The organism is Bradyrhizobium tropiciagri (genome assembly GCF_018130545.1).
Taxonomy (GTDB): Bacteria; Pseudomonadota; Alphaproteobacteria; order Rhizobiales; family Xanthobacteraceae; genus Bradyrhizobium; species Bradyrhizobium tropiciagri_A.
This window is the reverse complement of sequence record NZ_JAFCKF010000003.1, coordinates 222,083-279,753: the sequence shown is the minus strand read 5'-3', so window position 1 is coordinate 279,753 and position 57,671 is coordinate 222,083. Positions and strand designations below refer to the sequence as shown.

51 protein-coding genes (2 of these 51 running past the window's edge) are annotated in these 57,671 nt (G+C 63.8%); 23 read left to right on the top strand and 28 right to left on the bottom strand.

Annotation, left to right across the window (positions count from 1 at the left end; translation table 11 throughout):
• Both JQ616_RS13975 and JQ616_RS13970 read right to left on the bottom strand, forming a co-directional pair.
• Positions 1–1,138: the 5' portion of an FAD-dependent monooxygenase gene (locus JQ616_RS13975; RefSeq protein ID WP_212016281.1), read on the bottom strand. Its footprint begins 416 nt before the window's first position; the window shows 1,138 of its 1,554 coding nt (coding positions 1–1,138); the start codon lies at positions 1,136–1,138; the stop codon falls past the left edge of the window.
• A gap of 278 nt (positions 1,139–1,416) precedes the next feature.
• Entirely contained in the window at positions 1,417–2,352 is a 936-nt protein-coding gene (locus JQ616_RS13970; protein ID WP_212015212.1) for an acyl-CoA desaturase, read from the bottom strand.
• A 155-nt stretch (positions 2,353–2,507) separates the two neighbouring features.
• Here JQ616_RS13970 and JQ616_RS13965 point away from each other — a divergent pair, with 155 nt between their 5' ends.
• On the top strand, positions 2,508–3,470 hold the full coding sequence (locus tag JQ616_RS13965) for an MBL fold metallo-hydrolase (protein WP_249136775.1): 963 nt from the start codon (positions 2,508–2,510) through the stop codon (positions 3,468–3,470).
• A 30-nt stretch (positions 3,471–3,500) separates the two neighbouring features.
• Here the strand turns inward: JQ616_RS13965 and JQ616_RS13960 are convergent, their stop codons facing one another.
• Positions 3,501–4,007 (bottom strand): hypothetical protein, encoded by a 507-nt coding sequence (locus tag JQ616_RS13960; protein WP_212015211.1) that lies wholly within the window; start codon positions 4,005–4,007, stop codon positions 3,501–3,503.
• A 215-nt stretch (positions 4,008–4,222) separates the two neighbouring features.
• On the opposite strand from JQ616_RS13960, the gene JQ616_RS13955 reads away from it, so the two are divergent.
• The 5 genes from JQ616_RS13955 to JQ616_RS13935 all read left to right on the top strand — a co-directional run bounded on the left by JQ616_RS13955 (position 4,223) and on the right by JQ616_RS13935 (position 12,355).
• Complete coding sequence (locus tag JQ616_RS13955) at positions 4,223–5,374, top strand: zinc-binding dehydrogenase (protein WP_212015210.1); 1,152 nt, start codon at positions 4,223–4,225, stop codon at positions 5,372–5,374.
• Between the two features lie 122 nt (positions 5,375–5,496).
• Positions 5,497–7,428 carry a cyclic nucleotide-binding and patatin-like phospholipase domain-containing protein gene (locus JQ616_RS13950; protein WP_212015209.1) on the top strand — a complete coding sequence of 644 codons (1,932 nt, stop codon included), beginning with the start codon at positions 5,497–5,499 and terminating at the stop codon, positions 7,426–7,428.
• A 59-nt stretch (positions 7,429–7,487) separates the two neighbouring features.
• The gene (locus tag JQ616_RS13945) at positions 7,488–8,627 is read left to right on the top strand and encodes an amidohydrolase/deacetylase family metallohydrolase (RefSeq protein ID WP_212015208.1); all 1,140 of its coding nucleotides are present in this window, start codon (positions 7,488–7,490) and stop codon (positions 8,625–8,627) included.
• A gap of 629 nt (positions 8,628–9,256) precedes the next feature.
• On the top strand, positions 9,257–10,105 hold the full coding sequence (locus JQ616_RS13940) for an SDR family NAD(P)-dependent oxidoreductase (protein WP_212015207.1): 849 nt from the start codon (positions 9,257–9,259) through the stop codon (positions 10,103–10,105).
• A gap of 240 nt (positions 10,106–10,345) precedes the next feature.
• Positions 10,346–12,355: an SPFH domain-containing protein gene (locus JQ616_RS13935; protein WP_212015205.1), complete on the top strand. Its 2,010-nt coding sequence runs from the start codon at positions 10,346–10,348 to the stop codon at positions 12,353–12,355.
• Positions 12,356–12,447: 92 nt separating this feature from the next.
• On the opposite strand, the gene JQ616_RS13930 is transcribed toward JQ616_RS13935, so the two are convergent.
• The 4 genes from JQ616_RS13930 to JQ616_RS13915 all read right to left on the bottom strand — a co-directional run bounded on the left by JQ616_RS13930 (position 12,448) and on the right by JQ616_RS13915 (position 17,501).
• Complete coding sequence (locus JQ616_RS13930) at positions 12,448–13,668, bottom strand: ABC transporter substrate-binding protein (RefSeq protein WP_212015203.1); 1,221 nt, start codon at positions 13,666–13,668, stop codon at positions 12,448–12,450.
• The gene (locus tag JQ616_RS13925) at positions 13,661–14,299 is read right to left on the bottom strand and encodes a pyridoxamine 5'-phosphate oxidase family protein (RefSeq protein WP_212015201.1); all 639 of its coding nucleotides are present in this window, start codon (positions 14,297–14,299) and stop codon (positions 13,661–13,663) included. Before JQ616_RS13925 ends, JQ616_RS13930 begins: the two co-directional genes overlap by 8 nt.
• Before the next feature lie 224 nt (positions 14,300–14,523).
• On the bottom strand, positions 14,524–15,654 hold the full coding sequence (locus JQ616_RS13920; protein ID WP_212015199.1) for a hypothetical protein: 1,131 nt from the start codon (positions 15,652–15,654) through the stop codon (positions 14,524–14,526).
• A gap of 236 nt (positions 15,655–15,890) precedes the next feature.
• Positions 15,891–17,501: an ABC transporter substrate-binding protein gene (locus JQ616_RS13915; RefSeq protein ID WP_212015198.1), complete on the bottom strand. Its 1,611-nt coding sequence runs from the start codon at positions 17,499–17,501 to the stop codon at positions 15,891–15,893.
• A 377-nt stretch (positions 17,502–17,878) separates the two neighbouring features.
• Here JQ616_RS13915 and JQ616_RS13910 point away from each other — a divergent pair, with 377 nt between their 5' ends.
• The 4 genes from JQ616_RS13910 (at position 17,879) to coaA (ending at position 22,582) form a co-directional block, all read left to right on the top strand.
• The gene (locus tag JQ616_RS13910; protein WP_212016277.1) at positions 17,879–18,739 is read left to right on the top strand and encodes an FAD binding domain-containing protein; all 861 of its coding nucleotides are present in this window, start codon (positions 17,879–17,881) and stop codon (positions 18,737–18,739) included.
• A 4-nt stretch (positions 18,740–18,743) separates the two neighbouring features.
• Positions 18,744–19,226, top strand: coding sequence for a (2Fe-2S)-binding protein (locus JQ616_RS13905; protein ID WP_212015197.1), 483 nt, complete (start codon positions 18,744–18,746; stop codon positions 19,224–19,226).
• Positions 19,223–21,481 (top strand): xanthine dehydrogenase family protein molybdopterin-binding subunit, encoded by a 2,259-nt coding sequence (locus tag JQ616_RS13900; protein ID WP_212015196.1) that lies wholly within the window; start codon positions 19,223–19,225, stop codon positions 21,479–21,481. Before JQ616_RS13905 ends, JQ616_RS13900 begins: the two co-directional genes overlap by 4 nt.
• Before the next feature lie 168 nt (positions 21,482–21,649).
• Positions 21,650–22,582 (top strand): type I pantothenate kinase, encoded by a 933-nt coding sequence (gene coaA, locus JQ616_RS13895; RefSeq protein WP_249136772.1) that lies wholly within the window; start codon positions 21,650–21,652, stop codon positions 22,580–22,582.
• A 105-nt stretch (positions 22,583–22,687) separates the two neighbouring features.
• Here the strand turns inward: coaA and JQ616_RS13890 are convergent, their stop codons facing one another.
• Positions 22,688–23,632 carry an ornithine cyclodeaminase family protein gene (locus tag JQ616_RS13890; RefSeq protein WP_212015194.1) on the bottom strand — a complete coding sequence of 315 codons (945 nt, stop codon included), beginning with the start codon at positions 23,630–23,632 and terminating at the stop codon, positions 22,688–22,690.
• Between the two features lie 162 nt (positions 23,633–23,794).
• On the opposite strand from JQ616_RS13890, the gene JQ616_RS13885 reads away from it, so the two are divergent.
• The 3 genes from JQ616_RS13885 to JQ616_RS13880 are packed head-to-tail and all read left to right on the top strand — an operon-like array spanning position 23,795 to position 25,129.
• Positions 23,795–24,535: a hypothetical protein gene (locus JQ616_RS13885; RefSeq protein ID WP_212015193.1), complete on the top strand. Its 741-nt coding sequence runs from the start codon at positions 23,795–23,797 to the stop codon at positions 24,533–24,535.
• A 20-nt stretch (positions 24,536–24,555) separates the two neighbouring features.
• Positions 24,556–24,684: a hypothetical protein gene (locus tag JQ616_RS39640; RefSeq protein ID WP_283812631.1), complete on the top strand. Its 129-nt coding sequence runs from the start codon at positions 24,556–24,558 to the stop codon at positions 24,682–24,684.
• 58 nt (positions 24,685–24,742) lie between these two features.
• Entirely contained in the window at positions 24,743–25,129 is a 387-nt protein-coding gene (locus JQ616_RS13880) for a COG4315 family predicted lipoprotein (protein ID WP_212015192.1), read from the top strand.
• A 121-nt stretch (positions 25,130–25,250) separates the two neighbouring features.
• Here JQ616_RS13880 and JQ616_RS13875 read toward each other — a convergent pair whose 3' ends face one another.
• Entirely contained in the window at positions 25,251–26,822 is a 1,572-nt protein-coding gene (locus JQ616_RS13875; RefSeq protein WP_349629992.1) for a DHA2 family efflux MFS transporter permease subunit, read from the bottom strand.
• Positions 26,819–27,961: an HlyD family secretion protein gene (locus tag JQ616_RS13870; RefSeq protein ID WP_249136770.1), complete on the bottom strand. Its 1,143-nt coding sequence runs from the start codon at positions 27,959–27,961 to the stop codon at positions 26,819–26,821. The genes JQ616_RS13875 and JQ616_RS13870 overlap by 4 nt, the downstream gene beginning before the upstream one ends.
• 112 nt (positions 27,962–28,073) lie before the next feature.
• Between JQ616_RS13870 and JQ616_RS13865 the strand changes: the two genes are divergently transcribed.
• Positions 28,074–28,763, top strand: a complete 690-nt coding sequence (locus JQ616_RS13865; RefSeq protein ID WP_212015190.1) for a CerR family C-terminal domain-containing protein — start codon at positions 28,074–28,076, stop codon at positions 28,761–28,763.
• A 56-nt stretch (positions 28,764–28,819) separates the two neighbouring features.
• Here the strand turns inward: JQ616_RS13865 and JQ616_RS39780 are convergent, their stop codons facing one another.
• The gene (locus JQ616_RS39780) at positions 28,820–28,966 is read right to left on the bottom strand and encodes a hypothetical protein (RefSeq protein WP_212015189.1); all 147 of its coding nucleotides are present in this window, start codon (positions 28,964–28,966) and stop codon (positions 28,820–28,822) included.
• Positions 28,967–29,042: 76 nt separating this feature from the next.
• Between JQ616_RS39780 and JQ616_RS13855 the strand changes: the two genes are divergently transcribed.
• Positions 29,043–29,279 carry a hypothetical protein gene (locus JQ616_RS13855; RefSeq protein ID WP_212015188.1) on the top strand — a complete coding sequence of 79 codons (237 nt, stop codon included), beginning with the start codon at positions 29,043–29,045 and terminating at the stop codon, positions 29,277–29,279.
• Between the two features lie 76 nt (positions 29,280–29,355).
• Here the strand turns inward: JQ616_RS13855 and JQ616_RS13850 are convergent, their stop codons facing one another.
• On the bottom strand, positions 29,356–29,937 hold the full coding sequence (locus JQ616_RS13850) for an HdeD family acid-resistance protein (protein WP_212015187.1): 582 nt from the start codon (positions 29,935–29,937) through the stop codon (positions 29,356–29,358).
• 187 nt (positions 29,938–30,124) lie between these two features.
• Here JQ616_RS13850 and JQ616_RS13845 point away from each other — a divergent pair, with 187 nt between their 5' ends.
• A complete protein-coding gene (locus tag JQ616_RS13845; protein ID WP_021077690.1) occupies positions 30,125–30,346 on the top strand; it encodes a dodecin in 222 nt (73 codons plus the stop codon).
• A 198-nt stretch (positions 30,347–30,544) separates the two neighbouring features.
• Here JQ616_RS13845 and JQ616_RS13840 read toward each other — a convergent pair whose 3' ends face one another.
• The 13 genes from JQ616_RS13840 to JQ616_RS13780 all read right to left on the bottom strand — a co-directional run bounded on the left by JQ616_RS13840 (position 30,545) and on the right by JQ616_RS13780 (position 45,763).
• Positions 30,545–31,105, bottom strand: coding sequence for a GNAT family N-acetyltransferase (locus JQ616_RS13840; RefSeq protein WP_212015186.1), 561 nt, complete (start codon positions 31,103–31,105; stop codon positions 30,545–30,547).
• 18 nt (positions 31,106–31,123) lie between these two features.
• A complete protein-coding gene (locus JQ616_RS13835) occupies positions 31,124–33,481 on the bottom strand; it encodes an Orn/Lys/Arg decarboxylase N-terminal domain-containing protein (RefSeq protein ID WP_212015185.1) in 2,358 nt (785 codons plus the stop codon).
• A gap of 254 nt (positions 33,482–33,735) precedes the next feature.
• Entirely contained in the window at positions 33,736–34,338 is a 603-nt protein-coding gene (locus JQ616_RS13830) for a tetratricopeptide repeat protein (protein ID WP_433995967.1), read from the bottom strand.
• Between the two features lie 249 nt (positions 34,339–34,587).
• Positions 34,588–36,144, bottom strand: a complete 1,557-nt coding sequence (gene mctP / locus JQ616_RS13825) for a monocarboxylate uptake permease MctP (RefSeq protein ID WP_349629991.1) — start codon at positions 36,142–36,144, stop codon at positions 34,588–34,590.
• A gap of 204 nt (positions 36,145–36,348) precedes the next feature.
• Complete coding sequence (locus JQ616_RS13820; RefSeq protein ID WP_433995966.1) at positions 36,349–36,552, bottom strand: DUF3311 domain-containing protein; 204 nt, start codon at positions 36,550–36,552, stop codon at positions 36,349–36,351.
• Positions 36,553–37,068: 516 nt separating this feature from the next.
• Complete coding sequence (locus tag JQ616_RS13815; RefSeq protein ID WP_212015184.1) at positions 37,069–37,491, bottom strand: cupin domain-containing protein; 423 nt, start codon at positions 37,489–37,491, stop codon at positions 37,069–37,071.
• Positions 37,492–37,571: 80 nt separating this feature from the next.
• Positions 37,572–39,305, bottom strand: a complete 1,734-nt coding sequence (locus tag JQ616_RS13810) for an adenylate/guanylate cyclase domain-containing protein (RefSeq protein WP_212015183.1) — start codon at positions 39,303–39,305, stop codon at positions 37,572–37,574.
• Between the two features lie 132 nt (positions 39,306–39,437).
• Entirely contained in the window at positions 39,438–39,992 is a 555-nt protein-coding gene (locus JQ616_RS13805; RefSeq protein ID WP_212015181.1) for a PAS domain-containing protein, read from the bottom strand.
• A 399-nt stretch (positions 39,993–40,391) separates the two neighbouring features.
• On the bottom strand, positions 40,392–40,778 hold the full coding sequence (locus JQ616_RS13800) for a hypothetical protein (RefSeq protein WP_212015179.1): 387 nt from the start codon (positions 40,776–40,778) through the stop codon (positions 40,392–40,394).
• 362 nt (positions 40,779–41,140) lie between these two features.
• The gene (locus JQ616_RS13795) at positions 41,141–42,262 is read right to left on the bottom strand and encodes an acyltransferase family protein (RefSeq protein WP_212015178.1); all 1,122 of its coding nucleotides are present in this window, start codon (positions 42,260–42,262) and stop codon (positions 41,141–41,143) included.
• 188 nt (positions 42,263–42,450) lie between these two features.
• On the bottom strand, positions 42,451–44,469 hold the full coding sequence (locus JQ616_RS13790) for an acyltransferase family protein (RefSeq protein ID WP_249136766.1): 2,019 nt from the start codon (positions 44,467–44,469) through the stop codon (positions 42,451–42,453).
• Positions 44,470–44,480: 11 nt separating this feature from the next.
• Complete coding sequence (locus JQ616_RS13785) at positions 44,481–44,966, bottom strand: hypothetical protein (protein ID WP_212015177.1); 486 nt, start codon at positions 44,964–44,966, stop codon at positions 44,481–44,483.
• Positions 44,967–45,229: 263 nt separating this feature from the next.
• Positions 45,230–45,763, bottom strand: a complete 534-nt coding sequence (locus JQ616_RS13780; RefSeq protein WP_212015176.1) for a hypothetical protein — start codon at positions 45,761–45,763, stop codon at positions 45,230–45,232.
• A gap of 154 nt (positions 45,764–45,917) precedes the next feature.
• Here JQ616_RS13780 and JQ616_RS13775 point away from each other — a divergent pair, with 154 nt between their 5' ends.
• The 3 genes from JQ616_RS13775 (at position 45,918) to JQ616_RS13765 (ending at position 47,807) form a co-directional block, all read left to right on the top strand.
• Positions 45,918–46,226: a helix-turn-helix transcriptional regulator gene (locus JQ616_RS13775; RefSeq protein WP_212015175.1), complete on the top strand. Its 309-nt coding sequence runs from the start codon at positions 45,918–45,920 to the stop codon at positions 46,224–46,226.
• A 164-nt stretch (positions 46,227–46,390) separates the two neighbouring features.
• Positions 46,391–47,188, top strand: coding sequence for a rhomboid family intramembrane serine protease (locus JQ616_RS13770; protein ID WP_212015174.1), 798 nt, complete (start codon positions 46,391–46,393; stop codon positions 47,186–47,188).
• Between the two features lie 190 nt (positions 47,189–47,378).
• A complete protein-coding gene (locus JQ616_RS13765; protein ID WP_212015173.1) occupies positions 47,379–47,807 on the top strand; it encodes a CBS domain-containing protein in 429 nt (142 codons plus the stop codon).
• Positions 47,808–47,809: 2 nt separating this feature from the next.
• Here the strand turns inward: JQ616_RS13765 and JQ616_RS13760 are convergent, their stop codons facing one another.
• Positions 47,810–48,856 carry a patatin-like phospholipase family protein gene (locus tag JQ616_RS13760; protein WP_349629990.1) on the bottom strand — a complete coding sequence of 349 codons (1,047 nt, stop codon included), beginning with the start codon at positions 48,854–48,856 and terminating at the stop codon, positions 47,810–47,812.
• A gap of 270 nt (positions 48,857–49,126) precedes the next feature.
• Here JQ616_RS13760 and JQ616_RS13755 point away from each other — a divergent pair, with 270 nt between their 5' ends.
• Together JQ616_RS13755 and JQ616_RS13750 are read left to right on the top strand one after the other, a co-directional pair.
• Positions 49,127–50,197, top strand: coding sequence for a hypothetical protein (locus tag JQ616_RS13755; protein WP_212015171.1), 1,071 nt, complete (start codon positions 49,127–49,129; stop codon positions 50,195–50,197).
• Positions 50,198–50,379: 182 nt separating this feature from the next.
• Positions 50,380–52,863, top strand: a complete 2,484-nt coding sequence (locus tag JQ616_RS13750) for a putative bifunctional diguanylate cyclase/phosphodiesterase (protein WP_212015169.1) — start codon at positions 50,380–50,382, stop codon at positions 52,861–52,863.
• Between the two features lie 114 nt (positions 52,864–52,977).
• Here the strand turns inward: JQ616_RS13750 and JQ616_RS13745 are convergent, their stop codons facing one another.
• Positions 52,978–53,541, bottom strand: a complete 564-nt coding sequence (locus JQ616_RS13745; protein ID WP_212015167.1) for a nitroreductase family protein — start codon at positions 53,539–53,541, stop codon at positions 52,978–52,980.
• A gap of 84 nt (positions 53,542–53,625) precedes the next feature.
• Entirely contained in the window at positions 53,626–55,674 is a 2,049-nt protein-coding gene (thrS, locus tag JQ616_RS13740) for a threonine--tRNA ligase (RefSeq protein WP_212015165.1), read from the bottom strand.
• Positions 55,675–55,901: 227 nt separating this feature from the next.
• Here thrS and JQ616_RS13735 point away from each other — a divergent pair, with 227 nt between their 5' ends.
• Together JQ616_RS13735 and JQ616_RS13730 are read left to right on the top strand one after the other, a co-directional pair.
• A complete protein-coding gene (locus JQ616_RS13735; RefSeq protein ID WP_212015163.1) occupies positions 55,902–57,218 on the top strand; it encodes an ATP-dependent Clp protease proteolytic subunit in 1,317 nt (438 codons plus the stop codon).
• 106 nt (positions 57,219–57,324) lie between these two features.
• Positions 57,325–57,671 carry the 5' end (the start) of an MFS transporter gene (locus JQ616_RS13730; RefSeq protein ID WP_212016270.1) on the top strand. It continues 787 nt past the right edge of the window, so the window shows 347 of its 1,134 coding nt (coding positions 1–347); it begins with the start codon at positions 57,325–57,327; the stop codon falls past the right edge of the window.

Below are 57,671 nucleotides of genomic sequence, written 5' to 3'. Positions count from 1 at the left end.
CGCGTGAACTGCGGCTCGGCCGCATCAGCGCGACCTGGGCGCGCGACCAGTCGAGAACTTGCGCACCGACCGGATGCCGCTCGCGCGAATAGCTGTCGAGCAGATCCGTCGGCGCGTCGCCGCGGATCGTGGCCGCGAGCTTCCAGCCGAGGTTCATCGCATCGCCGAGCCCAAGGTTGAGCCCCTGGCCGCCGAGCGGAGAATGGATATGCGCGGCGTCGCCGGCGAGCAGCACGCGCCCCTTGCGGTAGGCCGTCGGCTGGCAGGCGCGATCGGTCCAGGTGGTGGCGAGCTGCAGCGCCGTCAACGTCACGTCGGTGCCGGAGACGCGACGCAACACCGCCTGCACATGCTCCCGCGTGATCGGCTGGGTGCGGTGGAAGGCGCCGCCGTCGAAATCGACCATCGCGATCGTGCCGGGCTGTGCAAAGGTGTACATGCCTGTCGGCGTGTAGTGGCGGCCCGGGCGGAGCTGGTCCGGATCGGATAGCACGACCTCGACCGAATAGCCGGTAAACTCGGGATCGGTGCCGGTAAACTCAAAGCCGGCAGCCTTGCGCACCGTGCTGCGGCCGCCGTCGCAACCGACCAGCCAGCGTCCGTGGAACGTCTCGCCATCGGCGCGAACGATCACGCCATGATCCGATTGCTCAAACGTCTCGACGCCGAGGCCGCGTCTGATCTCAACTCCCATCGCGATCGCGCGCGCGGCCAGTGTGGATTCGAGCGACTCCATGTCGACCGCCATGCTGTTGCCGGTAGGGCTCGGCAGGCGAAACGGCCATTTCGAACTGTCGATGTCATCGTGATAAAACTGAATGCCGGCGAAATGACCGGCAGGGCGGCGCGGCTGTTGCCGCCAATGCGCGGTGGGTGTGTTGCGGCCTGAGTCATCTTTCGCACGCTGCTGCGGCGCGATGTCATCCAGCATCCCGCGACGATCGAGCGCTTCGATGGTCGGCGCCGACAGGCCACGCATGCCGAACGGCAGCCGCTTCAGCAGCGAGCGCGGGTCGGCGGCCTGCTCCAGCATCAGCACCGAGCATCCGGCGAGCCGCAGCTCGCACGCAAGCATCAGGCCGACGGGGCCGGCACCTGCGATCACGACATCATGGGGGAGGGGGTGATGATTGTGCATGAACTGCTCCTGTGTCGCTGTTCGACCGGAGCGGTTCGTCGGGTTGAGAACCACACGGACGAACACAATGGACGCCTGGACGGCATCCGGTGTTCGTCGTGGGGATCTCATGCGTTGAGCAGGAGACCAGAGCTTTCGATTCTGAAAGGACTTCGATTTCGAAAGGACTTGGGCTTACCAAACCAAGTCTGCCTTTTCCGACGCTGGTGCTATAGCGGCGTGGCGCCTGGTCTGCAATGGCGATCTGGCGTGCGGATGACGGGACCAATGCGCAGCTGCTAAGTCCCGGCGACCGCATCGACATCGCGCAGGCCGTCGACGCGACGTGAACCCGGGCGTGGCGCAAGGTTGTCCGGCGTCTTGATGTTGCGGGCGAGGCCTGCTGTCTCAAACGTCTTGATCAGCCACCAGCCGAGATCGATCTGGCCCGGCAGCAGCCCGAGCTTCGCCGAGCCCGGATAGGCGTGATGATTGTTGTGCCAGCTCTCGCCCATGCTGATCAGCCCGGCGATGCCGACATTGTAGCCCTGGGCCGCGACGCCTTCGATGACCCAGGTCTGTCCGCCCTGGCGATGCGAATAGTGACCGATCAGCCAGTGACCGGTGACGCAGACGGCGATCCGCACGCAGATGCCCCACACCAGCCAGCTCCACGAGCCGATCGCAAAGAACAGGATAGCCCACGGCAATTGCTGCCACATCCAGGTTCGCTCGACGAACGCGTAGAAGCGGTCATCGGCGAGCCGCGGTTCGAGCCGGAAGACCGGCGGGTGTTTCAGCACGAGCCTGCAGTGCAGCTGCCACCAGGCATCGCGCCAGAAGCCGGCGGCATGGCAGGAGTAGGCGTGGCACGCCGCCTGGCGCTGGGCCCAGTCGCGATGATCGTGCAGTCGCACCATGCCGTAGGGACCGGCCATCCCGACCAGCGTGCCGAGATAGACGCAGAGCCGCTCGAGCCATAGCGGACAGTCGAAGCTCGTATGGATCAGGCGCCGGTGCATGCCGACCGAATGCCCGAAGCACAGCGTGATCGCGCTGGTCACGATGAACAGCGCGAACGCGCTCCACGAGAACGTCAGCGGGCCGAAGATGATCGCGACCACGGTCATGCTGCCGAGCCACAGCGACTTCGCCGGCGCCCATTGCACGCGCCCGTCCAGCGGGTCGGTGCTGTCGTCCGCGAAGATTCGTTCCGACCCGGGCTGCAGTTTCATTCCAATGCCTGATGGTGCGACGCAAGGTGGGATGGAGCGGCCATTGCTGTCAATCCGCCGCGCGAGCCGTCATGTCGCAGCCGACATTGGCATCTCCGGCCGCTTCACCTAACGTGTCGTGACTTAGTCAGTTCATGAGGCGGAGACGTTCGATCATGCGACCGAAATTGTGGCTTGCGCTTGCTGCGGTCATCCTCGCCGGCGCCGGCATGGCGCGCGCCGCCGAGATGCGGGTCACCTTGCTCGGCACCGGCACGCCGACGCCGCGGCTCTCGAGCTTCAGCGCCGCGACGCTGGTGGAAGCGGGGCCGGAGAAGCTGATCTTCGATTTCGGACGCGGCTCGACGATCCGCCTGTTCCAGAAGAAGATCCCGATCGGCGCGATCACGGCGCACTTCATCACCCATCTGCATTCCGACCACGTCGTCGGCCTTCCCGATATGTGGCTGACGGGGTGGATCGGTACGCCGTTCGGCTCGCGCAAGACGCCGATGGTGATCTTCGGGCCGAAGGGCACCGTGGCGATGACCGAAAATCTCACCAAGGCGTTCTCCGAGGACATCCGCATCCGGATCGACGATGAGGGCTATCCGCCTGCGGGTATCGCGTTTGCGGCCAAGGACATCGAGCCGGGGCCGGTCTATGAGAACAACGGTGTCAAGGTCAGCGCGATCGAGGTCAATCACGGCGAGAAGATCAAGCCCTCGTTCGGGTATGTCGTCGAGTATGACGGCAAGAAGGTGGTGCTGTCGGGCGACACCAAGCCGGACGAGCGGGTGGCAAAGGCGGCCGAGGGCGCCGACCTCCTGATCCATGAGGTCGCGGTGATCGATCCCGAGCTGTTCAAGGCCTATCCGAACTACCGGGCGATCGAGAACCATCACACCTCGCCGGAAGAGGCCGGCAGGATCTTCGCAGAGGCCAGGCCGAAGCTTGCTGTCTATTCGCACATCGTGTTCGCAAGCCAGCCACCGACGCAGGACGTGCCGGAGGACGTGCTGCTGAAGCGGACGCGCACGACCTATCAGGGGCCGCTGGTGATCGGGCACGACCTGATGTCGTTCGTGATCTCGGACAAGGTCGAGGGCTTTGCGCCCGACGGCAGCGCGATCAAGTGACGATCTCCGCGCGAAGGCGCCGCGGAGAGGCTATTTGGCTTCGGCGTTTGCCGCCGGCTCGACGGTCACCGCTTTCAGCACCTTCCGTTTCGCCGCGCGGATCTCGAGCTGCAGGGGTGGCTGATAGGACCCGCTTGGCGGCTCGAACATGAAGCCATGGTGCCCATCGCCCTTGTTGAGCTTGAGAAGATCATTGCGGAACTGATCGGCTACGACCTCGGCAACGAGCTCGCCGTTGAAGTAGATGTCGATCGGGACCCGCTTGTCGGGGTGCTGGTTGTACAAAGCCCAGCCGGCAATTCTCTTTTCACCGAAGACGTCGACATGGCCGGTGATCTCGCCATACAGGCTCTCGATGCCGGCTTCGATCACCTCGAGGTCGCTGCGGTAGATCGATCGCGTCACGTCGAAGCTGAAATTCGCGGTGTCGACGCATTGGTCGAGCAAGCTCTGCCGATGCTCTTTCATGCGTTGCAGCGTGTCGAGCTCGCCGAGCTTGACGTACATGCCAACGATGCCTTCGATACCAGGATTCATGATGTCGGTCCCCGCAATGCTACAAGCCTATCCGCCCCGGGCTGCGTTCACAATCGATGGTTCCTTGCGATGCTACCTTGCGGAAAAATACTCCCGTCAGGATCTGACGCATCGCGCACGCCTTCATGACAGGCCTTCATGACATCCCGATCATCCTGACCTAAGCTCGGTGCGGCCGGACCCGGCCCAACGACAAGGACAGGGAGGACGAACCGATGGAGCAGATCCGCGTCTGCACGCATGAAGGACCTGGAGCCAAGCCTGTAATCCGGACCGTGCCATGGCCGCATATCGGCAAAAAGGCGGCCTTGATCAAGGTCGGCGCTTGCGGAGTCTGCGGAACCGACCTGCACATCCTGAAGGGACATTGGCCGAAACCGCTGCCATGGCCGTTCACGCTCGGCCATGAGCTCGGCGGCGTGATCGTCGAATGCGGTCCGGAGTTCACCGAGGACTTCATGAGCAAGCCGCTCAAGGTTGGATCGAAGGTGATGATCCCGCCCTTGATGCCGTGCGGCCGCTGCTATTACTGCATCCATTATCCCGCAAGCGCCAATAAGTGTCTGACGCCTGTGTACTACGGCCGCTATCTCGGCTTCGATAAGGCGCCGCATATGTGGGGCGGCTGGGCCGAATACGTCTATGTCGATCTCGACATGCTGCCGGGCACCAAGATCTACAAATTACCCGACGACATGTCGCTGCGGCTCGGCGCGCTCTCCGAGCCGTTGACCTCCTGCATCCGCGCCTTCAACCGCGCCACCCGCGCCGGCGGCTTTTCCTGGGGCGACACGGTGGTGATCCAGGGCTCCGGGCCGATCGGCATTCTTGCGGTTGCCGCCGCGCAGGAGATGGGGGCAGGGCGCGTGATCTGCGTTGGCGCACCGGAGACGCCGCGGCTGGCGCTCGCGCGCAAGTTCGGCGCCGAGGCGACCGTCGATATCGATCAGCTCAAGACGCCGGAGGAGCGCATCAAGGCGGTGCGCGACATCGTCGGCGGCTTCGGTGCCGACCTCGTGATGGATTGCTCGGGCCATCCGACCGCCGGACCCGAGGGCATCGAGATGCTGCGCGACGGCGGCACCTATGTCGAGATGGGCCAGTTTACCGATGCCGGCTCGATCAACACGTCGTGGCACCGCATCTGCACCAAGGACCTCAACGTGCTCGGCTCCTGGGGCTTTACCGGCAACGATCTGCCGCTCGGCGTCGACATGCTCTACCGCACGCGCAACAAATACCCCTGGCTCGACATGCAGACGATCTATCCGTTCACCGAGGACGGCGTCGCGCAGGCGGTCGCCGATGCGATGGCGATGAAGACGGTGAAGTCGACCATCGTGCCGTGGCCGGAGCTGGTCGGGTGAGGCCGGCAAGTGGGAGTGCGGCAATTCCTGTTGCAGTGCTCCCAAGGGAATAGCGGCCGGGTGCTGCCGATCATGCTCTGATATCGCTCGCCGGGGCGACGGCCCGGCGCTAACATCTGATCATGCAATCGAACCGTGTGCCGCCGAGCGCAACGTTTGCGTGGGGAAACCTGTCCGAGGACTTCGCGCTGTTTCGAACGCTCAGCGCGGAGCAGCGGCGGATCGCCTTTGGCGCCATGACACGGCGCGATCTCGTGCGCGGCGAGCTCCTGGTCGAGCAGGGCGGCGACTCCGACGCATTGTTCCTGGTGCTGCACGGCGCGCTCGCGGTGTATCGCACCGATCATCCCGAGCCGATCGCCGAGCTGCGCGCCGGCGAACTGGTCGGCGAGATCGGCTTCTTCGCCAATATCCCGCGCACCGCCAATGTGATCGCGATCCGCGACAGCAGCGTGCTGGTGTTGACGCGTGCAGCCTATACGCAGCTTGTCCAGGAGACGCCCGGCATTGTCGAGGCGCTGCTTGCCGCGCTGGCCCAGCGGTTTGCCGTCCAGACCGCGCGCCTGTTGCCCGTCCGGGCGTCGCCGAAAGCGCGAACCGTCGCGCTGATTGCGGGCGGGCGCGAGCCGGTGCCTGCCGGCTTCGAGCAGCGCTTGCGCCTGAGCCTTGCCGCTGCGGGGGCCGAGATCGTCGATCTCGCGCGCGTCCAGGCGATGTTTCCCGGCCGTGCGCTGGACGCCTCCGAAGTCGCCGACTGGCTCAACCGGATCGAATATGACGCGCCGCTGGTGGCCTATTTCGGCGGCGCCGATGCATCGGAATGGGCAAGAAAGACCATTCGCCAGGCCGACCTCGTCGTGTTCGCCTGCCGCGGCCAGGCGCCTGCGCCGGACCTGACCGAGATCGAGAGCTTCGCCTGCGCCGTGCATCCGGCGTCGGCGCGCCGCCTGGTTCGCGTTCACGATGTCAGGCATCACGAGGTCAGCGGCACGGCGGCCTGGCTGGCGCGGCTGCCTTGCTACATGCACCACCATGTCGCGCTCGAGGACCAGATCGACATCGACAGCCTGGTGCGCTTCCTGTGCGGTCGCGCGGTCGGGTTCGTCGCCGGCGGCGGCGGCAGCCTCGGCACCGCGCATGTCGGGATCTACAAGGCGTTTCGCGAGCGCGGCGCGATGTTCGACATCTTCGTCGGCACCAGCGTCGGCTCGGCGATGGCGGCGGGCTTTGCCAAGAACTACGACGCCGAGCATCTCGAGCGCGGCACGCACGAGATCTTCGTCTCCAGCCGCAGCTTCCGCCGCCCGACCTGGCCGCGCTACGCGCTGCTCGATCACAAGGCCTTCGATGCGGCGCTGGCCGAGCAGTATGGCCAGCATTGCCGGATCGAGGATTGCTGGCGGCCGTTCGCGGCGGTCGCGACCAATCTGTCGACGCATAGTCTCGAATTGATCCGCACCGGGCTGCTCTGGCAGGCGGTGCGGGCATCGAGCGCCATCCCGGGCCTGCTGCCGCCGTTCTACACCAAGGACGGTTCGATGCTGGTCGACGGCTGCCTCGTCGACAACGTTCCACTGGCGCAGATGCACCAGCTGAAGAGCGGACCGAACCTGGTGGTGCATTTCGGCGAGCCGGCGACCGAGATGTTCGATGTCGACTACGCCGCGCTGCCGGGACGGCTTGAATTGCTCGCCTCGCTGCTGACGCCGTTCCGGCGGAAATCGCTCCCGGCCGCGCCGAGTGCCGTCAACGTGTTGTGGCGCAGCCTCGTCGCGCATCAGCGCTACGACACGCTGCCGACCACGCCGCTCGATATGGTGATGCGTCCGCCGACGCCCGATGGCATCGACGTGACCGATTTCGATCGCCACCAGGAGATCTTCGAATCTTCTTACCGCTGGGCGCAGGAGACCATTGCGGCCTCGGAGACCGCGCATCAGCCCGCGATTGCGGCTATCGTCGCGTCGGCTGTGGGGACGGAGTTGGCCGCAGACGCGAGCGCGGATCACGCGACATCGGCTGCACCGGTTTCGCAACAGGCCCGCGTCGGCTGACCGGCTTGCAGACGGCAGCGAAGTCGACCATCGTGCCGGACGGAAATCCGGAGAACACGATGCCTTTCGATTTGATTCTGCGCGGCGGACGGGTGATCGACCCGTCGCAAAAGCTCGATGCGGTGACGGATGTCGCCTTTGCCGGTGGCAAGGTTGCTGCGGTGGGGCGGGAGCTGAAAGCCGATCCCGCGACCGATGTGCGGGACGTGTCGGGGCTGATCGTCTCGCCGGGGATCATCGACCTGCACACCCATGTCTATTGGGGCGGCACCTCGCTCGGCATCGACGCCGAGGAGTTCTGCCGCGCCTCCGGCGTCACCACCTCGGTTGATACCGGCAGCGCCGGCCCTGGCAATTTTGCCGGCTTCCGCAAGCATGTGATCGAGCCGAGCGAGGTGCGCATCCTCGCTTATCTGCACGTCTCGCATGCCGGCATCTTCGGCTTCTCGGACCGCGTGATGGTCGGCGAGAGCGAGGAATTGCGGCTGATGAACCCGGTCGATGCCGCACGCGTCGCTGACGAGAACCGCGACCTCATCGTCGGCATCAAAGTGCGGGTCGGCCTGTTCGCCTCGGGTACTTCGGGGCTGGTGCCGCTCGAGATCGCGCTCGAAGTCGCGGAGCAAGTCGGCATGCCCCTGATGGCGCATATCGACCATCCGCCGCCGAGCTACGAGGAGGTGCTGGCGCGCCTGCGTCCGGGCGACGTGCTGACCCACGCTTTCCGTCCGTTCCCTAACACGCCGGCGACCGCGCAGGGCACGGTGAAGAAGGTAGTGCTGGAGGCGCGCGAACGTGGCGTGCTGTTCGACATCGGCCACGGCAAGGGCTCGTTCGCCTTCAAGACCGCGCGCGCGATGCTCGCCAACGGCTTCTATCCGGACACGATCTCCTCGGACATCCATCAGCTCTGTATCGATGGCCCGGCCTTCGACCAGGTGACGACGATGTCGAAATTCCTCTGCATGGGGATGTCGATGCCGGACGTGATCGCCGCGTCCACCGTCAATGCCGCGATGGCTCTGCGGCGGCCGGAGCTCGGCAGCCTCAAGCCAGGCAGCGTCGGCGACGCCACGCTGCTCTCGATCAGAGAAGGCCAGTTCGATTATGTCGATGTGGTCGGCGAACATCTCATGGGCGATCGCAAGATCGCATCCGAAGGCGTCGTGATCGGCGGACGCTGGTGGCACCCGAGATAGGGCGCTCAAAGAATCCGCACGCCCGAATATCAGGACCTCCGATCCTTGTTAATCCAACCTGCAACATATAGTTGTATGTCGTTGTTAGAACTCGGTTTGGACCGAGCTAGCCGGGATGCACAGCACCATGCGAATTTTTTTGATTGGAATTGGATTACTCGCTGGATCGATCACAGTGGTCGTTCCGTACATCGCGAGCGAACGTTGCAAGGATCGGTGGACGCCCTTTAATCTAGAGGGGGTTTGGGACTACAAGACCGGATGCTCGGTAAGGGTTGGTGGCAACCTTGTTCGGGAGGAATATGTCAGCTTTGATCCGCGCGCTGCTAGCGCCGTCGACCCGAAGAAGCGAGATCAGACTCCGGCACATCCTGACTGGGTAATTCTTGGGCCGGATCATCAGCCAGCAGTCGAGGGCACCGTTCGTATTCAGAGGTGAATCTAAAGTCGAACGAGTTGCACTTTGGGTCAAAAGCTGACGTCGGCTCCGACCGATAGGATGTCGGCTACGGGCCAACAAGAGCGGTCATCGCCCACACTTCCCAATCGCTTGAAAGTGCGGTCATATGGCGGCCGGCGACACTTGGCATTTTGCGGCGAAGGTGTCCGCTTGCACGGGAGAAATGCACGTGAAGGAACTCGCTGGAAAGACCGCGTTCGTGACCGGCGCAGCCTCAGGCATCGGATTGGGGATCGCGACTGCTCTCGCTCAGGCCGGGGCGAAAGTCATGCTTTGCGATATTGAAGACGCGGCGCTGTCCGCGGCGCTCGAGCAATTGAGGCGCACCAATGTCGATGTCGATGGCGTGAAAGCGGACGTCTCCCTCAAGGCCGAACTCGTCGCGGCCGCCGAGGCCACCACGGCCCGCTACGGCAAGGTGCATATCCTCGTCAACAACGCGGGCGTCGGCGGCGGCGGGCCTTATGGCACCTGGACCGACGCATCCTGGAATTGGACCTTGGGCGTCAACCTGATGGCGACGATTTGGGGGATCGAGATTTTCGGGCCGTTGATCGAGCAGCATGGCGAGGGTGGACACATCGTCTCCACGGCCTCGCTCGCTGGCCTGATTTCAGGCGGAAGCACTGCCTACAACGTTTCGAAGTACGGCGTCGTCGCGCTGTCCGAGGGACTGCGGCCTGAACTCGCGCCCCGCGGGATCGGCGTATCGGTGCTGTGTCCCGGGTTCATCCGCACTCAAATCATGGACTCGACGCGCAACCTCCCCAAGCGCTTCGAGGGGGCGACCCGTCCCTTGCCGACGTCGGGCCCGCTTGCCGAGCGGATCAATCTGGTCCGCCAACGCATCTCCGATGGTATCGATCCCATGTATGTCGGCGAACTCGTCCGCGAAGGCATCGAAAACGACTGGCCCTATATCTTCACCGACCTCGAATTTGAGTCGGTGGTCGACGCGCGCTTCGCCGCCATCAAGCAAGGCTTTGACCACATCCGCGGGCGCGACCCGAAACGTTGAGCCCAGCTCTCGCGCAAGGTCGCCGCGCTGCGAATGATGCGCAATCGCGGCAAGTTGATCGCGCGCGTCAACGTCGCGCGAGTCGTTCGGCGGTTCATGCCGTCATCAAAAAAAGATTGGCAGGGCGAATAATGTTCACGCCTTGCGGCCCCTGGGCCTCGCACCACATGTCCGCACCGCAATTCTTGGGTGCAGGTTTGGGCTCCCAAACCGCCCAGTTGCGAATTGTGGAGATGAACTATGGACTTCCTCGGTTTTCTTAATGGTTCAGGTTTGACCCAGCCTGCCATTTGGATCGCTGCTGCGGTCGCATGTGTGATCGTGCTGCGCATATCGAACGTATTTCGCTACATTCCGAACAATCAGGTCGGCATCGTCGAGAAGCTGTGGGCGGTGAAAGGCTCGATCGACGACGGCTTCATCGCGCTCAACGGCGAAGCCGGCTATGAGCCGGAGGTGCTGCGCGGCGGCCTGCACGTGATGTTTCCCTTCATGTACCGCATCCACCGCTCGGACCTCGTCACCGTCGGCCAGGGCAAGATCGCCTATGTGTTCGCGCGCGACGGTGCGCCGCTGGAGCCGTCGCAGGTGCTCGGCGCCAACGACACCGAAGACAAGTCGGACTTCCAGGACACGCGCCGCTTCCTGCTCGGCGGCGGCCAGAAGGGCCCGCAGCGCAAGATCCTGCGCGAAGGTACCTATGCGATCAACACGACGCAGTTCGCCGTCATCACCGACGAGCGTGTCTATGGTCACGCGCTGAGCGAGCGCGAGCGCGGCGTGCTCGAGAGCATGCAGCTCACGATCACCGAGCGCTGGGGCTTTGCCCCGGTCGTGCTGGCGGCCGATCACGATCTCGTCGGCATCGTCACCGTGCATGACGGCCCGTCGCTGCCTCCGGGCGAGATCATCGCCCCCGAGGTCGGCATCGAGCTGCGTGATGCTGCGACGTTTCACAACAATTTCCAGGAGCCGGAGAAATTCCTGAGCGCCGGCGGCTATCGCGGCCGCCAGCTCCAGGTCATCGTCGAGGGCACCTGGTACATCAACCGGCTGTTCGCGACCGTCGAGGCGGTGCCGAAGACGGTGATCCCGGTCGGTAATGTCGGCGTTGTGATCTTCTACACCGGCCCGCGCACCGACGACGTCTCGGGCGAGCAGTATCGCCATGGCGAGCTGGTGCTCAACGGCAGCCGCGGCGTCTGGAAGGACCCGCTGTTGCCGGGCAAATACGCCTTCAACACCTATGCCGGCAAGATCGAGATCATCCCGACCGTCAACTTCATCCTGAAATGGGTGCGCGGCGAGGTCGGCGCGATGAAGCTCGACGAGAACCTGTCGGAGATCTCGCTGATCACCAAGGACGCGTTCGAGCCGACGCTGCCGCTCTCGGTGGTGATGCATATCGACTACAAGAAGGCGCCGATGATCATTCAGCGTTTCGGCGACGTGAAGAAGCTGGTCGAGCAGACGCTCGACCCGATGGTCTCTGCGTTCTTCAAGAACATCGCGCAGAAGATGACGTTGATCGAGCTGCTGCAGAACCGCGCCGCGATCCAGGAGGAATCCGCGCAGGTGATGAAGGCGAAGTTCGAGGGCTATTCGCTCGACCTTCAGGAGGTGTTGATCGGCACGCCGCGGGCGGCTGCGAACGACCACACCATCGAGAACATCCTGATCCAGCTGCGCTCGCGCCAGATCGCGCGCGAGCAGATCGAGACCTATCAGGAGCAGGAGAAGGCCGCCGTGCAGGAGCGCGCGCTGAACGAAGCCAAGGCGACGGCGGCGGCGCAGACCGCCCTGACGCAGTCATTGATCCAGGTCAAGGTCAACGAGAACGAGGGCGCGGCGGCGCTCGCCCGCGCGCAGAAGGATGCCGAAACCAGGAAAGTCACCGCAGCCGCGGTCGGCGAGCAGTCCAGGCTCGAAGGCCAGGGCGAGGCCGACCGGGTGCTTGCGGTCGGCGCCGCCAACGCGCAGGCGACCAAGCTGTCGGTCGATGCCTATGGTGGGCCGGAATACCGGCTTGCCGAGCAGAATTTTGCAAAGTTCGCCGACGCCCTGACGCGGATCAATCAGCCCCTGGTGCCGCAATTCCTGATGTCTGGCGGGCAGGGGCAGGAAGGCAACAGCGCCGGCCTGATCCCGACCGCGATGCTGAGCTCGATGTTCGGGCAGATGATGCCCGGCGCATTGGAGAAGCTGAAGGACGAGGCGCCGAGGGCCGCGCGCCGGACCAACGGTCAGTGAGGTACGCGGTATAGTCAACGGCGGGATCGGCGGCGCGCAAAAGCGCGCCGTCGATCTTATTCCGTGTTGTCGTTACTTCTTGCGCCGCAGGGTCAATCCGCGACCATCGGCCCGAACGGTTCCCAGCGCTCGCCGGTGAAGCGCATCATTCGGAATTGCTTCACCACGCGATAATCGCTGCTTCTGGTGTTGATGGCGAGACCCGGCAGCAGCAGATCGAGCTTCACGCCCTTCAGATTGGTCGCCTGGCGCATGACGTTGTCGCGCGAGAGATCGTCGCCGCATTGCTGCAGCACCTGCACCAGCAGCTCGGCTGCGCTGTAGCCGTAGGTTGTGAAGATGCTCTTTCTGTCGCCCTCCGGATAATATTCGGCCATGAATGCGGTCCATTTCCTCATGCCCGCATCGTCCGCCCAGCTCGGATCGGCGGCCTCCTTGAACGAACTCGCCGAGATCAGCCCCTTGGCGTTCTCGAGTCCCGCGGGCGCCAGCACCGCGTCGATCGAGGACGAACCGACGCCGAGCAAATGAAGCGGCTTCCAGCCGAGCTCCGCGGTCTTGCGGATCGCCTGGGCGGCGAACTTCGGCGCTGCCATGTCGATCAGCACGTTGACGCCCGCAGACTTGAGCCGCACCACCTGCGAGTCGATGGTCGGGTCCGTCATTTCATAGGGCGCTTCAGACGTGAGCATCAGCGCGGCCTTCGCGCCGAGCCCGTCCTTCAAGCCGGCGAGATAGTCCTTGCCGCTTTCGTCATTCTGGTAGAGCAGGCCGATCCTGGCATCCGGATAATTGTCGAGGATGAAGCGCACGTAGACGCGAATCTCGGTCCGCAAATTTGGCGCGAATCCCATGGTCCATGGAAAGTCGAGGGGATCCTCGAAGCGCGTCGAGCGACCGCCCACGAAGAGTTGCGGGACATGGTGGTCGTTGAGATATTTCTGAACGGCGATGTTGGAGGCGCTGCCGGGCGTCTGGAACGTGAACAGCACCTCGTCGCCTTCGACGAGCTTGCGGGTCTGTTCGACAGTCTTGGATGGCGTCGCCGCATCGTCATAGGAGATCAGCTTGATCTTGCGTCCGTTAATTCCGCCGTGGTCGTTGATCATCCGGAAATAGGCGGCCTGGAGTTTGCCGATGACCGAGACTGCCGACGCCGGTCCGCTGTAGGGCATGGTCTGCCCGATCCTGATCTCGGTGTCGCTGGCTCCGGGATCGTATTTGCGGCTTTCGGCGAGTGCGCCGGCGGCGGCAACAAGGTTGACACCGATGATCGCAATCGTGGCCGTTAGCGTGCACCAGCCTTTATGCATCGCGCTGCCCAATGGTGTCCGGGCTTGACGACGTGAGGGCCTGCGTGTCGGACCGCGGCAGATGCGGCACGACCGCCGGCAGCGTTTTCCACTCCGGCGTTGGTGATGTCTCGCCCGGCCGCGGCACATAGGCGGAGCGTGCCGTCATGGCGAGATCGGGGACATAGCGCGGACAGTTTGGATATATGTCGCGGCATTCGACGCGGATCACCGCCTTGGCGCCGTGGTGGCGCGTCAGACTTTCGGCGTCGCGATGAATGCTGGCGTCTCCGTTGATGCGAATCCGGTAGGTCTTGCCGTCGAAGCCCATGAACAAGAGCCCGACCTTCGGATTCATGGCGATATTGCCGAGTGTCCGGTACATCAGGTTGCCGTCGTAGTCGGGAAATTCAAGCGTGCTCGGGCCGACAATCTTGACGAACCCGGGATCGCCTCCCTTGAAGCTGCAGTCCGGATGATCGCCATGAGATGATGCAATGAAGAAGAAACTCGCCGCCGTGATCTGCGCTGCGTCGCGTTCGGAAAATTCGCTGTGCCTGGCGCTGGTGGCCAGGAAATCGGCCAGGCGCCGGCCGTCGGCGCGCTCTTGCAGCGCAAGCATCCCCTCGTGGTAAAATCCGCGTGCTTCCATGGCCGTTCTCGCGATTCAATGTGCAGTTTCGTGCGAGACGACAGCATAGCACCGGCGCGCTGCCGGGCCCTCGGCGAGTCCCACTGAATACGATGCTTCCTGTGCCCGATTGTCGCCGGGTGGATTGCCGGAGACGTCGGGAAGGGTGCCCGGTTTCATGGGCAAGACACCCGGCGGCGCCCAAAATCGCGCCGCCGATGGTGACTGAGCCGAACAACAATCCGTCAGAACGGCGTCAGGGCCAAATGCCCGGTCTCGGTCAAATGATCGCAGCGGTAGATCGCAAAGCCTTCGCGGCCGTCGAGCCAGGCATAATAAAACAGGCCAAGCACCTGCCTTGCGGCAACGTAGGGACGGAAATTGGTTCGCGTTTCGTTGACCAAGGTGATTTGGCTGGTTTCATGCGGAGGACAGGACGCATCGCGATCGGGAATCCCCCATTCGGTGATCCAGCAGGGTTTGCCGGCCTGAGCGCCCTGCGGCCGGCATTCCGCCAGAACGTATTTCTGTAAGCGATCGTGGCGGCCCTTGGTTGCGATCGGATTTCCCGGATCATTGGTCCAGGGGTAGGTATGCACGCCATATGCATCGACGAGTGCGTCGAGACCGTTCGCGCGCATGAATTCCAGCGTTGCGATGGCACCGACCGAGTCGAGCCGTGCGGTTCGGAGAGCATCCGGAGCTTCGTTGAACACCAGGCCGGCGCTGATGATCGGCGCATGCTGGTTCAGCTTCGACTGTGCGCGAGCGTCCTTCATGACCTTGAGTAGCTTGAGATATTGCAGATAGCCCTTGGCGACCTGTTGTGCCTCCGGGTCATGCGAAAGGTCTGCGAGGTTGAACTCTCTGGACTGCTTCGGATTCTCGGCGGGCAAGCTGAAATCCGCATTGAACATGGCGGAATTGATTTCATTGCCCAGCTCGAACCCCGCGAGCTCGACGCCGGCTGCTTCGAGCTTCGCGAGCAGCGGCTCGAAATACTTGCGGAACTGATCTGGATCTGCGGCGGACAGCGGGGGGCCGCCCCACACGCCGAAAGCATTGGGCCATGGTCGACTGGGCGCACCGGGCCGGTATTGCAGTTGGACCAGCCATTCGATCTGGATGCCCTGCGCCTTGGCGCGCCGGGCAAAATCGACACCCTTCTCGTCCGGCGTGATGCCCGACCGGATGAAATGAACGTTGGCTGCGTGCAGCTGCGCGAGGATTGCATTCTGTTGGTCGACGCTCAGCGAACCCACCGACGCGTTCACGCCAACAACCGCGTCCGCGGTCTGGGCGGACAACGGCTGGAATCCGACAAGGGCGCAAAGGATGGACGTGACGGCAACGAATAGACGGCTGAAGCTTTTCATTGATCGCGACCAACGCTTCTCGCTTGATCAGGCCCGACGGCGCGGCGCGCAACATCATGCCGCCGATCCTATTCGGCCTTGTCGATGTTCCGGAACACCAGCGGCGCACGATTTCGGAATATTGGAAATGTATCCCTGAGTTGCCCGACGTGTCAAGTTGGCTTGTCGAACGCCGGCAGTTGCCGGCTCCTTTGCATGGGGTTGTTTTTCGATATTTGGGCCGCGCGCGGCTGCGGCTATTCGGACTTGTCGACGTTCCAGAACACCGGCGGCGCCGGGCCGTCCAATATGCCGGTGAGCGATTTGCGCCAAGCGCTCGGCAGACGGAACTGGCCGAGCGGGATATAGATCACCTGCTCATACGCTTCCTTTTGGATCTCCACCGCGAGCTGCTTCTGCGCCTCAGGCGTGGTGGCGCGCGCGTAGGCGTCGCGCATCTGCTCGATCTTGGCGTTCTCCGGCCAGCCGAACCAGGCGCGCTTGCCGTTCGCAGCGATCTGGTTGTTGACGATCGGATTCATCGTCTCGGTGGCGCCCGTGAAAGTGAAGAACAGGTTCCAGCCGCCTTCCTTCGGCGGCTTCTGGCTGGCGCGTCGGCTGACCACGGTCTGCCAGTCCGTCACCTGCGCGTCGACGGTGAAGCCTGCCGCGCGCAACAGCTGTGCCGCCACGGTCGGCGGCCCCTTCAGGGTCTGCACGTCACCGGGGATCATGATCACGACCGGCGTGCCGTCATAGCCCGAGGCCGCCAGCGCCTTCTTCGCTTCCGCCATGCCGTTGCCCTTGATCAGGGTCTCCGCGCCGACGTCGCTGGCGAGCGGCGTGTCGCAGGCGAAATAGGCGCCGCAGATCTCGTAATATTTGGCGTTGCCGACGGTTGCGTCGAGCACGTCCTTCTGGTTCATCGCCAGGAATGCGGCGCGGCGGATCTTGGGGTTGTCGAACGGCGGGTGCAGGAAATTCATCCGGCCCTCGATCTGGAAGCCGAATTTGTTCAGCACGCCCACGGTGAGATCGGAGTTCGCCTCGAGCACCGGCACCAGATCGATCGACGGCTGCTCCAGGAAATCGATGTCGCCGGATTGCAGCGCGTTGATCGCGGTCTGCGCATCGGGCATCGTGATCCATTCGACGCGATCGACCTTGGCGACCTTGCCGCCCGACAGCCAATCCGGCTTTTCCTTGCGCGGCACGTAATCGGCGTTGCGCTCATAGACCGCCTTGACGCCCGGCTGGAATTCAGCGGCAACGAACTTGAACGGGCCGCAGCCGATCTGTTCGGGGATCTGCTTGCCCGGCGGCGTCTCCGCGAGCCGCTTCGGCATCATGAACGCGACATAGGAGGAGGGCTTTGCGATGCTCTCCAGCACCAGGCCATACGGCTCCTTCAGCTTGAGCACGATGGTTTTGGGTCCGGCTGGCTCGAGCGCCGCCGTGAAGTCCATCAGCTTCTGCCCCGTGCCGTCATTGGTGGCCCAGCGCTTCAACGAGGCGATGCAGTCCTCGGCCGTGACCGGCGCGCCGTCATGCCATTTCAGGCCGTCGCGCAGCGTGAAGGTGTAGCTGAGCTTGTCATCGGAGATGGTCCAGTCCGCCATCTGCGGCCGGACCTTGAATCCTGAATCGATGCCGAGCAGCGTGTCATAGACCATGTAGCCATGGTCGCGGGTGATATAGGCGGTGGTGAAACCGGGATCGATGATGCGCAGGTCCGAATGCATCACGGCCGTGATGGTCTTGCCCTTGGTCGCGGCGAGCGCGCGCGACGAGAGCACCGCCGGGGCCGCGATTACCGGCGGCACGCTCGCCGCGAGCTTGAGGAGCGTTCTGCGCGAAACATCCACCATTCGCCGTCTCCCGATTTGTCATTGCGCTGGCACGCATGCCGCAGCGACCATCATGCTTCACGAATTCGGTGTTGAAGGCAAGCAAGGGCCATGCCGCCGGTCTGGCGCCTGGGTTCCTGAGTTGGTCACGTGAACGTTCGATGACCGCGGCCGCGGCGCGCGCTGCGTCGGCACTGCACAAGTCCGCATCCTGCATAGGAGCCTGCGCTTCCTGCCGCACCTCGCAGGCTGTTCGGACCCCGATCCGCCGTGTAGGCTCATAGTCCTGCCGGCCAGCAATAAGGCCATATCCCCCAAGATCCTCTGAGGGATTCCCAAAGGGAACAAGCAGCGCGAACACGCAGCCGAGGGAGACCAGAAGAACAGCCATGACCGATATCCGATACGTAGCACCGCGCACGCTTGATGAAGCGATTGGCGCATTTGCTGCCGCCGGAAGTGCCGCCCGCATTATGGCAGGGGGCACCGATTTGTTGGTGCAAATGCGCTCCGGCCTGGTGCGGCCGGGATTGATCGTCGACATCAAGAAGATCGGCGAGATGACCGAGATCACCGAGACCGCCGATGGCGGTTTCCGCGTCGGTGCCGCCGTTTCCGGCATGGAGCTGGCCGAGCATGCGCGCTTCGGCAAGGTGTGGCCCGGCGTGCTCGAGGCCGTGAACCTGATCGGCTCCAAGCAGGTGCAGGGCCGGGCCTCGGCCGGCGGCAATCTCTGCAACGGTTCGCCGGCCGGCGACAGCGTGCCGGCGATGATCGCGGCGGGTGCCGTCGTCACGGTGCAGGGGCCGAACGGTCGCCGCGAGATGAAGGTCGAGGACGTGCCAGCCGGACCGGGACGGACCAATTTGAAGCCCGGCGAGATCCTGGTCAGCTTCACACTGCCGTCGCGGCCCAAAGGCTCGGGCGACGCTTACCTGCGGATGATCCCGCGCACCGAGATGGACATCGCGGTGGTCGGGATCGGCGTCAGCTTGACGTTGAAGGACGGCGTCTGCACCGCGGCCCGCGTCGGTCTCGGTGCGGTGGCGCCGACCGCGCTGCTGGTCGCGCCGGCAGCGCAAGCGCTCGTCGGCTCGAAGCTCGACGATGCCGCGCTGGAAGCCGCCGCTGCCGCATGTCGCGCCGCCTGCCGTCCGATCGACGACAAGCGCGGCACCATCGCCTACCGGACAAAAACCGCCGGCGTGCTGCTCAAGCGCACCGCCGCGATCGCCGCCCAGCGCGCGGGAGGACACTAGCACCATGCCGAAACTGCACGTCACCACATCCGTCAACGGCGAGCCGGTCGAATTCCTGTGCGAGCCCTTTGAGACCATGCTCGACGCGTTGCGCGGGCAGCTGGGGCTCACCGGCTCCAAGGAGGGCTGCGCGTCCGGCGATTGCGGCGCCTGCTCGATCACGCTCGACGGCCGGCTGGTCTGCTCCTGCCTGATGCTCGCGGCCGAAGCCGAGGGCCACGAGATCCGGACCATCGAGGGCATGGCCAAGGGCGAGACGCTGCATCCGTTGCAGCAGAAATTCCTCGAGCACGCCGCGCTCCAGTGCGGTATTTGCACTTCGGGCATGCTGGTCGCCTCCGAGGCGCTGCTCGCCAAGAATTCCAATCCGACCGAAGAGGAAGTCCGCTTCTGGCTCGCCGGCAATCTGTGCCGGTGCACCGGTTACGACAAGATCGTCCGCGCGGTGATGGAGACCGCCGCTGAAATGCGGGAGACTGCACGATGAACGTCGTCAACAACAAATGGATCGGCCAGCGTACCATCCGGCCCGATGGCGTCGACAAGGTGACGGGCCGCGCGGCGTTTGCCGCCGACACCACGATGCCCGGCATGATCTGGGGCAAGGTGCTGCGCAGCCCGCATCCGCATGCCCGCATCAAGTCGATCAATACCGCGAAGGCCGAGGCGTTGCCCGGCGTGAAGGCGGTCGTCACCTCGCGCGACATCGTCGACTTCACGATCGAGAAGGGCGCCGTGATGCTTGGCATCCAGGACATGCGCTGGATGTGCCGCAACGTGATGGCGCGCGACAAGGCGCTATTCCCCGGTCACCCCGTCGCCGCCGTCGCCGCGACCACGGAAGCGATCGCAGCCGAAGCCTGCAAGCTGATCGAGGTCGACTACGAGGTGCTGCCCTGGGCGATCGAGATCGACGATGCGCTGAAGGCTGACGCGCCGATCCTGCACGAGTTCAACAAATTCGATGGCAAGCCCTCGAACATCATGGGTCGCATCGAATCCAAGAAGGGCGACATCGCGCAGGGATTCAAGGACGCCGAGATCGTGATCGAGCGTTCCTTCACCACGCGCCCGGTACACCAGGGCTATATCGAGCCGCATGCCTGCCTGATCTCGGTCGCCGCCGACGGCAAGACCACGATCTGGTCGTCGAGCCAGGGCCAGTTCATGGTTCGCGCGATGACCTCGATGCTGACCGGCATCCAGCAGAGCGACATCCGCGCGATCCCCGCCGAGATCGGCGGCGGCTTCGGCGGCAAGACCATCGTCTATCTCGAGCCGCTCGCGACCTTGCTCGCCAAGAAATCCGGCCGCCCGGTCAAGATGGTGATGACGCGCGAGGAGGTGATGCGCGCGACGGGGCCGACCTCGGGCTCGAAGAGCACGGTCAAGATCGGCGCGAAGAAGGATGGCACCATCGTTGCGGCCCACGGCAGCTTCTATCTGCAGGCCGGCGCCTTTCCGGGCTCGCCGATCCGCGGCGCGGTCGGGTGCAGCTTCGCGCCCTACGACATTCCGCATGTGCTGTCGGAAGGCTTCGACGTCTGCTCCAACCGCTCCAAGGTCGCGGCCTATCGCGCGCCTGGCGCCCCGATCGGCGCCTATGCCGTGGAATGTGTGCTCGACGAGCTTGCCGAGGCGCTGAAGATGGATCCGCTGGCGCTGCGGCTGAAGAACGCGGCCAAGGAAGGCACCAAGGCGGCGCACGGCCCGGTGTTTCCGCGCATCGGCTATATCGAGACGCTGCAAGCCGCGCAGAACCATCCGCATTATGCCGCGCCGCTCGGCAAGCTGCAGGGTAGGGGCGTGGCCTCGGGCTTCTGGTTCAATGCCGGCGGTGAGTCTTCCGCGCAGGTCAACATCACCGAGGACGGCAACGTCGTCGTCACCACCGGTCACCCGGACATTGGCGGTTCGCGCGCCGGCATCGCCAACATCTGCGCCGAGCTGCTCGGCATCGACTACAAGCGTGTCTCCGTCATCATCGGCGATACGCAAACCGTCGGCTTCTCCAACCTGACGGGCGGCAGCCGCGTGCTGTTCGCGTCCTCGATGGTGGTGACGCAGGCGGCCGACAAGGTGATCGCCACCTTGCGCGAGCGCGCGGCGAAGATCTGGGAGATCGACCCGGAAGCCGTGAAGTGGGAGAACGGCGCCGCGCATCCGGTCAGTCCGAACGCCGGCCAGTTCGAGCCGCTGACGCTCGCCGATCTCGCTGAGAAGGCGCCGTCGCAGGGCGGCCCGATCGGCGCCAGCGTCCAGCTCAACACCCAGGGCGCGGAAGGCGGCTTCGGCACGCATATCTGCGACGTCGAGGTCGATGTCGATCTCGGCATCGTGCGCGTGATCCGCTACACCGCCGTGCAGGATGTCGGCCGCGCCGTGCATCCGAGCTATGTCGAGGGCCAGCTACAGGGCGGCGTCGCGCAGGGCATCGGCTGGGCGCTGAACGAGGAGTACATCTACAACAGGGATGGCAAGGTCGATAATCCGGGCTTCCTCGATTATCGCATGCCGGTCTGCTCCGACCTGCCGATGCTCGACTGCGCGCTGGTCGAGGTGCCGAACCCGAAGCATCCGCAGGGCGTCAAGGGCGTCGGCGAGGTGCCGCTGGTGCCTGTGATGGCCGCGGTCGCCAACGCCGTCCACAACGCGCTCGGCAAGCGCTTCTACAGCCTGCCGATGTCGCCGCCGAAGGTGTCGGAAGTGCTGGACGCGCCGACGCAGCAGGCTGCGGAGTAGGGAGTGGTGGGCGGGTTGGGCGAAGCCGTAACCCGCCGCCCTTACGTGCATCGTATTGCGGCGGGTTAGGCTAACGCTAACCCGCCCTACGGTTCTGGCCCATTGACGTTTCTGGATTCCCCCCGGCAAGATCGATCGGATGCATCAGGCTCACCGTGACGGATGAGAATGACCCAGCCCGACGAGCTGTCCGCCTACATGATCTTCAGCCGCAGTGATTGGGCGGCGTTGCGCGCCAGCACGTCGCTGACGCTGTCTGACGCCGATCTCGCGGCGCTTCGCGGCCTCAATGGGCCGATCACTTCAGCCGAAGTCAGCGACGTGTACCTGCCGCTGACGCGCCTCTTGAACCTGCATTTCTCGGCGGCGCGCAATCTGATGCAGGTCAAAGCGGAATTCCTCGGCCGGCCGGCACGTCGCTCGCCCTACATCGTGGCACTGGCAGGCAGTGTCGGCGTCGGCAAGAGCACCTTTGCCCGCGTGCTCTGCGCGCTGCTGGCCGGCTGGGTCGATCACCCGCGCGTCGAGCTGGTGACGACCGACGGCTTCCTGCTTCCCAACGGCGTTCTCGAGGAACGCGGCCTGATGCGGCGCAAGGGCTTTCCCGAGAGCTACGATCTGCCGCGGATGCTGCGGTTTCTCGCGGCCGCAAAGGCAGGTGAAGGCGAGCTCGAGCTACCGGTGTACTCGCACCTGATCGGCGATATCGTGCCGTCGGAGCGTCAGGTCATCGAGCAGCCGGACATCCTGGTCTTCGAGGGCCTCAACGTGCTCCTGGCACGCGGTACGGCACCGGTGGTGGTGTCGGACTTCTTCGACTTCTCGATCTATCTCGATGCCGATGAGGCCGACATCCAGTCCTGGTATGTCGAGCGCTTCCTCAGGCTGCAGCCGACCGCGTTCCGCAATCCTGCCTCCTATTTCCACCACTACAGGGACCTGCCGCCCGACGACGCGCGGAAGGTCGCGGAACGACTGTGGCGCGAGCATCACCGCGCCAACCTCAGGGAGAACATCCTGCCGACGCGGACGCGCGCCGACGTCGTGCTGCGCAAGCGCGCCGATCATTCGATCGGCGAGGTCTGGCTGCGGGAGACGTAGTGGCGCAGCGTAGGGCGGATTAGCCGAAGGCGTAATCCGCCGTCTTTCCGCGGATCGCGCAGCGGCGGGTTACGGCTTCGCCTAACCCGCCCTACGTTTCCGTCGTTACTTCAACGCCTTCCCCAACCGCGCAAACACCGTTTCGCAGGTCATCAGATCGAGATGGCCGCCGCCGGCATTCTTGAAGAAGGTGATGTCGTCGGCCGACGTCCGGCCTTTGACCGCACCGCTCGCGAGGTCGTAGTGATCGCCGAGCACGTCGCTCTCCTTGATCGCGCCGCTTGCGATCGGCGCCAGGATGTCGCCGACGCCGTCGAAAGCGGATTCGCGGCGGTCGACGAAGATGCGCGAACGGCGCGCCGCCTCGTCGTCGGCCTCGCGGGTCTCCGGCGTAAAGCCGCCGACCAGGTCGAGATGGGTGCCGGGCCGCAAATGGGCGCCCTTGACCAGCGGCTCGCGCGAGCGGGTGCAGGTGGTGATGATGTCGGCTTCACGGGTCGCGGCGTCGAGATCGGTGACGGCTTCGGTGGCGATGCCGTCGCTTTCCAGGAGCGCGGCGAGTTCTTGCGCGCGCTCGACGGTCCGGTTCCAGACTTTCACCCGCCGCAATGATGGCCGCACCGTGCGGTGGCCGCGCACCAGCCAGCGCGCCATCTCGCCGGCGCCGACGACGAGCAGCGTCTCGGCATCCCGCCGCGCCAGATGCTTGGCACCGAGCGCGGAGTCCGCGGCGGTCTTCCAATGGGTGATCTCGGCGGCGTCCATCACCGCGAGCGGCTGGCCATTATTGCCGTCGAACAGCACGCAGACCGCCTGCACGGCGGGCAGCTTGCCGTGGGCGAGGTTGCCCGGGAAGCTGGTGTAGAGCTTGGTCATCATGAAGCGGCCGGCATCGACCGCGCTGCGCGTCACCAGCTGCTGGCCCTTGTCGTCGCCGAGATAGCCGTCGCGCACTGCGATCTTCGGCCGCCGGTGGGCGGCTTCGATCGCCTCGATCAGGATCGGAAAGGTCAGGACGCGGTTGACCTCGCTGTCGTCGACAATATGCACGTGTGTCTCTCCTCGGGCGCCCCTGCGCTCCGCCTCGGGCGCACCCGGCGCGCCAAAAAACGGTCCGGACTGGATAGCGCGTGGGGAGGGCCAGTCAACCGGACATGCACCCCGTCCCTTGCTATCCTGCGCTCCTGATTCTCTCGCAGGTCCCAGCAAGCCGTGGTCGCATTCGTCGTCGCCGTCCTGATCTTCATCCTGCTGAGCGGCGCGGCGCTTGGGACCATGGCGATGCACGTCCGGTTCGCCGATCATCACCGCAGCGACGAGACCAACACCTCGGTGCGGCTGGTCGCGACGCTGTTCTTCACCATGCCGTCGCTGCTGCTCGGCCTGATGATGAACAACTCGGCCAACACCTATGTGGCGGTCGATCGCAATCTGCATGTGTTCGCCACCGACCTCATCCTGCTCGACCGCAGCCTGCGGCCGCTCGGGCCGAGCGCCGACGAGCCGCGCAAGCGGCTGCTCGCCTATGTCGAGCAGGTGCTCAAGGATGTGCCGATCTCCAGGGCGAACGAAGTGTCCGAACATCTGCTCGACGAGGTCGGCGCCAGCCTCCGCGAGCTGCGGTTCGACGACGAGCAGAAGGTCGCGCTGTGGAACGACGCGCGGTCGGTCTACCGGCAGGCGGTGCAGCAGCGCTGGACCTTTGCCGAGCAGTCCGACGGTTCGTTCCCGTCGCCGCTGATCTGCATCCTGGTCGGCTGGCTGACGTTGATGTTTGCAACGCTGGGCTTTCGCGCGCCGCGCAACGCGGTCGTGATCTCGACCTATGTCGCCGCGGCGGCGTTGGTCTCGGCCGCGATCTATTTGATCCTGGAAATGAGCACGCCGTTCTCCGGCCCGATCCAGATTTCCGACCGCCCGATGGTCCGTGTGGTCGAGGAGATCAGGCGCTAGAGCGTTTTCGAGCGAAGTCGATGCCGGTTCGCGTGAAGAAAACGCGTCAAAAAGAAGCCTTGGCTGCCGGTATCGGCACGCGCCCCTGGCTTTATTCCCCACGCATTTATCGCGATCTCGAAATTCTTTCCGCGCTGCTGGCGGAATAGTGCAGGCCTTCGCGCGTCCTAACGCATGCAAGCCAGTTGCATTCGAAAGGGAGACATCATGAAGACATCGATCTCGCTCGCGCTCGCCACCGCCATGTCGTTTGCGTTCGCCTCAGCCGCCCTTGCCGCACCGCCGACCAAGACCGGAACGACGGCGAAGGGCTCCGTCCTCACCGACACCAAGGGGATGACGCTCTACACTTTCGACAAGGATACCGACGGCAAGTCGGCCTGCAACGGGCCGTGCGCAACCAACTGGCCGGTGCTGAAAGCCGAAGCCAGCGATAAGGCCGAGGGCGGCTACACCATCATCTCGCGTGACGACGGCTCCAAGCAGTGGGCCTACAAGGGCAAGCCGCTCTATACGTTCGTCAAGGACCAGAAGGCCGGCGACATCACCGGCGATGGCTTTCTCAACGGCGCCTGGCACCTCGCGCAGCCCTAGGAGTCGCGGCTTTGTAGGGCGGATTAGCCGAAGGCGTAATCCGCCGTCCTTCAGCAGTGGAGGGGCGGCGGGTTACGCTATCGCTAACCCGCCCTACAATGTGGATCGATAACCCGCCCGCTCACCGCGCATTTGCAGGCGCGGGTTGCCGCAGCAGCAACACAATCGGCATGATCGTGATCAGCAGGATTCCGAGCATCCAGAAGCAGTCATTATAGGTCATCACCAATGCCTGCTTCTCGATCACTTGCGACAGCTGCGAGATCGCACGCAATCGCGCCGTCGCCGCGTCGATGCCCTGCGCAAGACCGTCGGCCGCCAGCCGCGCCTGTCCGAGCAGCGAGTTGGCCGTGACGGATTCGCGAATGGTGTCGGAGTGCACTGCGGTGCGCACGTCGATGAACAACCCGCTGAGCGCAAGCCCGATCGATCCGCCGAGGTTGCGCGCCATGCTGTAGATGCCGGCACCGTCGGCGGCGTTCTCGCGCCCGATCGCGGCCATCGCGAGCTGATTGAGCGGCATGACCGCCAGGATCTGACCGACCCCGCGCATGATTTGCGAGAGCGTGAAGTCGCCACCGGCGCTGTCGGGGCTGAGGTGGATGTCGACGAAGCAACTCGCGGCGAAGAACGCCAGGCCAAGCGCGGTCATGAGACGTGCATCAAGCCGGCCGACGATGCGCGGCAGGATCGGCATCAGCAGGATGAGGGGGAGCGCCGACAGGGCCATGATGTTACCGGCCTGCCGCGGGTTGTAGCCGGAGATGCCGCTCAGGAACTGCGGCACGACGTAGGTTGTGCCGTAGACACCGGCGCCGATCACCAGCGTGATCAGGGTGGTGCTGGCAAATGTCCTGTTCCGCAACAGCGTCAGGTTGATGACCGGCTTGGCGCTGGTCATTTGCGCGATGAAGAGCGCGGCGAAGCCGGACAGCGAAGCCAGGCAGAGATAGACGATCTCCGAGGATTCGAACCAGCGTTCGCGCTGGCCTTCCTCCAGCACGACCGTCAGGCAGCCGAAGGCGACCGCCATGCCGACGATGCCAAGCCAATCCGCCTTGGCCAGCTGGTTGAGGTCAGGCTTCTGTGCGGGAAGTCCGAGGCTGAGCAGCGTCACCAGTGCAATGCCGACCGGCAGGTTGAGGAAGAAGCACCAGCGCCAGCTGACTTCCTCGGCGAGATAGCCGCCGATCACTGGCCCCAGCACCGGCCCAAGCACCACGATGATCCCGAAGATGCTCATGCCGACGGGCATCTGGCGCAGCGGCAGCCGCGTCCGGATGATGACCTGGGCGGTCGGAATAAGGGCGCCGCCGAAGAAGCCTTGCCCGACGCGGCCGATGATCATCTCAGCCAGACTGTGCGACACCCCGCACAGCATCGAGAACAGGACGAAGGCCGATGTCGTGATGATCAGGAGCTGGCGCAGCCCCAGCATCCGGGTCAGCCACGCCGTCAGCGGGATCATGATGACTTCGGCGACGAGATAGCCGGTGCCGATCCAGGTGCCTTCGGTGCCGCTTGCGCCGACCTCGCCCTGGATCTGGGGCAGCGCGGTGTTGGTGATCGAGGTGTCGAGCGTCGCCATGAACGCGCCGAGCGCACCGGCGAGCACCGCGATCCAATCGACGAGACTTGCGGACTCCGCAGGCAGCTCGGTCCCGCCGGCGCCGGCCGCGGCCGGCCCGCTCACGAGGCGCCTCCGCCGGCGTGCGCCGCTCCCGGCTTGGTGTTGACGGAGACTTCGATCGACAGGCCGGGGACAAAGGCCGGCGCCGCCGCGCGGGGGGCATCGACGCGGATGCGCACCGGCACGCGCTGCACGATCTTGGTGAAGTTGCCGGTGGCGTTCTCCGGCGGCAGCAGCGCAAACCGGGCACCGGTGCCGGGCGCGAAACTGTCCACCGTTCCGGTCAAGGGCAGGTTCGGATAGGCATCGACGCTGATCTCGGCCGGCTGGCCGGGCCGCATGTTCTCGACCTGGGTCTCCTTGAAATTGGCCACCAGGTAGATCTGCCCGGTCGGCACCACCGTCAGCAGCTTGGTGCCGGGTTGGGCAAACTGGCCGAGCTGCACCGTGCGGTCGCCGACCCTGCCGGCGATCGGGCTGCGCACTACCGTATCGCTGAGATCGATCTCGGCCTGGGCCAGGCTCTCCTTGGCCGCGACCAGTTGCGCGTCGGCTTGCGCCAATTGCGCCTTCAGCGTCGCGATCTTCTGGCGCGCCGCATCGAGGATGGCTTGCTTCAGCGTCACGGTGGAGCGCGCCTGGGCCAACGTGCTTTCGGTTTGGTCGTTCTTCTGTTGGGTCCCGAAGCCGCGCGCGGCGAGGGATGACGACCGCTCGAACTCCTTTTCGGCGAGGCTCGAATTGACCTGTGCGGTCTCGACGTCGGCCTGCGCCTGCGCGATCACGGCGTCCTGCTCGCGCAGGTCGGCCGTGCCCTTGGCGATGTCGGCCTGGCGCGCGTCCACGGTCGCCCGGGATTGGCGCACGATCATCTCGTAGCGGCGCGGGTCGATCTTCACCAGCGGCTGTCCGGCGGCGACCTCCTCATTGTCCTTCACATAGATTTCCGAGACCTGGCCGGCGACCCGCGGCGCCATCGCCACCTGGTCGGCCCGCAGATAGGCATTATTGGTGCTCTCGATGTAGCGCCCGACCGCATACCATTGCCGGGCGTAGATGCCGCCGCAGGCAATCACCAGAAATGCAATCAATCCCAACAGGATACGCATCCGGCTCCGCTTCTTCGGCGGGGCTGTCGGGGCGGCTTGTTGCCCGCGCTCGGGGACGTCGCCGACCTTCTTCAGGGCTGTGATGCTGCTCATGGCAGGCCGCTCTCCGGAGATTTATTCCACTTGTATAAATTATTCCGATTGGAATATTTATGTCAACTGGAATAATTCTCGCGTCGTGCTATGGATGGGCACGGAGGATTGAATGGCGGTTCTGAGACGGCGGAAAACGGAAAGCGGATATCCGCGCGGGGAGGAGACCCGGGCGCGGATCATCCGGGCGGCGCTGGACTTGTTCGGGGAGCGCGGCTTTGACGGCGTCTCCACGCGGGACATCGCAGCGCAAGCCGGCGTTCCGGCACCGTCGCTGCAGTATTATTTCGAGAACAAGGAAGGGCTCTACGCAGCCTGCATCGAGGACATCCAGATGTCGGCAAACGCCGCCGTCGGCCCGGCGCTGGAAGTCGTCGAGAAGCTGCTGCACGACAAGGCGAGCGCCAGTGCGCTCATCGATGCCTATTGTTCCAGCCTCGACGGGCTTGCCGACTTCCTGTTCGCGTCACCGGACGCCACGAGCCGCGCGCTTTTCATTGCGCGCCGGGTCATGCCGATGAAGGCCACCATGATGCGCTCGGACCTCTCGAAGGGATCGGGCTCGCGGCTGCATGATTGTTGTAGCAGGATCATCGCGCATATTTCAGGCGGCGCGGTGAACGAAGAAGAGAGCCGGATGATGGCCGTTTCCATCAACGGCCAATTGCTCACGTTCCATTTCGCGCGGGATCACCTCAAATTCCTGCTGGGCTACGACGAAATCACGCCGGAGCGGCTCGCGGATCTCAAGGCAATCGTACGCAGGCAAACGACCGTGCTGCTGAAAGCGTGCAAGCGATAGATGAAAGGCCGATCGGCAAGAGGTCGAACGATCAGTCGGCCTCTGGCTCGCGCTCGCTAGCGGCCGCCGCCACCGCCACCGCCGCCTCCGCCACCACCACCGCCTGCGTTCAGCAGGCTCTGATTGTAGCGCGGGTCGGATTGCTTCATGTAGGCCGGCGAGGTGTCGCGGTTGCGGGCTCGGCCGAAATCGGCTTGTGCCACAGGCTGCCCGCATCCTTCCGTGAATAGGACGAAGCTGCAGGGCGGAACGATGCGCGGCTGAAATGCATGGGCTGCGGTGGTCGTCAGTGCCGTGGTGGCGATGGATGTGGCGAGCACCGCTGTTGCCGCGAGCGTGGTGGTAGTCGCTGCGGTGAACAAAGCTGCTGATGAAAATCTCGATCGTATCGACATAGGAAATTCCATCCTTCGGTTCGGCGATACCGGAATGGCCCGCTCGCAAATTGGACGGGGCCTGATGGAAGTGGGTTCGAGAAGGAAATCGCGATTTGGCGATCGGCACACGACAACGTGAAGGCGCTGCGGCTCGCGCCGCATGCCGCGTCGGGGAGTAGGCAGCGCGCCGGCTGTTCGGCCGGCGCCGTCCGAGTTTACGCCCTGCGCTTGAGCGCCATACCCATGCTGATCCAGCTCACGCCGGCGCAGATCAGATCGACGCTGAGGAAGATGCCGAGCACGTAGAGGCTCGACACCGGCCAGTGCGCCAGGATCATGGCGCCCAGCACCAGCGTGATCAGGCCTGAGATCGCAACCATTCCCCACGGCGCTTCCGACGTCATGCTGAAAGCAAGGAAGACGCGGACGATGCCGGAGACGACGAGGGCGATGCCGAGGAACAGCGTCAGCGTCGCCGCGGCGAGCAGCGGGTTCTCGAAGGTGATGAAGCCCGCGACCACATAGAGCGCGCCGAGCAGCAGCCAGAACAGGAACTTGCCCCAGGTCTTGAACTGGAAGGCGTTGATGATCTCGGCAACGCCGGCGACGATCATCATGGCGCCGACAAACAGCACGCTGACGACGGTGGCGAACAAGACGCTGCCGAAGGCGAGCACGCCGGCGATCAGGTAGATCACGCCGAGGGCGACGATCCAGCCCCACTTGGCGCGAAGGTGGGCAAGCCCGGATCCGAGGCTGTGAGGAGGGGTGGCGGGTGAGCTGGACGCTGTCGACATCGTATCGCTCCCGAATGCTTGACCAGATTATGCTACCATAGGTCAAGGCGCGGACAAAGGCAGGTGCAGAGGCTGGCACCAAACGCGCCGCGATACGTTGATTCAAATCAATCGGTGTGTTGCCGCGCAGCATTTGTCTGCTTGACGGCAGCCGGTCCGGATCGCGCATCCACAGAGGAGGTTCGACATGCCCACGACGCACGACAAGGATCACGTCTACAAGATCCTCGAACTGGTTGGATCATCGGACAAGAGCATCGAGGCGGCGATCGAGAACGCGGTGAGCCGCGCCTCGAAGACGATCCGGGAGATGAAATGGTTCGAGGTGGTGCAGACCCGAGGCCATATCGAGGGCGGCAAGGTCGCGCATTACCAGGTGACGCTGCGGGTCGGCTTCACGCTGGAGTAGGGTGGGCGATCGCGAGAATGCGGAAGTGTGACTCCGGGCCGTGCAACATATTCGATGTCGTTCCTGCGAAAGCAGGGACCCATAACCACGAATGATCATCGTTGCGCGAAGTCGAACGACGAGTCCCATTCGCCACATCCGCCGCGGAGTATGGGTCCCTGCTTTCGCAGGGACGACGGCGGATGGTGTGGTCTCCCATCACCGCCGCGACAGCGGCGCGGGCGGGGGCGGGGCGGTCGAGCCGGCGGCGAGCGAGCGTTGCACCATCACGGTGTCGGACCAGCGGCCGTAGCGATAGGCGACACCCGGTAGATGACCGACGCGGGCGAAGCCGAAGCGGTCGTGCAGCGCGAGCGAGGCGGCATTGTCGCTGTCGATATAGCCGATCATCTGCCGGAATCCGGCGGCCGCGCAGGTGTCGACCAGTTCCTGCAGCAGCTTGCCGCCGACGCCCTTGCCGGTGAAGCGGTGGTGAATATAGATCGAGTGCTTCACCGTGTAGCGATAGGCCGGGCGCTTGCGGAACTGGACGACATAGGCGTAGCCCACCACCTCGCCGTCGCACATCGCGACCAGGTGCGGCAGGCGGGTGCTGCGCAGGTTCTTGCGGCGGTCGCGCAAATCGTCGGGCTCCGGCGTACCGCTGTCGTCGACGCTCTCCTCGATGCCGTGGCGGATGTGGTGGCGGTAGATCGACAGCATCGCATCGACGTCGCTGTCACGCGAGGCGCGGACGGTGATCTTGTGATCATTCTCCATTGTGCAGCGTCCGTTCGTCTATTCGGACACGACATAGGTGTAGAAGCGGACCCGGCCGGCGTCGTCGATCTCCTTGTAGATGCCCTGCACCTCGACCTCGAAGCCGGGGAAGGCATTGAAGCTCGCCTCGAACATCTTGAGATAATCGATCATCGGCTTGCTGCGTTCCGACAGCCGCTCGCCGGGCACGATGGTGGCAATCCCAGGCGGATAGACCACGAACGGCGTCGCGGCGATGCGGCCGAAGATCTGGTCGATCGGCAGATAGTCGACGTCGTTGCGGATCAGATATTGCGCCGCCTGGCGCGGCGACATCGCGATCTCGGGCAAATGCTCGGGCAGGAATTGCTTGGCCTGCAGCGTGCTGACGCCGCCGTCGCGGAAGAAGCGGTGCATGTCGCCGCAGAGGTCGCGTAGCCGCACTCCGGTGTAGCGTTGCGGCCGGCGGCGGAAGAATTCCGGGATGACGTCCTCGACCAGCGCGTTGTCGTCGTGCAGCTTCTTGAAGGCGACGAGCCCCGACACCAGCGTGCCGGCCTTGCTGGCCTCGACACCGGGCGTCAGCAGGAACAGCAGGGAGTTGAGGTCGTTCTTCTCGGCGACGATCTGGTTCTCGCGCAGATATTGCGCGACGACCGGCGCGGGGATGCCGTGATCGGCATAGGCGCCGGTGGCGTGATCGAAGCCCGGTGTCAGCAGAGTGAGCTTGTTCGGGTCGGTCATCGCGAAGCCTTCCGTCAGCTCGGGGAAGCCGTGCCAGGTCTCGCCCGGACTGAGCTGCCAGTAGGACGGATTGGTCGCGAGCTGATCGGTCGAGATCGTCTCCCACGCGACATTGTGGACGCCGCCTTCGCGGGCGACGTCGGGGATCTTCACCCGGTCCGGCACGAACGGCTCGAAGAACCAGCGCCGCTCCGCGCGCGTCTCCTTCTCCTCAAACTCGCGCTTCACCGCGCGGATCTTCTTGCGCAGCTCGATGCCGAGCCGGATCGTATCGTCCCACAGCACCTCGCCGGAGCGGCCCTTCATCATCTGGGCGCCGACGTCGAGCGAGGCGAAGATGGGATAGAACGGCGAGGTCGAGGCGTGCTGCATGAAGCTTTCGTTGAAGCGGCGGTGCTCGACCCGGCGCTTCTGGCCCTTGATGTGGCGGTCGCGGATGTGGATCTGCGAGGCCTGCGAGAAGCTTGCGAGCTGCTTGTGGGTCGATTGGGTGGCTATGATGCCGGGCGCCTCCGGGCCGAGATTGGAAAGCCCCATCGCGAAGCGGCCGGCATAGATCGGGTGGAATTTCATGAAGCCGGCCCAGGCCTCGTCGAACAGGATGTAGTCGCAGAGATGGCCGATCCGCTTCAGGATCATCTCGGCCGAGTGGATGGTGCCGTCATAGGTGCACTGCTCGACCACGGCGACGCGGAACGGGCGCTCCTTCTTCCAGGCGTTCTCGTCCCTGACCAGCGGGTGCTTGCGGATGTGGTCGCGCAGCGTGCCCTCATCGAGCAGGTCCCAGCGCATCGGGCCGATCAGGCCCCAGGCGTTGCGCACGGTCGGCACATAGACCGGGATGCCGCCGCCGATCAAAAGCGCGCCGTGATGGGCGGCCTTGTGGTTGTTGCGGTCGAACAGCACGAGGTCGCCGTCGGTGACCAGCGATCCCAGCGCGACCTTGTTCGAGGTCGAGGTGCCGTTGAGCACGAAATAGGTCTTCTCGGCGCCGAAAATCTTTGCCGCTTCCTTCTGCGCCCGCAGCGCCGGCCCCTCATGGGTCAGGAGGTCGCCGAGGTCGAGCACGGAATTGTCGAGGTCGTCGCGGAACACGGCTTCGCCGAGATGCTCGACGAACACCCGGCCGATCGGGCTGCGGCTGTAGAACACGCCGCCATTGTGGCCCGGGCAGGTCCAGAGCTGGTTGCCTTCCTCGGCATAGTCGACCAGCGCGCCGAAGAATGGCGTCTTCAGGTTCTCGGCATATTGCTTCAGCCTGGAGATCAGGTTCTTGGCGATGAAGGACGGGGTTTCCTCGGAGAGGAACACATAGCCGTCGATGAAATCGAGCACCTCGACCGGCAGGTCCTCGAACCGCTTGCGCCGGATCAGCAGGAGGATCGGGAAGTCCAGCCCCCGCCGGCGCATCAGGTTGATCAGCGCCGCGGTTTTGCCCTCGAGACCCTTCTTGCCCCAGTCGACCACCATGCAGCCGATCGCGGCATCGGTCTGCACCGCGATCTCGGCGTCTTCCAGCTTGCGGGCGCGGACCACCTCGAAGCCGGAGCGCTCGATTTCGGTGATGATCTGGTTGAATCTGATGCCTTCCAGGTCGTCGGCCTCGAAAACCGGCGCTGCGAACAGGAAGTTGAAGCGTTTGAAATAGTCCATGCGTGTCCCCGAACTGGTCCGGCGCTGACGTGTCGGCACAATTCATGACAAACAGATGACAATGGGGACCCAACGCATCGAATTGGTTTTTTGCGGTGTCGCCGTCAGGGCACGGCCTCGGCAAAACTCCCGCAAAAGCGGACATGCGACCAGTGCGGCTCAAAAGCATAGGCGCGTAGCCCGGATGAGCGGAGCGATATCCGGGGTCGTTCCACCCCGCATGTCGTTCCGCTCATGCGGGCTACATTGCGCGCTCAATAGACGAGATTCGTTCCCGGCGGCTTCTCCAGTGCCTCCGCCAGGGTGCGATACTCCGCGCAGTCAGTGCCACAAATCTCGGCGATCCGGCTCAGATGATACTGCGCAGCATCGCGGTTGCCCTGTTCGATCTGCCACAGGCCGTAATAATTCCACGTCAGCACATGGTTCGGATCAGCCTTCAGCGCGCGCTCGTACCAGATTTGCGACTGCTTGTAGTCGCCGAGCTTGCGGTAGGAGTAGCCGATCAGATTGGCGACGTTCGGATGGTCGTCGTTGCCGAGCGCGTGCAATTGCTCGATCGCGGCGGCGAAGTCGTTGCGCTCGTAGATCGTTGCATAGGCCGCGCGATAGCCCTCGCGGAATGCAGGATCCTCGAAGCTGGACTGCCTGGCCGGTTTCTTGGCCTTCTGCGTGGTCTTCTTGTCCTTTTCCTGAGGATAGGACGGCGCGGGCGTGCCGTAGCTCGACCCGTAGGGGTCTCCACCGCCTCCGCCACCGCCGCCTCCGGCGGCCATGGTTGATTGCGAGGGGAACAGGGTGAGCGGCACCATCAGGAATGCCGCAAGCGTTACGAGCTTCATCGGTGACTTGATCATGCGCACCTCCGAGGACAGCCGTTGACCTGAACCAACAACTCCGCGTGACGCGTGGCATTCCCCATTCTTCAAGAAAAATGTTGCGGGAAAGAATCTGGCAATCGCGCTGCCCGTCTGGCGCGGGCGGCGCCGCCGCGTGTTGCACACGCGGTGTCACGGTCCTGGAGCGGGCAGTCAGAATCTAACATTCGTGTTAGTTGCGCGGCATGCCCTCGGCCGGGCGCTGGCCGGGAGTCGTGTCGCCGCGGATCACGCCGTCGGCGACGGCGCATGATATTCGGTTGCGGCGGTTTCGTCGGTCGAGCCGGCGCCCAGTGAGGTGAGCAGCAGGGTGAGGACAACTGTCAGACCCAGGTTGACGATCACTGCGTAAAACGCCGCATAGCCTGGGAAGGTGAAGGTGCCGATCGCAAGCGCATAGGTCGGGGCAAGTTTCGCAGCGATGAACATCGTGGTGCCAGTGGCGATTCCGGCGGCCCAACCGATCAGCAATGCCCAATCATTGAACCAGCGGGTATACACGCCCAGCAACACCGAGGGCAGCGTCTGGATGATCCAGATGCCACCGAGGAGCTGCAGGTAAATCGCAAACTTGGACGGCAGGAAGATGATAAAGACCAGCGCGCCAAATTTGACAATCAGCGATACCCACTTTGCCATCTGCGCTTCTTGCCGGTCGGTCGGCTGTCGATTGATGAACTCGCGATGAATGTTGCGCGTATAGAGATTGGCCGCGGCAATCGACATGATCGCCGCCGGGACGAGTGCTCCGATCCCGACGGCCGCGAATGCGATCCCCACGAACCATGAGGGGAAGCTATGGAGGAACAGTGCCGGCACTGCAAAGTTGTTGCCGAATTGCTTGAAGCCGGCAGCATATTCGGGAAGGTCGCTGACGCCTGCGGCGATGGCGAAGAAGCCGATGAGCGCGAGCAGACCGAGCATGAACGAATAGCCCGGCAGCAGTGCGGCGTTGCGACGGATCGCGCGACCGCTGCTTGCAGCGAAGATCCCGGTGATCGAGTGCGGATAGAGGAAGAGCGCAAGCGCCGATCCCAGTGCCAGTGTCGCGTAAGCCCCATATGCGCCAGTCGTGTTGGCGCCGGGAGCAGCCAGCAGCAGCTTCGAGGCCGGTACGGCCGCAAAGATCTTCTCAAAGCCGCCCAGTTGGATCGGCACGACGACGACCGCAGCGAATGCGGTCACATAGATGAGGATGTCCTTGACGATGGCGATCGAGGCGGGGGCTCGTAGCCCGCTCGAGTAAGTGAAGGCTGCGAGTATGATGAAAGCGATGACGAGCGGCAGGTCCCCGGCGTAACCCTCTCCCGAAATGCCCAAGCCTCCGATCACGACCTGCAGCCCGACAAGTTGCAACGCGATGTACGGCATCGTCGCCACGATGCCGGTCACCGCGACTGCCAGCGCGAGCCAGCGGTTGCCGAAGCGCCCGCGCACGAAGTCGGCGGCGGTGATGTAATTGTGCTTGTGACAAACGTACCACAGTCGCGGAAATGCCAGGAAGAGAATGGGGTAGGCGACGATCGTGTAGGGGACTGCGAAAAACGCAATTGCGCCGGCCCCGAAGGCGAGTGCCGGAACGGCAATGAACGTGTAAGCCGTGTAGAGGTCGCCGCCGATCAGGAACCAGGTGACGATGGTACCGAAACGACGTCCTCCGAGCCCCCATTCATGCAAGAGGTCGAGGTCTCCCTGGCGCCAGCGGGCCGCGGCAAAGCCCAGCCAGGTGATGAAGACAAACAGCACCGCGAAAATGATGAAGGCGGTCCAGTTCACGTTCTGCACGGCACCCTCCGGTTAGCCCTCCGCGTTATCTCGTCGCTTTCTCCTCACTTCGGCAGTCCGGCCCGACATTGTTTCGGTGCGCAGCTCGATGTGATTGCGTTAAATCGTGATAGCGCTGCAGCTCCTTGTTGAGCATGACCTCCGCGCAAACGCATTCCGCGTTTGTCGCAACGGAGAACGCTTCACGCTTTTCCGGATCATGCTTTAGTCCTCGGTTGCAAAGTAGACGATCGCAGTCAGGACGGCTCCGATGATGATCCAAAGAAGTTGATACCAGTAGAAGAATGGCATGCCGATCCAGGATGGCTCGATCCTGTTGTAGAATGGCGGCCAGAGCACTGCGAAGAATTGAATGAGAAGGAGCAGGTACCACCAGCTCCATTCTGTACGTCTGATATGTCGATTCACGTTTCCTCCTCGGAGGAAGCCGGGCTCCTGCTGATGTTGCGCTCGCCACCGCCATCGCTCCGTGGTTTCAAAAACGCGCTGGAGCTCTGCGATCCATCACCAATGTCGCGCCAGCGACGAGGCTCGACCAGGTTGACGGCGAGCCGATCAACTCTCTTGCGGCATCCACGAGCTCAAAAGCGACCCACGGCAACGCGCCGCGGCCATCCAGTATATGACTTTCGCGGAACTTTGGTTCCTAATCGATGTCATTTCGCCAGTCAGAACCGGGCTTCAGGTTTGTTCGCAAGTGCAGCATTGTTATGTCGTGGACGGCACGTCGCCGCAGCCCTATTGGCCGCCGATTGATGGCACCCCACGGGGGAGAACGGAAACGAGGCCACGTCCATCAAATCCTTAATGTCGATCCGTATGCGCGGAGACGAGGATGATCGATGATGAAAACGGATCTCTCCGATATCGACCGAACCGGCTGAGCCTGCCTGCACAATTCATGACATTGACCGCCTGACGGCCTCAAGACGCCACAGGCACCAGCCCGTAGCGCAGCATGACTTCCTTCATCTTGGCGGGATCGGGCGCGCCGCAGGCGAGCAGCGCTGCCATCTCCTTGAAGTATTTTGGTCCGAGTGCGCCGGGGCTCAGCATGCAGAGACAGCTCGCGGGACCGTCCGAGCGGTTGGTGAAGCTGTGCACGATACCGCGCTTGATGAACAACGTCTCGCCGGCACCGAGGTCGATATCCTTGCCGGCGATCCGCCAGGTCGAGACGCCCGACAGCCCGTAGATCGTTTCGTCCCAGCTCTCGTGATAGTGCGGGATCGGCATCCGCGCGTTCGGTTGCAGCGTCATCTCGAACAGGTCGATGCTGCCGCCGGTGGTTTCCTTGCTCTGCAGGAATTTGAGTTGCAGGGCACCAATATTGATCAGCTCGGGCATGGCGGTCTCGATCGTGATTTGTACGCAGATTATGCGACTATGGCGCCAACGGCTTCCGTCCTCACTAGCGGGTTGTGCCGCTACTTATACTCCAGGTGCCAGGCGCCGTCCCAATCCGCAGCCGGCGGATGCTGCCTGAAGCTCGCGACGCGCGCCTTCATTGCGGTCGACGGGCCGTCGCCCGGCGCTACACCCAGCGCCGCGGTGAAGGCTTGATCGGCGTCGTCCCAGCGCTGTGCGCGATAGGCGGCGAGGCCGTCCGCATAGTGCTGCCGCAGCTCGGTCTGCGCTGGTGTCAGCTCGTCCTTCTTGCCGATGATCTCGAACACGGCGACCGGCAGGCTCTGCCCCATTACGACCAGGCGATCGATCTCGCGCAGCTCGATGGTCGCGGCGCAGGCCGCTGCGGTGGCTTCCGAGATCAGGCAGCGGCTGCCGTAGAACTTGTTGGCGCCTTCCAGCCGCGAGGCGAGGTTCACGGTGTCGCCGAGCACGGTGTAGCTCATCATGAATTCGGAGCCGATGCTGCCGACCAGCGCCTCGCCGGTCGCGATCCCGATCCGGATGTCGCAGTCGGCGGGGATCGCGCGCACGCCGAGCAGTTCGGGCAGATCCTTGCGCAGCTTGTTGACCTGGCCGACCATGTCGATGGCGGCAAGCGCCGCCAGATGGGTCTGCTCGGCCTCCTCGACGAACGGGGCGCCCCAATAGGCCATGATGGCGTCGCCGATGTATTTGTCGATGATGCCGCGATGCGCATGGACCGGCGCGGACATCGTCGACAGATAGAGGTTCATGATCTTGACGAGGCCGCTCGGGGTCACGCCTTCGCTCAGGTGGGTGAAGCCCTTCATGTCGCAGAACATCACCGTCATGACGCGGCGCTGCCCTTCGGTGGCGGCGATGGCCGGCTGCTCGAGCAGGCCTTCGGCGATCCGTGGATTGATATAGCGGCCGAAGGTCTCGCGGATGCGCTGGTTGTGGCGCAGCGTCTCGATCATGCGGTTGAAGGCGGCGGAGAGCTGTCCGATTTCGTCCTGGGTCGTGATGGCGATGGCGCCATCGAGCCGGCCGGCCTCGACCTCGCGGGTGCTCTCGAGCAGGCGCATCACCGGGCGGGTGATGCCGCTGCCGACCAGCATCGCGAACACGAAGCCGAGGATCGCGGCAATCGCGGTGACGACGCCGGAGATGATGATCGCCCGCTGCTGGGCGCTCATCACCTTGGCCGCGGCAGACGCGACCTGCGCCAGCATGTCGGTCCGGATGCTCTCGATCCGGTTATTGAAATCGTCGCGCAGGGCGTCGGCGCGGAGCGTGGTCGCTTTCGCGGCGGCAAACTCCTGGGCATCGAGCTGCTCGAGCAGCGTCTTGTTCTCCGCGTTCAGGCGCATCAGCAAGTCGTTGACGGCATTGTCGATGCGGTCATCGAGGCGCCCGAGCGCGGCATTGTCTGATGGCGTCGAGGGATCGGCGATGATCGCATCGATCTGCACGCGCGCGGCCTCGGCCTCGCGCTTGATCGTCGGCTCGATCTCGTCGAACGTCTTGCGCGCTGCCGCGTAGCCGCCGTCTTCGCCCGGCGCCTGCATCTTCGCCATCATCATCCGGCGCATCGCCAGCGACCGCTCCAGCGAGCGGATGTTGACGCGGGCGAGGTGGCCGTAGGCGGGGATGTAGCGGTTGGTGAGCTCGTCGAGGAGATGGCCGACCTGACCCGCCATCACCATGGACAGCAGCGAGGTGATCACCGCGAGGACGATCAGTCCCGCGGCAATGCCAACGATCTTCTGCTTGATCGAATTTCGAAACATGCCGAGCCCCGCCGCAGCTGCATTGAGCGGGTCACGCCCGCTGTGGCGGCAAGACAGCTAATAGAGTTCCGCGGGGCGCGGTGCAAGCGATCGGCACCGGTCATCCCATGGCACGATGGGCGAGGAGGGCGGCTAGCGCAGCCCTTCGTAGACCATCAGGCCGCGCGCGATCGCGAGCTTGCGCAGGGTGCGCGGCACAAACCGCTCCTGGGGATGCAGGTAGCGCCACGAGGTCAGCACCAGGTCGCGCAGCCTCGTGACGTCGTCCTCGAACGGGGCGAGCAGGCCGGTCAGGCTTGCCGGCATATGGACGCGGGCGGTGAACGGCAGCAGCAGCAGTTCAAGATGCGCCTTGGCACCGGCCTCGGTCGTGGCGGTGATGCCGGCGATGGCCGGCAGGGTCTCTTCGACGACGCAGGTGATGATGTCCTCGATCTCGCCGCGGCTCTCGCCGGTGAACAGCGCGGAAAAGCTCTGGTTCTTGAGGTCGCGGCCGAGCAGGGCGGAGGTGCGGGTGCCGGCGACGCGGAACGGGAAGCGGGTCTCGCCGTCATAGGACAGCACGAAGATGTCGGACAGCAGCTCGCGCACCGCGGACGGCTCGAACTCACTCCTGTCGGGTGCACGCGCGGTACCACGCTTCGCATTCCAATAAGCGAAGTATTCGCGGCTGGAGCTGTGTTTCATCTAACGAACCTTGCCCGGCGCCTGTCTCGGCGGGACACATCTGTCCCGGTTTTGCTCAGGCGCCTTCCCTTCTCTGTTGTGCAGGGAAGGCTGTGCAGCGTCCATGCCGTGGCCGCGGTTTGGGCGGCTTATCGGCAGCTTTGTGTTGTTAACGTAAATTTAACTATGTCCTTGGCGTCCGCGACGGGCCCGCATAGGGTTGCGGCGTTCCCGTTCGCCGGCTGCCCCAAGCGCCGGCGGGGTTGGTACACAGGTGGCGTCAAACAGTTTGGTCATCGTGCGGGGAGGGGTGGGGATGGTCTCCCGATCCCTCTGGGGCATGACAAGACCGACCGATCAGGGAGGGTGTTCTCAGCACCCTCCCTTTTCTTTTAAGGGTTTGTATTTGCTAGCAATTTTCTAGTTTTGGAAAGCCTGGGCCGTACCGTTTTCTAAATCTTGTTCCGTTCCTGTTCGCGCGTCGCGGATCGTTTCCATCACACGGGCGGTGATGTGCTCGACTAGGGCGGCCTCGGAGACGCCGGCTTTCGGCTTCAAGTACTGGCCGAAGAACACCTTGATGATCCGCGCCTCCTGTTCGACATGCCGAGTGTATTGCCGGCCCGTCCTGACGTCGCGGTCGCCAAGGGCGGCGGCAACCTGATCATCGTTGGCGCCGGTGACACGCTTGATCTCCGCCGCGAAGGTGACGCGCAGCCCATGCTTAGTTATTCCGGGGCCGACTATGTCGTCACGCGCCAGCGTGCGGACGGTGGCGTCAGCATCTGTTATCCAGTCACTTCGCAAGACGACGAAGTGGATTGTTCTGAGCAGCGCACCATAGATCGCGCATTGGGAAAAGACATCCCATTGGATGCTGTGTCACCAACGGTCATCGACCTAGAGGCCATCCCGCAAGATCAAACGTTTTTTGATGCGTGGCAGCAGAGCGGCGGAGCGATTGTACACAACATGGAAAAGTGCCGCGCGATCTTCAGGAGCAGAATGCGCGTGGCGCGCGCCGCGACTTGCCGCCCTAGACGTTGAGTATCAGCGCGCGGACGAGGCTGGCGACGTCGCGCGTAAGCAGTCAATCGCCGCAAGAAAACGGGCGCTGCGGGACGTCACCAAGAGTCCCCAGCCTGGCGCGGCGAAGTCGCCAGAAGCACTCAAAGCAGTTTGGCCGCCGGATATTCTTGGGCCAAATTGATCGAAGGGGCCGCGGGCAGTCGTGCTCCGAACCGCCGACGGTAGCGATCGATTGGCAAGATGACCAGCCACAACAGCGCAGCGCTGAAAAGCACTGTTGCACAGACATAGGCGAAGTTGTCGGGCGTCATCAGCGATGGGCTGTAGCGGACCATCGTCTCCGCAACGAAGAGGTGAGACAAGTACATTGGATAACTCAGCTCGCCGATCATGCTGTCGAGCCGGGAGTCTCGAAAAGCCATGAATAGCATCGGGCACGCGGCAATGATTATAAGGATCATCCTGGGATTGAGCAGGAACAGCGTTTGCGAGAACCCATAGACCTCCGCTGGCGGTACGATGACGACGAACGCCACCGCTGCAAGGCAGACGATCCCGACAGTCTTCAGTACGCGCGCAGGGACAAAGTGCAGTCCCTTGCCGGCGAAGTAAGCTAGTCCGCCAGCAGCGAACATGGTCATTTCCGCAGGCGCAAAGCGATAGAACCACGGATCGAGAGCCGGCGGGGACCAGTAGCCGATAGCAAGGCGGGTCGCCAACCCGATGCAGAGCAGCGCGATCAGCCTGACGGGGGAACGGCAAACGAATGGAGCGATCGCGTAGAATATGAGCTCGACACCGACGCTCCACATCTGAGGCACGAGCATCAGGCCGTTCAGCTGGGGTCCCGGCTCGGTGCCGAAATGTGTGGTCGGGAAGAGAGAGCCGTCCGGGCTAATCGCGAAGAAAAGAAAGAGGTCCTGGAAGAAGATTGTAGCGTTGCTCACGATCACGAACAGAGCGCCCGCGGCATCGAGGTTCGTGACGCCGGCGACGATTGTGGAACCCTTGAACACCACGAGTGTCAGGAGCGCCACCACCGCATAGGCCGGCCACAGCCGCAGATACCTACTGAGATAGAACTGGCGAACGCTTCGGTACCCGGCGCGGGTGTCGAGCACCATAGTGATCAGAAAGCCGGAGATCACATAAAAGGCTTGGACCGCGGTAATTGCGTTGAGAAGCTGATGGCTGAAAAACGTCGCGCCGCGCGCGTGGGTGACGACGACGCAAAGCGCCAGCAAAAATCGAAGTGTCCCCATATTTCCGCTCGGTTCCAGTTTGTACCGGCGACCATACCGCGCTGCAACCTTACCGAGCAAGCGCACAAGTTGCGGTATCAGCCCACCTCGCGTCATCGGCGCAGGTGAGAGTCCTGGTACTGGCAAAAAAGGGGCGTTTCGTTTGTGCGCGCTGTGCCATTCGTTTTTGCGCGCTGCTAAAGGTTCATCTAGTCTCGTGCAACCGAAGTTGCCTCCGTATTAAGTGCAGCAGGCAAGCCGAAGAGGGCGACAAGGTCTCGCAGTACCTCTGGTTTGAGGTTGCGGCGAATGTGGCCGGCGTCCCGGTACAGGAATTCGTTGTTCAACCACGTCTTGCATCCCGCAACGCCGCACAGCGCGTCGTGCGGGATCACGACGGTGACGTTCGGATTCCGATGCGCGATGTCCCGAAACATGTTGTCGGTCGGAATCGAAAACGTCTGCAGCCGCTGCTGTTCGACTTTGTCGGGAGCGCATTGTCGCCGCAAAAGGCCAGTTGCGCCTAGCGTAGCGCAGGGAATGGGATCGCGGATGAATTGCGGTATCATCCCAAAGATCACGAACCTGCGCCCGGGGCTCGAGGCCTGCTGGATCAGATCTTCAAGACCGGCTGTATCGAGCTCGATCCCCGTCTTATTGCCGAGCGTGCCGTCCTGCTCCGTTATCTCTGGAAAGTACGCCCAAGCGGACGCCAGGATGACGAGGTTGATCGACGGGTCATCGTGAAGGAGTTTGATGGCACGCTGCCTCTGATCGGCGCACTGTTCGCGGTAATTCGGCAGTCCGGCAAAGTTGCGGTAGATATGCTGGTTGAACATTGCGGGGCAGGAGGCAAAGAGCAGCGTCCCGTAATTCGGAATGGCGGATTGCACCAGCGGCGCGAAATGCTCAGCGTGACTGTCGCCCCAGAGGAGAGCTTTCGACTTGGCCGTCGCCCACGGCTGTCCGAACGTACAATAGGTGTTGTTGAGCTGGGGCACGAACTTAAATGCCGGACACGGCCATTCCCACATGACCTCGAGGCTGCGCAAATCCTCGATGTCGGACGTGATGCGTTTCGGAAAGCCGTCGGCGCTGTCGACATACATGCCGCCGCAGAAGATCATGAGCGCGGCAACGAGTCCGGCAAGGACGGTCTTCGATGCGTCGGGGCGAGGGCGGCGGAACGGCTGCTCTATGTAGCGATAGGACAAGGCGGCAAGCGCGATCGAGACGAGAGTGAGCGCAATCGCTTCCCGGATCCGCGGTTCTCCGCTGTTTATGTAGACGCGGTACAGCACCCACACCGGCCAGTGCCAGAGGTACAGGCTATAAGAGATCAGGCCGAACGGGGCGAGGAGGCCGAGACATCGCGCAGAGCGAACTGCTGTCTCACGGGGCCAGATGACGAGCGCAGCACCAACGCAAGGCAACAGCGCCGCTGCGCTCGTAAACGTCTCTTCGCTGATCACAACGAAACCGGTGATGATCAGGGCGAGGCCGGCGACGGTCGCAAGCTCAGCGCCCTTGCCGCGCAGCCGGGGCAGGAAGGCTAGCAGCGCGCCAAGCGAGAGCTCCCACGCCCGCGTCACAGGAAAGTAGAAAGCAGTCTTGGGCTCGTCCGCGAAGTAGATCGCGCCAACGGCAAAACCAATCATCGCGAGCGCTATGATGATCGCCGCGGTATCGTTGCGCTTGCCACGTCTGACGATGACCGCAAGCAGGATCGGCCACACGACATAAAACTGTTCTTCGACACCCAGCGACCAGGTATGCAGCAGTGGCAACAGGTCGGCGGACCGATCGAAATAGCCGGTGTGATTGAGGAAGTAGAAGTTCGACGTTCCGAAGGCGGCTGCGGCTGCGCTGTTGGCGAGGCTGACGTAGTCGCCAGGCATCAACAGCAGGTTGCCGGCAATGAGCGTCACCCCCAGCATGACGAGCAGCGCCGGCAGGATCCGCCTAACGCGCCGATCGTAGAAGCCGAGAATGGAAAAGCGGCCTTGGTCGATCTCTTTCGCAAGGATCGAAGTGATCAGAAAGCCTGAGATCACGAAGAAGACGTCAACACCAGTGAACCCGCCGGTCAGCAGCCGCCAACTCGGGGGCAACGACAGCCCGTAATGGAACACAAGCACCGACAGCACGGCGACGGCACGCAGGCCATCGATGTCGCGGCGATAGTCTGCATCCGCAATCGACCGGCCCCGCCCCATAATACCATGCATTCCGCGCCTGCCTATCCCACGGCGTACTGCGAGATGAGCCACGTCAGATAGCCAACGCTGACAGGAGAAAAGAGCATCGCAACGCTCTTAACGGCAACGCCAGTGCAGGCTACGCCGCTGCACGCGTTCCAACTGCTTGCAAGGAAGTGACCGCACGCGAAAAGGCCAAGCGCGAGCGATATTATGCGCCTGCCTTCAGTTCCGTATGAGATAGTTTCGATTGCATCCGAGACAGCGCTTAACGCTTTGACAATGGCATCCAGGACGGTGCCCAACATGCGACCGATAGAGTTGAGGCCCGCGTCCAGCGCTCTAGTAAAGGCATCGAGGACGCCGGAAAGTCCAAGCGCGTGCAGCCACCAAATGGGCCAAAGACAAGAGCCAACGATCTGTTTGATGCCGATGCGGCCGGCGCGGGAAAAAGCCCCGAATGTGGTCAAGGTGCCGTATCCATAAACTGCGATGGCCGCAACAGTAAAAATCGTGAAAGTATCCATCGGGAAAGCCCCCCATCCCACGCCACAAATTCGTCGCGATTCTGAATTGTCTCAACTTTCGCGCGAGGTCAATCCAGCTTTTTGTACGGGCACGGCGGCTCGGTCTACATTCAGGAGGACGCTTCCGAAAAGACCTAAACGGCTATTTCTGTGAAGCTAACCCTTCCGCTCGTCCTGTCTACCATGTTCCCCCGACCAGATTCATTCCAAGATATTCCAGGTTTCGCGAAATTCGTGCGTCTGCGACTCATATAATGCATCCGCTAATTGCGCCGAATGTTGACTGCTTTCGGCCAACGGTGTCGCGGGAAAGCGCCTCCATAGTTTGAGACAATATCAAATTCCTTCTCCCCGTCCGTCACTGCGTCTGTCTGTTCTGTTCCGTCTGCAGCAATCGAAACTCTAGTATCGGGGCCTTCGTAAGGCTTCTTGAGTTTCAGAAAGCGCTTCCATCCCATCGAGTCACCGATGTGCGCATTGGTGGCTCTTCGAACCTTGCCGTCCTCAATCACATGCAGCTTTTTGGCCGCGGTGCTGTTGCACAACACAAGGAAATCCACGTGTTCAAGGTTGCGCATCCGCAACCATTCGACGGAATCAAGACTTGGGCCTTTAGCCAGAGCTGCAGCCAGATCTATAATCGCCTTGTAGGCCGCGCCGAAGTCTCCAGCAAAACCGACCGCAAGATCGCCGGACAATATCTGTATCTTCAGGCTATGGAATTCGCCATTTACCGGGCCCACGTCATCGTGAAGTTGAAAATGCTCGTGGCTTGAGAGGGTGGATGCGATCGTCACAGCTACTTTGCCAGCCGCACGCCAGGCCCGCCATCAATCGACTGACCTTCCTCGAGGAAGATGACGCCTGCTGATTCGGGGGCGCGCCTCATCTTCTCGACGCTGCTCAGGCGAGCGTCCTGACGCAAACACCGTGACAGCAGCCCCTCGCTAGATGCTCAGCGTCAGGCAGGTGCTGGCGGTCGTGCCTTTCAGCCGACGCACGCTTTACCGGGAAATGGACGAAGGCCGGTTCCCTAAGTCGCGTGAGATCGCACCGCGGCGCATTGCCTGGTACGAGGACGATGTGAAGGACTGGCAGAAGGCTTTGGACAGGAAGGCTGCGCCGCAGGGTCAGGTGTGTCTTACATGCCTGCGCGCACCGGGTTACGCCCTAGCGTGTTTTCCAAATGCTGATTTGTTCTGTCGTTTTCAGTCGTTTTTGGACGCCACGTTTTCCAAAATTCATAAGCGGGAACAATAGCAGGGGGAAATTCTCAGCACCCTCCCTTTTCTTTTGTCTGGCCTATTGTCCCGATCCTGGCGCTGCGCGACCGGCAATGTCCGATTTCGGGACTGTGCACTTGCACAGGGGTGTGAAAGCCGCCTATCTCTGGTTTCACAGCCGCATTCGAGGTCGCCGACCCCTTGGACTCCCATCCCGAATCCCCGCTCGCGCCGCCGCCCGAGGCGCCGCGTGAGCCGATCCTGACCCTTCCGCCGGCGCTCACCGCCTACATCCTGCTGCTCGCGGTGATCCATCTGCGGGTGCTGCTGCCGCCGGAGATGGAGAACTGGACCATCGACGTGTTCGGCTTCATCCCGAAGCGCTACGATTCGACGCTGCTCGACGTCACCTTCCCGGGCGGGGACGGCGCCAAGGTCTGGACCTTCGTCACCTATTCGCTGCTGCACGCCAACCTCACCCACATCGGCTTCAACGTGCTGTGGCTGCTGCCGTTCGGCAGTGCGCTGGCGCGGCGCTTCGGCGCGGTGCGCTTCTTTGTCTTCATGGCGGTGACGGCGGCGGCCGGTGCGCTTGCGCATCTGCTGACCCATGAGCACGCGATCGCGCCGATGATCGGTGCATCGGCGTCGGTGTCGGGCACGATGGCAGCAGCGATCCGCTTCGCCTTCGTGAAGGGCAGCTTCCTGTCGTTCAGCCGCGGCGATGCCGAAGCGGCCGCCAGGGTGCCAGCGCTGTCGCTGTGGCGGGCGCTGCGCAACGGACGGGTGCTCGCCTTCCTCGCGATCTGGTTCGGCGTCAACATCCTGTTCGGTGCCACGTCGCTGTCGCTCGGTGGCGAGGATACGGTCGTCGCCTGGCAGGCCCATATCGGCGGCTTCCTCGCCGGGCTGTTGCTGTTCTCGCTGTTCGATCCGATCCCGCGCGCGCGAGACGATGCTGCAGATGCGTCGTCGGTGGATCAGTCGGGGCGCGTCTGATCGCCGCTTGCGGCTCGGTTCGAATTCCTCCATCATCTTTGCGACGCAGAAACAAAGCGGGCCGACAAATCGAGCCCAGCTACTGACCGCGCCCCGGAACCGAAATCGGCGCGGAACTGTTGATTGAAGACTCTGGCGAACAGGCGCGATCCCGTCGAGGCGGGGCGCGAGCGGATTCAGGGAGGCGACAATGACGGTACGTTCCATTCTCGATGCAAAGGGCCATCAGGTCATGAGCGTCGCGCCCGGCGCGAAGCTGTCGGCGGCGGTCAAGCTGCTCGGCGAGCGCAAGATCGGCGCGGTGCTGGTGATGGAGCAGGGCCGGATGGAAGGCATCCTGTCGGAGCGCGACATCGTGCGCGTGCTCTCAGAGCGCGGCGCGGGCGCGCTGGACGAACCGGTGAGCTCTGTGATGACCAAGAAGGTCGTGAGCTGCCGTCAGTCCGATACGGTCAGCGCCATCATGGAGATGATGACGACAGGCAAGTTCCGCCATCTGCCCGTGCTCGAGGACGGCAAGGTGGTCGGGCTGATCTCGATCGGAGACATCGTCAAGAGTCGCGTGCAGGAATATGAGCGCGAGCAGGAAGCGCTGCGCGACTACATCAAGACCGCCTGAGATTATTTCCCGGTGCTGCCGGCGCCGCTCGACGGCGGCGCCAGGACCTCGATCGCTTCCTCGATCGCGCCGATGGCGCGTTCGGCGGCGCGGATGCCGTGCGCGATCAGGTCGTCGGCGCGGTGGAAGTCGAACCAGCCGATCTGGCCGACCCGCGGCGAGATCAGCATGTCGGGCGGGTCGCCGGCGAGACGGGCGCGGGTGATGCGGTCCTGCATGATGTTGAAGGCGTCGACCATGACGCTGGAGATGCCGGGCCGGGTGGCGCTGCCGAAGAACTCCCGCTTCACGGTGCGTTCGGCCGAGAAGAACCGACCAAAGCGGCGCTTCGGCGGCTCCGACTCCACCTCTGGCTCGGCGGTCACCGCGACCGTTACCTCAGGCGTCGGCACCGCGCCGTGATTGTAGATCGTGGTCGAGTGCGCGAACACGTCGCTGGAGAGGTTGGCCGCAATGACGATCTCGGCGCCGAGCGCGCGCGCAGCTGAGACCGGCACCGGGTTGACCAGCGCGCCATCGACCAGCCAGCGGTCGCCGATCAGCACCGGCGCGAAGATGCCGGGCAGGGCGTAGGAGGCGCGCATGGCGTCGACCAGCGGGCCCTGGGTCAACCAGATCTCGTGGCCGGTGCGGACCTCGGTTGCGACGCTCGCAAACTTGATCGGGAGGTCCTCGATCATGGATTTTCCCAGCGCCGCCTCGATCTCGGCGGCCAGCTTGGTGCCGCCGATCAGGCCGGAACCGTTGAGGCGGATGTCGAGATAGCCGAGCACGCTGCGCGGCTGCAGGCCGCGGGCCCATTTCTCCAGCGTTTCAATATGGCCGGCCGCATAAGCGCCGCCGACCACCGAGCCGATCGAGGTGCCGACGACGACATTGGGGACGATGCCATGGGCGAGCAGGGTCTTGATGATGCCGATATGGGCAAAGCCCCGCGCGGCGCCGCCGCCGAGCGCCAGCCCGATTACCGGCCGGCGAACCGGTCCCAGTCCTACCTTGTCGGGGCCGTCGGAGCTCTTGTGGCCTCGGCCCATCCAGCTATCCAACACGACAAATCTCCTGCCAGCGCGAGACTAGGCTGCACTGCATGGCTGCGCCAGCGTCGTCCGTCTTCATGGTTAGTCCCGACAGGCATGATTCATGCCCCGGGTCGTCCGCGGTAGGCAGGGAATGTGACTGGACCGCGACATCAGGGCTAACATCGGCTTGATCGAGCGGTTCCAAACCGGGGCTTTGCGCCGCCCGGACTGTGACAAAACCCTTGGACGCCCCTCGGACGAAGGCTTGAATTTGCCGCGTTTTCGTTGAAAAGCATGGGGATGACTTCGAGGGGCAACGGCATCGGCGGATGCGGGCGGGGCACGCGGCTCCTTCCGCTATTGACGCTTGCGGCTTTTTTGCTCGCCCTGATCCCCAATTCCGTATCGGCGCAGTTCTTCAGCGACCGGCCGCCGCCGATCCCACCCGCGTCGGTGCCGGAGGTACCGACCGGCCCGGCGCTCAATCTGGCGCCGCCGTCCGGGGCCGGTTCCGGGCCGGTTCTGCCCGGTCCGCTGAACCAGCCGACCATCGTCCAGCCCTCGATTGCGACCGTGCCCCCGGTGACCCCGCCGGCCGGGTCCCCGACCGCCGGACAGGCGGTGCTGGCGCTGACGGCGCGGTACGGCAAGGACCTGCCGGTCATCAATGCCGGGCTGGTCTGGCGGGTGTTCGCCGACAAGCCTGACGACAACGGCACCTACAAGCTGATCCGGGAGGAGCGCGGCGCAACGCCCAACCTCGTGCTGCCGCCCGGCAATTACGTGGTCCATGTCGCGCTCGGTCTCGTCAGCGCGGTGCGCGCCGTCAGCCTGAAGTCGGAGACCGATCGCGAGTCCTTCGTGCTGCCGGCAGGTGGCCTGCGGATCGAGGGCCGGGTCGGCTCGAGCAAGATACCGGCCAACCAGATTTCGTTCGCGATCTACAAGGGCAGCCAGTTCGACGGCTCGGACCGCGGCCCGTTGGTGCCCAACGTCTCCGCCGGCGACGTCGCGCTGCTGCCCGAGGGCACCTACTATATCGTCTCCAACTACGGTGACGCCAACTCGGTGGTGCGTTCCGACATTCGCGTCGCGGCGGGCAAGCTCACCGACGTGACCGTCACGCATCGGGCTGCGGTCATCACGCTCAAGCTCGTCAGCGAGAAGGGCGGCGAGGCGCTCGCCAACACCGCGTGGTCGGTGATCACGCCGGGCGGCGACGTGATCAAGGAATCGATCGGCGCGTTCCCGCGCGTCGTGCTGTCCGAAGGCGAGTATCGCGCGATTGCCAAGAACGAGGGCAAGGTGTTCGAGCGTCCGTTCAACGTCGTCAACGGCGTCGACGGCGAGGTCGAGGTCGTGGCGCGTTGACGTCCGGCCGGGTTGCATTTTCATGCAATTGTCATGGTCTCTAACGCCAACTAACCATCGCGCAAAATTGAGCCGTCATAATCGCTCGCGGTGATGCGCGGGCTCACTATTTTTACACGGCATTAAGCCGCGGCATGACTTGGATGCCACGGGGATAAGCGTTTGCGTGAACGGGGCGTGCCATGCACATGGCCAACAAGAAATCAGCAAAGACATCGGCCAAGTTCAGTTCCGAGATGTTCGCCGACGTTCCGGTGCTGCAACGCAAGTGGCAGGCCGCGGTTCGTCCCGGCGAGAAGCTGCCGCACTATGAGGACGTGATGCTCGGCAGCCTCGGCCGGCTCGCGGATCACATCGTGTTGTTGCGCGAGGTCGATGGCGTGCTGTGCGCGTCCCATACCGGCCGCTATGTCCAGACCTGGCTGAACGACGAGCGCTGGGACATTCCGCTCAGCGCGCTGCCGCCGGACTGCGCCACCGCGCTGACAGAAGCCGCCGCAAACGCGCGCGCGAACTGCCGGCCCTATCTCGCGTCGGCGCATTGCGTGCGCGATGGCCTGGTGCGGACCTTCGACGTGCTGGCGCTGCCGACGCGGTCGCGCTGGGGCGGTATCCTGGTCGGTGTCTACGTCAACGAGTGCAATGCGCAGTACAATCTTCTCGACACGATCTTCTCGGCCACCGACGAGGGCGTGCTGTCGCTCGCCGCGATCCGCGACGCGCAGGGCGAGCCGGCCGACTTCCAGGTCGTGCATCTCAACCAGGGCGCCGCAAGGCTCCTGATGCAGCCCGCGACCGAATTGCTGTGGCGCAGGCTCAGCGCCGGCGGCAATCCGCTCGCAGCGCCGGCGGTGATGAACCGTTTGCGCGGATTCGTCGGCAGCGGCCCCGGCGGGCAGTTCGAGATCGACAGCGGCGATCGCTGCCTCAGGCTCGGCGTCACGGCGTTCAGCGACATGCTGTCGCTGACGGTCACCGACGTCACCGCGCTGAAGCAGCGCGAGGTGTCGTTCCGCCTGCTGTTCGAAAACAACCCGATGCCGATGTGGGTGTTCGACGCCGGCACGATGGAATTCCTCAGCGTCAACGACGCGGCCGTTCAGCACTATGGCTACAGCCGGGAGCGATTTCTCGGCATGACACTGCGCGAGATCTGGCCGGTGGACGAGTGGAACGTGCACAGCGCGGCGCTGCGCGAGATTGGCGACGTCTATCAATCGAGCCGCGACTGGCGGCATATCAGGGCCGACGGCACCGAGATCCATGTGCTGACCTTCGGACGCAAGGTGGCGTTCGAGGGGCGCGACGGCTATCTGGTCGCGGTGGTCGACATCACCGAGCGGCGCGCCGCCGAAGCGCGGATCGCGCATATGGCGCATCATGACGGCCTTACCAATCTGCCGAACCGCGACTTCTACCAGCAGCGTCTCGGCGAGGCGCTGGAGCGCGGCCGCTCCGGCAACAAGCGCGTCGCTGTCATGTGCGTCGACCTCGACCTGTTCAAGAACGTCAACGACTCCTTCGGGCATCCGATGGGCGACCGGCTGCTCAAGCTGGTGGCGGAGCGGCTGCGCGAGGCGGTCCGCGATGACAATGTGGCGGCCCGGCTCGGCGGTGACGAGTTCGCGATCGTGCTGGCCGCCGACGCTTCGCCGAACGAGGCCAGCGCCTTCGCCGAACGGCTGATCGATGCCTTGAGCGCGCCCTACAACATCGACGGGCTCGAGGTCGTGGTCGGCGCCAGCATCGGGATCGCGCTGTCGCCGGGCGACGGCACGAGTTCGGAAGAACTGATGCGCAATGCCGATATGGCGCTGTATCGCGCCAAGGCCGAGGGCGGCGGCGTGCACCACTTCTTCGAACCGGAGATGGATCAGCAGGCGCAGAAGCGCCGCGATATGGAGCGCGACCTGCGCGTGGCCTTCAACAACGGCGAGTTCGAGCTGCACTACCAGCCGCTGGTCGACATCGCGGCCGATCGCATCTCGGGCTTCGAGTCATTGCTGCGCTGGCGGCATCCGCAGAAGGGCATGGTCTCGCCCGCGGAGTTCATCCCGGTTGCCGAAGACATCGGCCTGATCGTAGCCCTCGGCGAGTGGGTGCTGCGCGAAGCCTGCGCCGAGGCGATGAAGTGGCCGGCTGACGTCAAGGTCGCCGTCAATCTGTCGCCGGTCCAGTTCCGCAGTCGCAATCTGGTCCAGGCCGTGATCTCGGCGCTGGCGCATTCCGGCCTGCCGGCGCGGCGGCTCGAACTCGAGATCACCGAGTCGGTGTTTCTCGCGGAGACCGAAGCCAACCTCGCGATCCTGCATCAGCTGCGCGAACTCGGCGTCAGCATCTCGATGGACGATTTCGGCACCGGCTATTCCAGCCTGAGCTATCTGCGCAGCTTCCCGTTCGACAAGATCAAGATCGACCGTTCCTTCGTCAAGGACCTGGCGCGGCGCACCGACTGCGTCGCGATCGTGCGCGCGATCTCCGGCCTCGGCCGCAGCCTCAAGATCACCACGACCGCGGAAGGCGTCGAGACGACGGATCAGCTCGACTGGCTGCGCGCCGAAGGCTGCAACGAGGTGCAGGGCTTCCTGTTCAGCGCCGCGAGGCCTGGGCACGAGATCGCGGCCTTGCTGCGCGGTTTTGCCGAGCGCGCGTCGAAGGCGGCCTGAGCATTCTCTGCGCTTGTCATGGCCGGGCCCGACCCGGCCATCCACCCCGCTTCGAAAGAGTCTCTGGTCTTGATGGATTGCCGGGTCAAGCCCGGCAATGACGAGGTCTACAGTCTAGAACCGCGTCACGATATCCGACAGCGCCGGGCGCGGGCGGTCCTCGCTCGGCTTGGTCGGAGTTCCGATGTGGATCAGGCCGGCGAGCTTCTCGTCCGGCTTCAGGCCGAGACCGTCGAGCACGTCGCGATCGAAGACGAACCAGCCGGTCAGCCAGCAGGCGCCGTAGCCGAGGGCCGTGGCGGCGGTGACGATGTTCATCGCGCTCGCGCCCGCCGACAGTTCCTGCTCCCACGGCGGCACCTTCGGGTGCGGTTTGGTGAAGGAGACGATGCCGATCACCAGCGGCGCATCGGTCAGGCGCTTCTTCTCGACCTCGATATCGGAGGCCGGCGCGCCGGGATTTTTCCGGGCGAAGACTTTTGCGATCACGTCGCCGGCGCGCGCGCGGGCGTCGCCCTCGAACACGATGAAGCGCCAGGGCGCGAGCTTGCCGTGGTCAGGCACGCGGGCACCGATCGTCAGAATGGTTTCGAGCTCGGCTGCGGACGGGCCCGGGCCGGTCATCTCGCGCGGTTTCATCGAGCGGCGTGTCTTCAGAAGTTCAATGGCATCGGGCACGGACATGTCCTTCAAGTGGAGTCGTGCCCCCAAGATGGGGGCACGACCAAGCCTGCGAAAGCCAGTTTAGACCGATTGTGAAGATCAGGCGACGGATCGCGCCTGCTTCACGTCCGGCGGGGTTGCTTCATCGACCAGCGCGGCGATCGCCTCGTCGGTCGGCATCACGGTCTGGCGCTCGCTGCCGAGGCGGCGGACCGAGACCGAATGGGTTTCGGCTTCCTTCTTGCCGACGACGAGCAGGGCCGGGATCTTGGCCAGCGAATGTTCGCGGACCTTGTAGTTGATCTTCTCGTTGCGCAGGTCGATCTCGACCCGCAAGCCCGCGCGGCGCGCCGCCGCCGCCACCACCTTGGCGTATTCGTCGCCTTCGGAGGTGATGGTCGTGACCACGAGCTGCGTCGGCGCCAGCCAGAGCGGGAAGTTGCCGGCATAGTGCTCGATCAGGATGCCGATGAAGCGCTCCATCGAGCCGCAGATCGCGCGGTGCACCATGACAGGTGCCTTCTTCGAGCCGTCGTGATCGATGTAGAACGCGCCGAACCGTTCCGGGAGGTTGAAGTCGACCTGCGTGGTGCCGCACTGCCAATCGCGGCCGATGGCGTCGCGCAGCACATATTCGAACTTCGGCCCGTAGAACGCGCCTTCGCCGGGATTGATCTCGGTGCGGATCCGGTTGCTGCCCTTGGCCTTGATCTCCGACAGCACGGTGGCCATCACGCGCTCGGCGTGATCCCACATCTCGTCGGTGCCGACCCGCTTCTCCGGCCGCGTCGAGAGCTTGACCGTGAGCTCGCCGTCGAAGCCGAAATCGGCATAGGTCGACAGGATCAGGTCGTTGATCTTGAGGCATTCTTCGGCGAGCTGCTGCTCGGTGCAGAACACGTGAGCGTCGTCCTGGGTGAAGCCACGCACCCGCATCAGGCCGTGCATCGCGCCCGACGGCTCGTAGCGATGCACGACGCCGAACTCGGCGAGCCGCAGCGGCAGATCGCGGTAGCTCTTCAGCCCGTGCTTGAAGATCTGCACATGGCCCGGGCAGTTCATCGGCTTCAGCGCGAACCAGCGCTTGTCCTCGGCCTCGTCGCCGGCGGATTGCGCTGCGAACATGTTCTCGCGGTACCAGTCCCAGTGGCCCGAGGTCTCCCACAGCACCTTGTCGAGGATCTGCGGCGCGTTGACCTCGTTGTAGTCGCCGAGCAGCCGGCGCCGCATATAGGCGATCAACTGCTGGAAGATGGTCCAGCCCTTCGGGTGCCAGAACACCACGCCGGGGCCTTCCTCCTGGAAGTGGAACAGGTCGAGCTCGCGGCCGAGCTTGCGGTGGTCGCGCTTCTCGGCCTCCTCGATCTGCCTGAGGTAGGCGTCGAGGTCTTCCTGCTTGGCGAATGCCGTGCCGTAGATGCGGGTCAGCATCGGATTGTTGGAATCGCCGCGCCAATAGGCGCCGGCCACCTTCATCAGCTTGAAGGCGTTGCCGACCTTGCCGGTGGAGGTCATGTGCGGGCCACGGCAGAGATCGAACCAGTCGCCCTGGAAATAGATCTTGATCGGCTCGTTGCCGGGAATCGCGTCGACCAGCTCGACCTTGAAGGCCTCGCCCTTGTCGCGGAACACCTGCTTGGTCTTCTCGCGATCCCAGACTTCCTTGGTGAACGGCTTGTCGCGCGCGATGATCTCGCGCATCCGCTTCTCGATCGCGGCAAAATCTTCCGGGGTGAACGGCTCGTTGCGGAAGAAGTCGTAGTAGAAGCCGTTCTCGATGACAGGGCCGATCGTGACCTGGGTGCCCGGCCACAGCGACTGCACGGCTTCGGCCAGCACATGCGCGGCATCGTGCCGGATCAGTTCCAGCGCGCGCGGGTCTTCGCGGCCGATCAGCTCGATCTTTGCATCGGCTTCGATGGGATCGTTGAGGTCGGCAATCGTGCCGTCGAGCGCCATCGCGACGGTGCGCTTGGCGAGTGAGGGCGAAATGCCCCGGGCGATGTCGAGACCGGTCGTCCCTCTCGGGAAATCGCGCCTCGCTCCATCAGGGAAGGTGAGGGCGATCTTGTCCACGGGTTCTGCGGGCTTGAGGTTAGAGAGGCTGTACTGGAATCCGGATTCGGATTTGGGGGGCGTGTCTGCCATGATGTCTCCTGTAGCTCACTCCTGCGAACGAGCGCAGGTAAGCGGAAAGCAGCGGTATAGCAGGGGATTTGACGCCTGCAATCCGGCAATATCAAGAAAATGGACCGCCGGCTGCGCGGAATCGAGGGAGGCTCGTCTGCATCGGGCGCCACTGATCGTTGCGACGCTGCCGATCATCGTCTAACGTCCGGCGTCCATTTTCCGCCATCGCGCCATCCGCAAGGTTCATGTTTTCCCGTCTCCTGTTTTTCGTGGCGTTGCTTCTGATCCCGGGCACCTTGCGGGCGGAAGACACACCGGTCGAGAAGGCCGGATTTGCGAAGAAGCTGACCATCTATCTCGCCAAGGGACCGCCGAATGCTTGCGGCGCCGGTTGCGATCGCTGGATCGCGATCGAAGGCGAGATCGATCGGGAAGCCGCGCAGCGGATTCGCACCTTCCTTTTTCCCATCAAGGACAAGCAGCTTCCGATCTATCTGCATTCGCCGGGCGGAAACGTCGAGCAGTCCTATGGGATCGCGCGGTTTCTGCGCACACACAACGCGATCGCCCGAATCGGCCGCACCACCGTGCCCGCCTGTTCCACGGGCACGCAAACCGATGCCGCCTGCCTGAAGATCAAGGCTGCGAAGGGCGAGGTCGAGGCCCAACTCACCACGCGCAACGCGATGTGCGTTTCGGCCTGCGCCTATCTGTTCGTGGGCGCGACCAACCGCGAGGTGGCGCCTGATTCGGTGGTCGGGGTCCACAATTCCAAGCTGATGTTCGTCGTGCACGGACATCCATCCGCGCAGGTCGTCGCCGATTTCAGGCGACGCGAGATGGTGAGCGCCGATCGCGACCGCGACAAGTTCCTGGCGGCGATGGGGATCAGCCATGAGCTCAGCGAGCTGATCCGGAGCGTGAAGTTCGAGAACCTGCACGTGCTGACACGGCCGGAACTCTATCGATTTGGTATCGATACGCGGCCTTTGCCGGAAACACTGTGGGCGGTGGAGAAGGAAACGCGGCCCTATGTTCGCAAGATCGCGCAGGAGAAAAAGGGCGACGGCAGCTCGTTCCGCATGATGGAGTGGCGGCTGTTCTGCGAGAACAAGGATCGCGGGCGGCTGATGTTCGTCCGCGAGTTCGACGAGGGCGCCGCCGGCAAGAGCACGGTGGTGATGATGGCCGGCGCCACCAAGACCGTCGCATTCGGCAGGTTGCCGGCGCGGTTCGGCAAATACGAGGTCTGGAGCGATCCGGTGTCCTCGGACGCCGTCAAGGCGATGCTGGTGGCCCCGCATCTGCAGGTCGGTGAAAGCACGCTGGCGTCCGACGGCAAGTCAGATACCAAGTCGGACGCTAAGCCCGATACCAAGTCCGACCCGAAGCCGAGCTTCGCGAAATTCGATATCGACACCACCGGGCTGGAGCAGGGATGGACGCAGCTGCTGGCGTCGTGTCCGACGACCGCCACAGGCCCGAAGCCTGCCGGCTCGTTTCCGCCGGTTGTCGTTTCGCCGAGCGTCAATGCGGCGCCGGCCGCGTCGCCCTCGCCATAGGCGCAAGAGGCGCCGGGTGATCACGTGCCATGCATTTAGATGCAGTTGCATTGATCTCGGAGTCTGCTAACACCGCCGCGTGAAACGCTTCGCTCCCACCGCATTGATGCTCGGCAACATCGTCACCGGCTGCTCGGTGCTGGCGCCGGCAGGCATGTTGGCGGAGCTGTCCAATGGGCTCGGCGTCACGATCCACACCGCGGGTCTCCTGATCACCTTTGGCGCCATCGTGCTGTGCGTGGGCTCGCCGGTGACGGCGTGGCTGACCAGCCGGTTCGAACGGCGCGCTCTGCTGACGGCGACGCTGCTGGTGCTGACGTTGACCAATGCGGCATCGGCCTTCGCGCCGGACTACGACAGCCTCCTGATCATTCGCCTGGTGATGCTCGCGGTCGGTGTGCTCTACACCCCGCAGGCGGCCGGCACTGCGGCGCTGATCGTCCCGGTAGAGAA

Coding starts and splice junctions, on each gene's coding strand:
- JQ616_RS13970 (WP_212015212.1), bottom strand. CDS start 2,352: ATGAAACTGCAGCCCGGGTCGGAACGAATCTTCGCGGACGACAGCACC.
- JQ616_RS13965 (WP_249136775.1), top strand. CDS start 2,508: ATGCGACCGAAATTGTGGCTTGCGCTTGCTGCGGTCATCCTCGCCGGC.
- JQ616_RS13960 (WP_212015211.1), bottom strand. CDS start 4,007: ATGAATCCTGGTATCGAAGGCATCGTTGGCATGTACGTCAAGCTCGGC.
- JQ616_RS13955 (WP_212015210.1), top strand. CDS start 4,223: ATGGAGCAGATCCGCGTCTGCACGCATGAAGGACCTGGAGCCAAGCCT.
- JQ616_RS13950 (WP_212015209.1), top strand. CDS start 5,497: ATGCAATCGAACCGTGTGCCGCCGAGCGCAACGTTTGCGTGGGGAAAC.
- JQ616_RS13945 (WP_212015208.1), top strand. CDS start 7,488: ATGCCTTTCGATTTGATTCTGCGCGGCGGACGGGTGATCGACCCGTCG.
- JQ616_RS13935 (WP_212015205.1), top strand. CDS start 10,346: ATGGACTTCCTCGGTTTTCTTAATGGTTCAGGTTTGACCCAGCCTGCC.
- JQ616_RS13930 (WP_212015203.1), bottom strand. CDS start 13,668: ATGCATAAAGGCTGGTGCACGCTAACGGCCACGATTGCGATCATCGGT.
- JQ616_RS13925 (WP_212015201.1), bottom strand. CDS start 14,299: ATGGAAGCACGCGGATTTTACCACGAGGGGATGCTTGCGCTGCAAGAG.
- JQ616_RS13920 (WP_212015199.1), bottom strand. CDS start 15,654: ATGAAAAGCTTCAGCCGTCTATTCGTTGCCGTCACGTCCATCCTTTGC.
- JQ616_RS13915 (WP_212015198.1), bottom strand. CDS start 17,501: ATGGTGGATGTTTCGCGCAGAACGCTCCTCAAGCTCGCGGCGAGCGTG.
- JQ616_RS13905 (WP_212015197.1), top strand. CDS start 18,744: ATGCCGAAACTGCACGTCACCACATCCGTCAACGGCGAGCCGGTCGAA.
- JQ616_RS13900 (WP_212015196.1), top strand. CDS start 19,223: ATGAACGTCGTCAACAACAAATGGATCGGCCAGCGTACCATCCGGCCC.
- coaA (WP_249136772.1), top strand. CDS start 21,650: ATGACCCAGCCCGACGAGCTGTCCGCCTACATGATCTTCAGCCGCAGT.
- JQ616_RS39640 (WP_283812631.1), top strand. CDS start 24,556: ATGCCGGTTCGCGTGAAGAAAACGCGTCAAAAAGAAGCCTTGGCTGCC.
- JQ616_RS13880 (WP_212015192.1), top strand. CDS start 24,743: ATGAAGACATCGATCTCGCTCGCGCTCGCCACCGCCATGTCGTTTGCG.
- JQ616_RS13870 (WP_249136770.1), bottom strand. CDS start 27,961: ATGAGCAGCATCACAGCCCTGAAGAAGGTCGGCGACGTCCCCGAGCGC.
- JQ616_RS13865 (WP_212015190.1), top strand. CDS start 28,074: ATGGCGGTTCTGAGACGGCGGAAAACGGAAAGCGGATATCCGCGCGGG.
- JQ616_RS13850 (WP_212015187.1), bottom strand. CDS start 29,937: ATGTCGACAGCGTCCAGCTCACCCGCCACCCCTCCTCACAGCCTCGGA.
- JQ616_RS13845 (WP_021077690.1), top strand. CDS start 30,125: ATGCCCACGACGCACGACAAGGATCACGTCTACAAGATCCTCGAACTG.
- JQ616_RS13840 (WP_212015186.1), bottom strand. CDS start 31,105: ATGGAGAATGATCACAAGATCACCGTCCGCGCCTCGCGTGACAGCGAC.
- JQ616_RS13835 (WP_212015185.1), bottom strand. CDS start 33,481: ATGGACTATTTCAAACGCTTCAACTTCCTGTTCGCAGCGCCGGTTTTC.
- JQ616_RS13830 (WP_433995967.1), bottom strand. CDS start 34,338: ATGATCAAGTCACCGATGAAGCTCGTAACGCTTGCGGCATTCCTGATG.
- JQ616_RS13815 (WP_212015184.1), bottom strand. CDS start 37,491: ATGCCCGAGCTGATCAATATTGGTGCCCTGCAACTCAAATTCCTGCAG.
- JQ616_RS13810 (WP_212015183.1), bottom strand. CDS start 39,305: ATGTTTCGAAATTCGATCAAGCAGAAGATCGTTGGCATTGCCGCGGGA.
- JQ616_RS13805 (WP_212015181.1), bottom strand. CDS start 39,992: ATGAAACACAGCTCCAGCCGCGAATACTTCGCTTATTGGAATGCGAAG.
- JQ616_RS13795 (WP_212015178.1), bottom strand. CDS start 42,262: ATGGGGACACTTCGATTTTTGCTGGCGCTTTGCGTCGTCGTCACCCAC.
- JQ616_RS13790 (WP_249136766.1), bottom strand. CDS start 44,469: ATGCATGGTATTATGGGGCGGGGCCGGTCGATTGCGGATGCAGACTAT.
- JQ616_RS13785 (WP_212015177.1), bottom strand. CDS start 44,966: ATGGATACTTTCACGATTTTTACTGTTGCGGCCATCGCAGTTTATGGA.
- JQ616_RS13775 (WP_212015175.1), top strand. CDS start 45,918: ATGCTCAGCGTCAGGCAGGTGCTGGCGGTCGTGCCTTTCAGCCGACGC.
- JQ616_RS13765 (WP_212015173.1), top strand. CDS start 47,379: ATGACGGTACGTTCCATTCTCGATGCAAAGGGCCATCAGGTCATGAGC.
- JQ616_RS13755 (WP_212015171.1), top strand. CDS start 49,127: ATGACTTCGAGGGGCAACGGCATCGGCGGATGCGGGCGGGGCACGCGG.
- JQ616_RS13750 (WP_212015169.1), top strand. CDS start 50,380: ATGCACATGGCCAACAAGAAATCAGCAAAGACATCGGCCAAGTTCAGT.
- thrS (WP_212015165.1), bottom strand. CDS start 55,674: ATGGCAGACACGCCCCCCAAATCCGAATCCGGATTCCAGTACAGCCTC.
- JQ616_RS13735 (WP_212015163.1), top strand. CDS start 55,902: ATGTTTTCCCGTCTCCTGTTTTTCGTGGCGTTGCTTCTGATCCCGGGC.